Source organism: Pseudomonas tumuqii, from assembly GCF_013184545.1.
Taxonomy (GTDB): Bacteria; Pseudomonadota; Gammaproteobacteria; order Pseudomonadales; family Pseudomonadaceae; genus Aquipseudomonas; species Aquipseudomonas tumuqii.
Genome location: NZ_JAAOJA010000016.1, coordinates 1 through 57,671, shown reverse-complemented (window position 1 = coordinate 57,671; position 57,671 = coordinate 1). Strand labels below are relative to the sequence as shown.

46 protein-coding genes and 3 pseudogenes (1 of these 49 running past the window's edge) are annotated in these 57,671 nt (G+C 65.7%); 32 read left to right on the top strand and 17 right to left on the bottom strand.

The window, feature by feature from the left end; genetic code table 11:
* The 6 genes from G9C89_RS21970 to G9C89_RS21945 form a co-directional block, all read right to left on the bottom strand.
* Window positions 1–365, bottom strand: partial view of a sarcosine oxidase subunit gamma gene (locus G9C89_RS21970; RefSeq protein ID WP_172152233.1) — the 5' portion only. The gene continues 316 nt to the left of window position 1, outside the view; only the first 365 of its 681 coding nucleotides appear in the window; the start codon lies at window positions 363–365; the stop codon falls past the left edge of the window.
* A gap of 2 nt (window positions 366–367) precedes the next feature.
* Window positions 368–3,274, bottom strand: a complete 2,907-nt coding sequence (locus G9C89_RS21965) for a 2Fe-2S iron-sulfur cluster-binding protein (RefSeq protein WP_172152231.1) — start codon at window positions 3,272–3,274, stop codon at window positions 368–370.
* Window positions 3,271–3,579 (bottom strand): sarcosine oxidase subunit delta, encoded by a 309-nt coding sequence (locus G9C89_RS21960; protein ID WP_172152229.1) that lies wholly within the window; start codon window positions 3,577–3,579, stop codon window positions 3,271–3,273. The genes G9C89_RS21965 and G9C89_RS21960 overlap by 4 nt, the downstream gene beginning before the upstream one ends.
* Before the next feature lie 10 nt (window positions 3,580–3,589).
* A complete protein-coding gene (locus G9C89_RS21955; protein ID WP_172152227.1) occupies window positions 3,590–4,831 on the bottom strand; it encodes an FAD-dependent oxidoreductase in 1,242 nt (413 codons plus the stop codon).
* Window positions 4,832–4,907: 76 nt separating this feature from the next.
* A complete protein-coding gene (purU, locus tag G9C89_RS21950; RefSeq protein WP_172152225.1) occupies window positions 4,908–5,774 on the bottom strand; it encodes a formyltetrahydrofolate deformylase in 867 nt (288 codons plus the stop codon).
* 182 nt (window positions 5,775–5,956) lie between these two features.
* Complete coding sequence (locus G9C89_RS21945; RefSeq protein WP_172152223.1) at window positions 5,957–7,252, bottom strand: NAD(P)/FAD-dependent oxidoreductase; 1,296 nt, start codon at window positions 7,250–7,252, stop codon at window positions 5,957–5,959.
* A 108-nt stretch (window positions 7,253–7,360) separates the two neighbouring features.
* Here G9C89_RS21945 and G9C89_RS21940 point away from each other — a divergent pair, with 108 nt between their 5' ends.
* Window positions 7,361–8,140, top strand: coding sequence for an IclR family transcriptional regulator (locus G9C89_RS21940; protein WP_172152221.1), 780 nt, complete (start codon window positions 7,361–7,363; stop codon window positions 8,138–8,140).
* Window positions 8,141–8,154: 14 nt separating this feature from the next.
* Here the strand turns inward: G9C89_RS21940 and G9C89_RS21935 are convergent, their stop codons facing one another.
* Complete coding sequence (locus G9C89_RS21935; protein WP_172152219.1) at window positions 8,155–8,754, bottom strand: helix-turn-helix domain-containing protein; 600 nt, start codon at window positions 8,752–8,754, stop codon at window positions 8,155–8,157.
* 239 nt (window positions 8,755–8,993) lie between these two features.
* Between G9C89_RS21935 and glnT the strand changes: the two genes are divergently transcribed.
* The 10 genes from glnT to G9C89_RS21885 all read left to right on the top strand — a co-directional run bounded on the left by glnT (window position 8,994) and on the right by G9C89_RS21885 (window position 18,967).
* Window positions 8,994–10,328, top strand: a complete 1,335-nt coding sequence (glnT, locus tag G9C89_RS21930; RefSeq protein WP_172152217.1) for a type III glutamate--ammonia ligase — start codon at window positions 8,994–8,996, stop codon at window positions 10,326–10,328.
* 63 nt (window positions 10,329–10,391) lie between these two features.
* Window positions 10,392–11,297: a class II glutamine amidotransferase gene (locus tag G9C89_RS21925; RefSeq protein WP_172152215.1), complete on the top strand. Its 906-nt coding sequence runs from the start codon at window positions 10,392–10,394 to the stop codon at window positions 11,295–11,297.
* A 12-nt stretch (window positions 11,298–11,309) separates the two neighbouring features.
* Window positions 11,310–11,993, top strand: a complete 684-nt coding sequence (locus tag G9C89_RS21920; RefSeq protein ID WP_172152213.1) for a GltB/FmdC/FwdC-like GXGXG domain-containing protein — start codon at window positions 11,310–11,312, stop codon at window positions 11,991–11,993.
* Window positions 11,994–12,003: 10 nt separating this feature from the next.
* The gene (locus G9C89_RS21915; RefSeq protein ID WP_172152211.1) at window positions 12,004–13,326 is read left to right on the top strand and encodes an FMN-binding glutamate synthase family protein; all 1,323 of its coding nucleotides are present in this window, start codon (window positions 12,004–12,006) and stop codon (window positions 13,324–13,326) included.
* A gap of 1 nt (window position 13,327) precedes the next feature.
* A complete protein-coding gene (gene folD, locus G9C89_RS21910; protein WP_172152209.1) occupies window positions 13,328–14,227 on the top strand; it encodes a bifunctional methylenetetrahydrofolate dehydrogenase/methenyltetrahydrofolate cyclohydrolase FolD in 900 nt (299 codons plus the stop codon).
* 418 nt (window positions 14,228–14,645) lie between these two features.
* Window positions 14,646–15,206, top strand: coding sequence for a dimethylamine monooxygenase subunit DmmA family protein (locus tag G9C89_RS21905; RefSeq protein ID WP_172152207.1), 561 nt, complete (start codon window positions 14,646–14,648; stop codon window positions 15,204–15,206).
* On the top strand, window positions 15,203–16,147 hold the full coding sequence (locus G9C89_RS21900; protein ID WP_172152205.1) for a PDR/VanB family oxidoreductase: 945 nt from the start codon (window positions 15,203–15,205) through the stop codon (window positions 16,145–16,147). The genes G9C89_RS21905 and G9C89_RS21900 overlap by 4 nt, the downstream gene beginning before the upstream one ends.
* A 9-nt stretch (window positions 16,148–16,156) precedes the next feature.
* The gene (locus G9C89_RS21895) at window positions 16,157–17,182 is read left to right on the top strand and encodes a heme-dependent oxidative N-demethylase family protein (RefSeq protein ID WP_172152203.1); all 1,026 of its coding nucleotides are present in this window, start codon (window positions 16,157–16,159) and stop codon (window positions 17,180–17,182) included.
* Between the two features lie 57 nt (window positions 17,183–17,239).
* Window positions 17,240–18,373 (top strand): aminomethyltransferase family protein, encoded by a 1,134-nt coding sequence (locus G9C89_RS21890; protein ID WP_172152201.1) that lies wholly within the window; start codon window positions 17,240–17,242, stop codon window positions 18,371–18,373.
* Between the two features lie 246 nt (window positions 18,374–18,619).
* Window positions 18,620–18,967: a DMT family transporter gene (locus tag G9C89_RS21885; protein ID WP_172152199.1), complete on the top strand. Its 348-nt coding sequence runs from the start codon at window positions 18,620–18,622 to the stop codon at window positions 18,965–18,967.
* A gap of 79 nt (window positions 18,968–19,046) precedes the next feature.
* Here G9C89_RS21885 and G9C89_RS21880 read toward each other — a convergent pair whose 3' ends face one another.
* From G9C89_RS21880 to G9C89_RS21855, 7 genes and pseudogenes are all read right to left on the bottom strand, one after another.
* A complete protein-coding gene (locus G9C89_RS21880) occupies window positions 19,047–19,700 on the bottom strand; it encodes a B3/B4 domain-containing protein (protein WP_172152197.1) in 654 nt (217 codons plus the stop codon).
* Between the two features lie 47 nt (window positions 19,701–19,747).
* The gene (locus tag G9C89_RS21875) at window positions 19,748–19,921 is read right to left on the bottom strand and encodes a hypothetical protein (protein WP_172152195.1); all 174 of its coding nucleotides are present in this window, start codon (window positions 19,919–19,921) and stop codon (window positions 19,748–19,750) included.
* Window positions 19,922–19,975: 54 nt separating this feature from the next.
* On the bottom strand, window positions 19,976–21,352 hold the full coding sequence (locus tag G9C89_RS21870; protein ID WP_172152193.1) for an ammonium transporter: 1,377 nt from the start codon (window positions 21,350–21,352) through the stop codon (window positions 19,976–19,978).
* Between the two features lie 264 nt (window positions 21,353–21,616).
* A pseudogene (locus G9C89_RS25420) lies at window positions 21,617–21,886 on the bottom strand (methyl-accepting chemotaxis protein); the annotation flags it as partial.
* Window positions 21,869–22,534: pseudogene (locus tag G9C89_RS21865) on the bottom strand (PAS domain-containing protein); the annotation flags it as partial. The pseudogenes G9C89_RS21865 and G9C89_RS25420, both read right to left, overlap by 18 nt.
* 135 nt (window positions 22,535–22,669) lie before the next feature.
* Window positions 22,670–25,015, bottom strand: a complete 2,346-nt coding sequence (locus G9C89_RS21860) for a DUF1989 domain-containing protein (protein ID WP_172152180.1) — start codon at window positions 25,013–25,015, stop codon at window positions 22,670–22,672.
* A 54-nt stretch (window positions 25,016–25,069) separates the two neighbouring features.
* Window positions 25,070–26,440, bottom strand: a complete 1,371-nt coding sequence (locus G9C89_RS21855; protein WP_172152178.1) for an NAD(P)-binding domain-containing protein — start codon at window positions 26,438–26,440, stop codon at window positions 25,070–25,072.
* Between the two features lie 345 nt (window positions 26,441–26,785).
* Between G9C89_RS21855 and G9C89_RS21850 the strand changes: the two genes are divergently transcribed.
* Genes G9C89_RS21850 through G9C89_RS21840 form a run of 3 tightly spaced genes read left to right on the top strand, consistent with a single transcriptional unit; the run spans window position 26,786 to window position 29,348 of the window.
* The gene (locus G9C89_RS21850; protein WP_172152176.1) at window positions 26,786–27,904 is read left to right on the top strand and encodes an ATP-binding protein; all 1,119 of its coding nucleotides are present in this window, start codon (window positions 26,786–26,788) and stop codon (window positions 27,902–27,904) included.
* Window positions 27,901–28,569 carry a response regulator gene (locus G9C89_RS21845; protein ID WP_172152174.1) on the top strand — a complete coding sequence of 223 codons (669 nt, stop codon included), beginning with the start codon at window positions 27,901–27,903 and terminating at the stop codon, window positions 28,567–28,569. The genes G9C89_RS21850 and G9C89_RS21845 overlap by 4 nt, the downstream gene beginning before the upstream one ends.
* Window positions 28,566–29,348 carry a PAS domain-containing protein gene (locus G9C89_RS21840; RefSeq protein WP_172152172.1) on the top strand — a complete coding sequence of 261 codons (783 nt, stop codon included), beginning with the start codon at window positions 28,566–28,568 and terminating at the stop codon, window positions 29,346–29,348. Before G9C89_RS21845 ends, G9C89_RS21840 begins: the two co-directional genes overlap by 4 nt.
* A gap of 87 nt (window positions 29,349–29,435) precedes the next feature.
* Here the strand turns inward: G9C89_RS21840 and adeC are convergent, their stop codons facing one another.
* From adeC to G9C89_RS21825, 3 genes are read right to left on the bottom strand one after another with little or no spacing between them, the layout of a single operon-like run.
* Window positions 29,436–30,884, bottom strand: a complete 1,449-nt coding sequence (gene adeC / locus G9C89_RS21835) for an AdeC/AdeK/OprM family multidrug efflux complex outer membrane factor (RefSeq protein WP_172152170.1) — start codon at window positions 30,882–30,884, stop codon at window positions 29,436–29,438.
* Entirely contained in the window at window positions 30,881–34,021 is a 3,141-nt protein-coding gene (locus G9C89_RS21830; RefSeq protein ID WP_172152168.1) for an efflux RND transporter permease subunit, read from the bottom strand. The genes adeC and G9C89_RS21830 overlap by 4 nt, the downstream gene beginning before the upstream one ends.
* 3 nt (window positions 34,022–34,024) lie before the next feature.
* Window positions 34,025–35,179 carry an efflux RND transporter periplasmic adaptor subunit gene (locus G9C89_RS21825; protein ID WP_172152166.1) on the bottom strand — a complete coding sequence of 385 codons (1,155 nt, stop codon included), beginning with the start codon at window positions 35,177–35,179 and terminating at the stop codon, window positions 34,025–34,027.
* 232 nt (window positions 35,180–35,411) lie between these two features.
* Between G9C89_RS21825 and G9C89_RS21820 the strand changes: the two genes are divergently transcribed.
* The 18 genes and pseudogenes from G9C89_RS21820 to G9C89_RS21740 all read left to right on the top strand — a co-directional run bounded on the left by G9C89_RS21820 (window position 35,412) and on the right by G9C89_RS21740 (window position 57,450).
* Complete coding sequence (locus G9C89_RS21820; RefSeq protein ID WP_172152164.1) at window positions 35,412–36,044, top strand: TetR family transcriptional regulator; 633 nt, start codon at window positions 35,412–35,414, stop codon at window positions 36,042–36,044.
* Between the two features lie 800 nt (window positions 36,045–36,844).
* Complete coding sequence (gene mhpB / locus G9C89_RS21815; RefSeq protein ID WP_172152162.1) at window positions 36,845–37,804, top strand: 3-carboxyethylcatechol 2,3-dioxygenase; 960 nt, start codon at window positions 36,845–36,847, stop codon at window positions 37,802–37,804.
* A gap of 1 nt (window position 37,805) precedes the next feature.
* Window positions 37,806–38,663, top strand: a complete 858-nt coding sequence (locus G9C89_RS21810; RefSeq protein WP_172152160.1) for an alpha/beta fold hydrolase — start codon at window positions 37,806–37,808, stop codon at window positions 38,661–38,663.
* A gap of 15 nt (window positions 38,664–38,678) precedes the next feature.
* A complete protein-coding gene (mhpD, locus tag G9C89_RS21805; protein WP_172152158.1) occupies window positions 38,679–39,485 on the top strand; it encodes a 2-keto-4-pentenoate hydratase in 807 nt (268 codons plus the stop codon).
* A 20-nt stretch (window positions 39,486–39,505) separates the two neighbouring features.
* Window positions 39,506–40,444 carry an acetaldehyde dehydrogenase (acetylating) gene (locus tag G9C89_RS21800; RefSeq protein WP_172152156.1) on the top strand — a complete coding sequence of 313 codons (939 nt, stop codon included), beginning with the start codon at window positions 39,506–39,508 and terminating at the stop codon, window positions 40,442–40,444.
* 11 nt (window positions 40,445–40,455) lie between these two features.
* A complete protein-coding gene (gene dmpG, locus G9C89_RS21795; protein WP_172152154.1) occupies window positions 40,456–41,475 on the top strand; it encodes a 4-hydroxy-2-oxovalerate aldolase in 1,020 nt (339 codons plus the stop codon).
* Window positions 41,476–41,665: 190 nt separating this feature from the next.
* Window positions 41,666–42,781: pseudogene (locus tag G9C89_RS25640) on the top strand (HAMP domain-containing protein); the annotation flags it as partial.
* 12 nt (window positions 42,782–42,793) lie between these two features.
* The gene (locus G9C89_RS25635) at window positions 42,794–43,645 is read left to right on the top strand and encodes a methyl-accepting chemotaxis protein (protein ID WP_390623857.1); all 852 of its coding nucleotides are present in this window, start codon (window positions 42,794–42,796) and stop codon (window positions 43,643–43,645) included.
* A 345-nt stretch (window positions 43,646–43,990) separates the two neighbouring features.
* Window positions 43,991–45,034, top strand: a complete 1,044-nt coding sequence (locus tag G9C89_RS21785) for a YCF48-related protein (protein WP_172152152.1) — start codon at window positions 43,991–43,993, stop codon at window positions 45,032–45,034.
* 35 nt (window positions 45,035–45,069) lie between these two features.
* Entirely contained in the window at window positions 45,070–47,445 is a 2,376-nt protein-coding gene (locus G9C89_RS21780; protein ID WP_172152260.1) for an efflux RND transporter permease subunit, read from the top strand.
* A gap of 57 nt (window positions 47,446–47,502) precedes the next feature.
* A complete protein-coding gene (locus G9C89_RS21775; protein ID WP_172152150.1) occupies window positions 47,503–49,110 on the top strand; it encodes a DUF1302 family protein in 1,608 nt (535 codons plus the stop codon).
* A 21-nt stretch (window positions 49,111–49,131) separates the two neighbouring features.
* Window positions 49,132–50,397: a DUF1329 domain-containing protein gene (locus tag G9C89_RS21770; protein WP_172152148.1), complete on the top strand. Its 1,266-nt coding sequence runs from the start codon at window positions 49,132–49,134 to the stop codon at window positions 50,395–50,397.
* Between the two features lie 143 nt (window positions 50,398–50,540).
* Complete coding sequence (locus G9C89_RS21765; protein ID WP_172152146.1) at window positions 50,541–51,647, top strand: alcohol dehydrogenase catalytic domain-containing protein; 1,107 nt, start codon at window positions 50,541–50,543, stop codon at window positions 51,645–51,647.
* Window positions 51,648–51,707: 60 nt separating this feature from the next.
* Window positions 51,708–52,259, top strand: a complete 552-nt coding sequence (locus G9C89_RS21760; RefSeq protein WP_172152144.1) for a cupin domain-containing protein — start codon at window positions 51,708–51,710, stop codon at window positions 52,257–52,259.
* A 372-nt stretch (window positions 52,260–52,631) separates the two neighbouring features.
* Window positions 52,632–53,642: an AraC family transcriptional regulator gene (locus tag G9C89_RS21755; protein WP_256674360.1), complete on the top strand. Its 1,011-nt coding sequence runs from the start codon at window positions 52,632–52,634 to the stop codon at window positions 53,640–53,642.
* A gap of 152 nt (window positions 53,643–53,794) precedes the next feature.
* Window positions 53,795–55,132: a Rieske 2Fe-2S domain-containing protein gene (locus G9C89_RS21750; RefSeq protein ID WP_172152142.1), complete on the top strand. Its 1,338-nt coding sequence runs from the start codon at window positions 53,795–53,797 to the stop codon at window positions 55,130–55,132.
* Window positions 55,133–55,186: 54 nt separating this feature from the next.
* The gene (locus G9C89_RS21745; protein WP_172152133.1) at window positions 55,187–56,050 is read left to right on the top strand and encodes an alpha/beta fold hydrolase; all 864 of its coding nucleotides are present in this window, start codon (window positions 55,187–55,189) and stop codon (window positions 56,048–56,050) included.
* The gene (locus G9C89_RS21740) at window positions 56,047–57,450 is read left to right on the top strand and encodes an amidase (protein WP_172152131.1); all 1,404 of its coding nucleotides are present in this window, start codon (window positions 56,047–56,049) and stop codon (window positions 57,448–57,450) included. The genes G9C89_RS21745 and G9C89_RS21740 overlap by 4 nt, the downstream gene beginning before the upstream one ends.
* Window positions 57,451–57,671: the final 221 nt, after the last annotated feature.

Sequence of the window (57,671 nt, the reverse complement as noted above, 5' to 3'; positions counted from 1 at the left end):
TGCCAGGCACGCTCTTCCTCGGCGATGCGCCCGCCAGCGTCGTGCAGGCTGCCGAGCAGCAGGTACTCGTTCTGCGACAGCCGTGCGACCCGGCTGCCATCGGTCTGGGTCAGCGCCTGGTTGGGCGCCTGCGGCAACTGGTAGCCGCGCTGGCGCAGGTAGTCGGCGCTGTGGGCGCCGCGAAAGCCGACGCGCGCCAGGTTGCTCAGGTCGAGCAGGGCGCAGCGCTGCAGTTGCGCGCGCTGGTCATCCGCGCCGTAGCGGGCGACGATCACAGCGTTACCCAGCCCGCCGAGGGTTGCCCCCGCGTGGCGGTGGGATAGCGGGCTGCGTTCGCGAAAATCCCGGGCTTGCAGAGTGGCCATGATCAAAGCTCCTGACGTTTGGTTGCGGGGTCGTAGAACGGCAGCCTGACCACCGTGGCGTGGACCATCTCGCCGCCTTCGACGCGGATCGGGATCTGCCCGCCCGGCGTGGCCTGGTCGGCGGCGCAGTAGGCCAGGCCGATGATCTGGTCGACGGTCTGCGAGTATTCGCAGGAGGTCACGTTGCCGCTGATGTCGCCGCCCTTGAGTACCAGATGGCCTTCCAGCGGTTTGCTGGAGCCGGCCGGCAGGCTGAAACCGACCAGCTTGCGCTTGAGCGGCTGGGCCTCGAGGATGGCCATCGAGCGTTTACCGACGAAGAACGGCTTGTTGCGCGCGATCGCCCAGCCCATGTCGATCTCGGCCGGGTGGGTCATGCCGTCGGTGTCCTGGCTGATGATCACGTGGCCTTTTTCCAGGCGTAGCAGGCGCTGGGTTTCCACGCCGAACGGGCGGATGTCGAAGTCCTTGCCGGCGTCCATCAGCGCATCCCAGAGTGCTTCGCCGTAGCGTGCCGGGACGTGGATCTCGTAGCCCAGTTCGCCGACGAAGCCGACCCGCAGCAGGCGCGCTTGAATCCCGGCCACCGTACCCAGGCGCACGCCGAGGTAGGGGAAGCCCGCGGCCGACAGGTCGACATCGCTGCACAGCTTGGCCAGCACCTGGCGCGAGTCCGGCCCGGCCAGATTGACCGCGGCCAGGGCCGCGGTGACGTTGGTGATGTCGACGTCGAGGCGCCACTGCGCGTTCCACTTGAGCATCTGCTGGTAGATGCGGTCGACGCCGCTGGTGGTGGCCGAGACGTAGAAATGCTGGTCGGCGAAGCGGGCGCAGACGCCGTCGTCGATCACCACGCCGTCTTCTGCGGTCATCAGCGCGTAGCGCGAGCGACCCACGGGTTGCTTGAGGAAGGCGAAGGTGTAGAGGCGATTGAGCAGTTCCGCCGCATCCGGGCCGCGCACGTCGAGACCGCCGAGGGTGGAGACGTCGATCAGGCCGACCTTTTCGCGCACATGGCGCGCCTCGGCCTGCATGCAGGCGTCACGCTCTGCGGCCTTGCCATAGAACGCCGGGCGCTGCCAGATGCCCGCGGGCATCATCTTGGCCCCGGCTTCGAGGTGGCGCTGGTGCATGGGCGTCTGCCGCGCCGGGTCGAAGCCGCGACCGGCTACGTGGGCGAGTTTTTCCGCGACGAAGGGCGGGCGGGAGGTGGTCACCCCGGTTTCGCTGACACTGCGGCCGGTGGCCTGGGCCACCAGGCGCGCGGTCGACAGGGCCGAATGGCGGCCTTGGGACGGGCCCATGCCGACCGTGGAAAAGCGCTTGACCAGTTGCACGTCACGGTAGCCGTGGCGGGTCGCGTTGATGATGTCGCGCACCTGCAGGTCTTCGTCGAAGTCGACGAACTCCTTGCCTTTGGGGTGCGGGAAGATCGGCCAGTCGAAATTGACCCTGGGCTCGGCGAGCCGCTCGCTGCTGCCTTCAGCCGCCGCCAGGCCCAGGCGGCTGACGGCGTTGGCCGCCGCCTGACGCGCGTCGCTGAGTACGTTGGCGAGCAGATGCTGGCCATTCACCGAACCGGCCACGCCGAGGTTGTCCGGCAGGCCGGTGAGGGCGAAGGCGGCCTCGCGGTCGTCGTAGCTGAGCTTGCCACCGGCCTGGCATAGCAACTGGTAGACCGGCATGTAGCCGGCGGACATGCACAGCAGGTCGCAGTCGATCCGCTGGCTGGTGGCGTCCACCTGGCCCTGGCCGACGATCCGGCGCACCTCCACGCCGCTGATGTGGCGCATGCCTTTGCCGTGCAACGCTTCATACACGGTGCTGCCGCTGTGGCAGGCAATGCCGCGGCTCTGCAGGGCGGTGATCAGTGCGCCATTGCCCGGTTGCGCGCGCATGTCGAGCAGCGCGGCGACAGTCACGCCCTGCTCATGCAGGTCGAGGGCGGCCAGGTAGCCGTCGTCGTTGCCGGTCAGCACCACCGCGCGCTGGCCGGGTTTGACCGCGTAGAGTTTCATCAGGCGCTGGGCGGCGCTGGTCAGCATGATCCCGGGCAGGTCGTTGTTGCGAAACACCACCGGCTGGTCGAAGGCGCCAGCGGCGACGATGCACTGCCTGGCGCGCACCTTGTACAGGCGATTGCCCTGAATCACCGGCAGGAAGTTGTCGGTGAACCAGGCGTTGCAGGTGGCCTCGCTGAGGACACGGATGTTGGCGTGGCTCGCGACGGCCTCGAGCAGCTCGCGGCCCAGCCGTTGCGCCTGGTCGCCGTCGATGTCGAAGCGCGCCCAGTTCAGTGCGCCGCCGAGCAGCGCCTGTTGCTCGATCAGCAGCACCTTGGCCCCGGCATTGGCGGCGCTCAGTGCGGCTTGCAGGCCGGCCGGGCCGGCGCCGATGACGGCAACGTCGGTGAACAGAAACGCCTTGTCGTGGTACTGCGGCTGGAAGTGCAGATCGAGCACGCCGAGGCCGGCTTTCTTGCGAATCAGCGGCTCCCAGACTTTCCACATGCCCTTGGGCTTGTAGAACGAGCGGTAATAGAAGCCGACCGGCATGAACTTGGCGAAGTGGCCGAGCAGCGCATCGCGGTCCTTGTCCAGCGAGCCGGAAAAATTCTGCCCGCTGACGCTGAGGCCGTGGCTGAGCGGGTGCATGTCGGCCAGCACATTGGGTTCGCTGGGCAACTGCACCAGGGTGTTGGCGTCCTGTCCGGCCATGCTCAACGGGCCGCGCGGACGGTGGTACTTGAACGAGCGCGAAAGCAACCAGCGGCCGTTGGCAAGCAGGGCGCTGGCGATGCTGTCGCCCTGGAAACCCTGGTAGGGCTGACCATCGAATTCGAAGGTGAGCGGCTGATCGCGCTCGATCAGCAAGCCCATGGGCGCGGGCAGACGGCTGAGCGAAGTCATACGCTGGCCTCCTCAAGTGTGGCCGGCGCGGCGAAGTCGACGCGCTGGTTGAAGAGTTCTTTGGGGTCGAAGGTGCGGATGATCTCGTCGGTGACCGTGTGGCGTTCGGCGAGGAACCAGTAGCTGGAGGCGTTGTGCAGCCACCACTCGGTGACCACGCCGGCACGGTTGTCGCTGTTGAATACGTAGGCGGCCCATTCGGCATCGCTGCACAGGGTCGGGGCGGGCATCTGCTTGAGTTCGCCGCCGTAGCTGAACTCGCTGATGTTGCGGGGGCCGTTCAGGGGGCAGGGCATGATCTTCATTGCGCGTTCCTCAGTGACTGGCCGCCGTGGCGCCCATCTCGTTGACCTGCTGGAAGGTCGAGAAGCGTTCCAGGGCGAACGGCTTGATCAGGTCGGGGGTCTTGCCGCCGCTGGCGACCAGCTCGGCCATGGTCTTGCCGCAGATCGGCGTGGCCTTGAAGCCCCAGGTGCCCCAGCCGGCGTCGAGGTAATAGTTGTCCACCGGCGACAGGCCCATGATCGGGCTGTAGTCCGGGGTCATGTCGGTGATCCCGGCCCATTGGCGCATCAGCCGCGCGTTGGCCAGGAAGGGGAACATCTCGATGGCGTGGGCCAGCAGGCTTTCCTTGAGTTCCAGGGTCGAGCGGGTGTTGTACAGCGGGTAGGGGTCGGAGCCGCCGCCGAAGACCATTTCGCCACGGCTGGTCTGTTGCACGTAGCAATGCAGCGCGCTGGAACTCACCAGCGGGTCGAGGAACGGCTTGAATGGCTGGGTGACCATGGCCTGCAGCGGGTAGCTGTGGATCGGCGCACGAATCCCGGCCTTGGCCATCAGCAGCGAGCTGTGACCGGCGATGGCCTGCACCGCGCAGGCGCATTTCAGCGTGCCGCGGTTGGTCTTCACCGCGGCGATCTTGCCGTGCTCGACCACCAGGTCCTGCACCTCGGTGAGCTGGTGGATCTCCACGCCGAGCTTGGCGGCCTGCTTGGCGTAGCCCCAGGCCACGGCGTCATGCCGCGCGGTGGCGCCGTCGATGTGCCAGAGGCCGGCGATTACCGGCAGGTGGCCGGGGTCGAGATTGAGGCTCGGCACCAGTTCGCGGATCTGCTGGCGGTCGAGCATCTCGGTACGCCCGCCGAAGTGCTTGTTCACCTCGGCGCGCTGGCGGAAGGCGCGCACCGTGGCATCCGTGTGGGCCAGGGTCAGCTGGCCGCGCTCGGAGTACATAATGTTGAAATCGAATTCGTTGGAGAGGTTCTGGAACAGCTTCACCGACTCGCTGTAGAAGCGCACCCCTTCGCTGGTCAGGTAGTTGGAGCGGATCACCGCGGTGTTGCGCGCGGTGTTGCCGCTGCCCAGGTAGGACTTCTCCAGCACCGCGACGTTGGTGATGCCGTGGTACTTGGCCAGGTAATAGGCGGTGGCCAGGCCATGGCCGCCACCGCCGATGATGACCACGTCATAGCTCGACTTGAGTTCGCGCGGCGGCGGCAGATCGACCTCCACCGGGTAGTCGGACGACAGGCCGTATTTCAGCAGGTTGTAAGGCATGCGGCCTCCTGGTGGGCGTGGGACGCGAGAGGTTGACGGGGGCCGCCTGGCCCCGGCTGCAGCGCACAGGCGGTGTTCACCGGAAGATCACCGTCTTGTCGTGGTTGAGGAACACCCGGTGCTCGGTGTGGTACTTGACTGCCTTGGACAGCGCGACGGTTTCGGTATCGCGGCCGATGGCGACCAGGTCATCCGGCAGGTAGCTGTGATCCACGCGCTGGATTTCCTGCTCGATGATCGGGCCTTCGTCGAGGTCGCCGGTGACATAGTGGGCCGTCGCGCCGATCAGCTTGACGCCGCGCTCGTAGGCCTGGTGATAGGGCTTGGCACCCTTGAAGCCGGGCAGGAAGGAATGGTGGATGTTGATGGCGCGCCCCGAGAGTTTCTTGCACAGGTCATCGGAGAGGATCTGCATGTAGCGCGCCAACACCACCAGTTCGGTGCCGGTCTCCTCGACGATGCGCAACAGCTCGGCTTCCTGCTGCGCCTTGCTGTCCTTGGTCACCGGCAGGTAGATGAAGCGAATGCCCATGCGCTCGGCCATCGGGCGCAGGTCCAGGTGGTTGGACACCACGGCGGTGATCTGCATGTGCATCTCGCCTTTCTGGAAGCGGTAGAGCAGGTCGGACAGGCAGTGATCGTATTTGCTCACCATCAGCAGCACGCGCATCGGCGTGACCGTGCTGTGCAGCTCCCAGTCCATGTCGAAGCCTTCGGCGACCGGCATGAAGCCCTGTTCGACTTCGGCGATGTCACCATGCACGCCGGAGTTGAAGCGAAACACCGCGCGCATGAAGAAGCGCCCGCTGAACTCGTCGTCGAATTGCGCCATCTCGCTGATGTAGCACTTCTGTTCGGCCAGGAAGGTACTGACCGCGGCAACGATGCCCGAGGTCGCCGGGCAACTGATCTTGATGATGTATTGGTTCGGGGCGTGGTGCATGGCGTCCTCGTCGGGAATCGGGGGCGGTTTTTCTCGCTGGCAAAAGAGAAATTCATCCGCGAATAAAATTAACCAAAAGGAATATATATTTCTTGTGGGGATTTTTATAAGCGAATGAAAGTCGCGCGTCTATACCTGTGGGGAATTATTTTGTCCTGCTGGGAATGTTTTTCAACGGCCTGCTACAGGCGGCTGAACCGAAAAGGAGTGGGGTCGACCAGCGGCGTATCGCCGAGCAGCAGGTCGGCGGCCAGGCGCCCGGCACCCGGCGCGATGCCGAAGCCGTGGCCGGAATAACCGGTGGAGAGGAACAGGCCGGGCAGTTGCTCGACCGGGCCGATCACCGGGATGGCGTCCGGGGTGACGTCCATGACCCCGGCCCAGCTCTGCGCCACGCGCAGCGTGCGGAAGAAGGGCAAGACCCGGCCCAGCTCCTCGCGCGCCTCGGCGAGAATCGCCAGGCTCGGTTGCGGGTCGAGCACCCGGCACTGTTCGAAGGGGCTGGGTCGATCCAGCGCCCAGCGGCTGGGTTGGCGCAGTTCATCGATAAAGGAGCGGTCCAGGCGCAGGCGCAGCTCGCGGTACTGTTTGCCCAGGGCCGGCAGGAAGTCGGCGAAGTAGCGCAGGCTGTCCGGGGTGATCGGCGCCAGGTTGCCATTGCGCTGGGCGATGGTGTAGCCGCCGTCCTGGCGCTTGCGCACGGCGAAGCGGCTGGCGCCCACGGCAAGCTCGGGGCCGCCGGGCATCGGCTCGCTGCGCAGCACCGAGGCCACGACCTTCAGTTGCGGCAGGCGAATGCCCAAGTTGCGGCAGAACAGCGAGGACCAGGCGCCGCCGGCCAGTACCACCTGGCTGCAGCGCAGCCGGCCGTGCTCGGTGATAACCCCGCTCACCCGGCCGGCCTCGATGTCCAGGCCCCGTACCGCGCAGCGGGTGATCAGCTTGGCGCCCAGGCGCTGGGCGGCGCGGGCAATCACGACGCTGGCGCGCTGCGGCTCGGCGCGGCCATCCAGCGCGGCGTGCAGGGCGCCCGCCCAGCCGGCGCGGGCCGCGTCTGGCAGCACGCCGGCCAGCTCGCGCCGTTCCAGCAAGCGGGCTTGGGCGCCATAGTGGCGCGCGCCCTCCAGCCAGTCGGCTTGCTGCTGCAGCTGGCGCGGGTTTTCACAGGCGTAGAGGATGCCGCTGCGCTGAAAACCCAGGCCTTCGCCCATTTCCTCCTGCCAGCGTTGCCAGATCTGCAGGCTGGCCAGTGCCAGGGGGATTTCCGCCAGGTCACGGCCCATGCTGCGGCACCAGCCCCAGTTGCGCGAGGACTGCTCGGCGGCGATCTCGCCCTTTTCCAGCAGGGTGACCGGGATGCCGCGGGTGGCCAGCCAGTAGGCGGTCGCCACGCCGATGATGCCGCCGCCGATGATGGCGACTTCGCTCTGCGCGGGCAGCGTTGATGAAGGGTCCAGGCGTTCGATCTGCGGGTACATGGTGCGGCTCTCCGGGCGATTGGTTCAGGCGCAAGCCTGGCGCCGGCGATGGGGCGCGCAACTTGCATCGGCGCCGCTCATGGATGTTTATCAACAGGTGAGAAAAACATGACGAGCCGTATCGGCATCGGTGGCACCCAGAGCCTGGAACGCGCCTTTCAGTTGCTGCGCGTGCTGGCCGCGGCTGGCGCGCAGGGCGCCGATCCGGGCGAGCTGGCCGTCGCCTGTGGCTGTTCGCGGCCCACCCTCTACCGCCTGTTGCAGGCGTTGCGCCGCCAGGGCTTTGTCCGCCCTGGCCAGCGGCGCGGGCGTTATGAACTGGGTTACGAGTTGTTTGCCCTGGGGGCTCAGGCGGCTAATGCCGGCGGGCTGCGCGAGCTGGCGCGGCCGGCGTTGCTGCGCCTGGCACAGCGCTTTGGCGACAGTTTCTTCCTGCTGGTGCCGGACGGTTACCACGTCCTGTGCCTGGACTTGCTCGCCGGCAACCAGCCGGTGCAGAGCTACAGCGCGGCGGTAGGCGGGCGCATTCCCATGGGTGTGGGGCAGGCCTCGCAGGTGCTGCTGGCACACCTGCCGCGCGCCGCGCGCAACGAAATTCTGCAGCACAACCAGGCGGTGTTGCGCCTGGATTACGGGCTGGATGCCGAGCTGATTGCGGCGAGCCTGGACAGCGTGCGCCGGTTGGGCTTTGCCAGCGGTCTGGCCGACCGCCGCCTGCCGGGTTACACCGGCCTGGCGGTGGCGATTGTCGATGCCGGCGGGCAGGTGCTCGGCGCATTCAGTTGCGCCCTGGCGCGACCGCGCATGACCGAGGCGCGGCGCCAGGCACTGGCCGTCGCCATGCAGGACGAAGTGCGCAGCCTGCTGACGCGCTGCGCGGCTGGCTAAAGCGCTGTGCGCGCCTATTCCTTGCCGTAGTTCATGATCGACAGCAGGCGGATCGGCACCTGCACCAGTTTTTCCGGGCCATGCGGTACTTCGCCGTCGAAGGTCAGGCTGTCGCCAGGGGTCATGCTGTAGAGCTGATCGCCATGGCGGTAGACCAGTTCGCCTTCGAGCAGGTGGAGGAACTCGGTGCCGGGGTGCGAGAAGGTGGGGAATTCCTCGCTGGCGTCATCCATGGTCACCATATAGGCCTCGAAGGTCTTCTTCGGGCCACGGGTGTGGTTGAGCAGGTGATAGGTGTGGCCCTTGTCGGTGCCGCGGCGCACCACCTCCAAGCCTTCATCGGCCTTGACCAGCAGGGCGCCGCTGCCTTGTTGATCGTACTGGCTGAACAGCTTGGACATCGGCATGCCGAGCACGTCGCACAGGCGGCTCAGGGTATCCAGGCTGGTCGACACCTGGGCATTTTCGATCTTGCTGAGCATGCCCTGGCTGATGTTGGCGATGCGGGCCACATCGGCAATCTTCAGTTCCTGGGCCTGCCGCTGGCGACGGATCTGCATGCCCAGATACTGCTCGAGTTTGAGGCGTGGATGCACTTCGTCAGTCTTGCGCATGTTGCGTTGCACCTTATAGGTTCAGGAATAAAAATTTCGCACCAGTAATGTGCGAGAGTTTTCCCCGGAATACTCAGATATTCCGCGCATGAAACCATTTTTCTCCTGTGAATAGAAGCAACCCGCGTTTTTGCTGGCGTGGCGCTCTGTCAGGGGCAGGTTGGCAAGTTGTTTGCATTTCTTTTGGGGAAAGTAAAATTCCCACGCGGAATATAAAGCGACCCACCAGGAGGCAGGCCATGTTGCCTAGCGAGACTCAGCGAATCATCGATCAGCACGCTATCAAATATGTGCTGGCCCAGTTTGTCGACATTCATGGCGCCGCCAAAACCAAGTCGGTGCCGGTCAGCGGTCTGCAAGCCGTGGCCGAGGCGGGCGCCGGCTTTGCCGGTTTCGCCATCTGGGGCATGGGCATGCAGCCCCACGGCCCGGACTTCATGGCGCGCGGCGATCTCTCGACGCTGATCCCGGTGCCCTGGCAGCCGGGCTACGGGCGGGTGGTGTGTGTGGGTCATGTGAATGGCCAGCCGCATCCGTATGACAGCCGTTACGTGCTGCAGCAGCAGGTGCAGCGCCTGAGCGATCGCGGCTGGACCCTGAATACCGGCCTGGAGCCGGAATTCAGCCTGTTTCGCCGCGATGCCGACGGCAAGCTCAAGCCGGTGGATGCCAGCGACAAGCTGGAGAAGCCTTGCTACGACTACAAGGGCCTGTCGCGTTCGCGCGAGTTTCTCGAGCGCCTGACCGAGTCCCTGCAGCCGGTGGGGTTCGACATCTACCAGATCGACCACGAAGACGCCTGCGGCCAGTTCGAGATCAACTACACCTACAGCGACGCGCTGGAATCGGCCGACCGCTTCACCTTCTTCCGCATGGCCGCCGGCGAGATCGCCAACGACCTGGGCATGATCTGCTCGTTCATGCCCAAGCCGGACCCCAAACGGGCCGGCAACGGCATGCATTTCCATCTGTCGATCGCCAGCGCCAGCAGCAACAACCTGTTCTTTGATGCCAGCGACCCGAGCGGCATGGGCTTGTCGAAACTGGCCTATCACTTCCTCGCCGGCCTGCTGGCGCACGGTCCGGCGCTGTGCGCCTTCGCCGCGCCGACGGTGAATTCCTACAAGCGTCTGGTGGTGGGCCGCTCGCTATCCGGCGCGACCTGGGCACCTGCCTTCATTGCCTATGGCGACAACAATCGCTCGGCGATGCTGCGCATCCCCTACGGGCGTATCGAGTTCCGCCTGCCGGATGCCGGCTGCAATCCCTACCTGGTCAGCGCCGCGATCATCGCCGCCGGCCTCGATGGCATCGACCGTCAGCTCGATCCGGGCCAGGCCTGCAACGAAAACCTCTACAGCCTGAGCCTGGAAGAGATCGCCGCGCGCGGCATCCAGACCCTGCCACAGAGCCTCAAGGAAGCCTGCGATGCGCTGGAGGCCGACCCGCTGTTTGGCGAGGTGCTCGGCCCGCAGATCGTCGACGAGTTCATCAAGCTCAAGCGCATGGAGTGGGTCGAGTACAGCCGCCACGTCAGCGACTGGGAAATCGAGCGTTACACCGAATTTTTCTGATTTTGCGCTGCCCGCCAGGCCGCGGGCAATCGCCAACACCCTTAGGTTTCAGGAGTTACCAACATGTGTGGAATCGTAGGTCTGTACCTGAAGAACCCGGCGCTGGAATCCCAGCTCGGCAAGCTCTTCGAACCCATGCTGCTGGCCATGACCGATCGCGGTCCGGACAGCGCCGGCTTCGCCATCTACGGCGACGAAGTGCGCGCCGGCTGGATCAAGCTGACCCTGCAGAGCGCCAGCAGCGACTATGACTGGAAAGCCCTGATGGGCGAGCTGGAAGGCTGCCTCGGCTGCTCGCTGGACTGGTTGCAGAACGCCAGCGCCGCGGTGCTGAAGACCAATGCCGGCGAAGCCGCGGTGCGCGCCGCGCTGCTCGAACTGGCCCCCGGCGTGCGGGTCATGAGCGTCGGCCAGAGCATCGAGATTCTCAAGGGCATGGGCCTGCCGCAGGACATTGCGCAGCGCTTCTCCCTGGCCAAGATGCAGGGCAGCCACATCATCGGCCACACCCGCATGGCCACCGAAAGCGCGGTGACCATGGAAGGCAGCCACCCGTTCTCCACCGGCATGGACCTGTGCCTGGTGCACAACGGCTCGCTGTCCAACCACTTCCGCCTGCGCCAGGAACTGCGCCGCCACGGCATCGAGTTCGAGACCGACAACGACACCGAAGTGGCCGCCGGCTACCTGACCTGGCGCCTGCGCCAAGGCGACAGCCTCAAGGCGGCGCTGGATCACGCCCTGGAAGACCTCGATGGCTTCTTCACCTTCGCCATCGGCACCCGTGACGGCTTCGCGGTGATCCGCGATCCGATCGCCTGCAAGCCGGCAATTCTGGCCGAAACCGACGACTACGTGGCCATGGCGTCCGAGTACCAGGCGCTGGCCAGTCTGCCGGGTATCGACAACGCCAGGGTCTGGGAGCCGGAGCCGGCCACCATGTACATCTGGGAACGCCAGTCCGCCTGAGGAGCGCACACCATGAAAACCATCGACCTTTCCAGCGCCAGCGTGCGCGATTTCAATCAGGCGCTGCACGACCAGGCCAGGCAGCTCGACGAGCGCGAGTGGCTGGTCAGCAACAGCGGCGGCAAGCACAACCTGGCCGTGGGCGTGAACCAGGCCCTCGACATCGTCATCCAGGGCCACGCCGGCTACTACTGCGCCGGGATGAACCAGCAGGCCAACATCACCGTGCACGGCAACGTCGGCGTCGGCGTGGCGGAAAACATGATGTCCGGCAGCGTGCGGATCAAGGGCAGCGCCTCCCAGGCCGCCGGTGCCACCGCCCATGGCGGCCTGCTGGTGATCGAGGGCGATGCCGGCGCGCGCTGCGGCATCTCCATGAAGGGCGTCGACATCGTGGTCGGCGGCAGCATCGGCCACATGAGCTGCTTCATGGGCCAGGCCGGCCGCCTGGTGGTCTGCGGCGATGCCGGCGACGCGCTGGGCGATTCGCTCTACGAGACGCGCATCTACGTCAAGGGCACGGTCAAGTCGCTGGGTTCGGATTGCATCGAGAAGGAGATGCGTGCCGAGCACCTCGAGGAACTCGCCGAGTTGCTCGATCAGGCCGGCTTCGCCGCCGACCCGGCGAGCTTCAAGCGCTACGGCTCGGCCCGCCAGTTGTACAACTTCAAAGTCGATAACGCGTCCGCGTACTGAGGATCACACCATGAGCGAGAAACAACCCCCGGTCCTGCGCGAGTCCGCGACCTTCGACCGCCTGACCATCCAGGAAATCCAGCGCGCCGCGGAAACCGGCATCTACGACATCCGCGGTGGCGGCACCAAGCGCAAGGTGCCGCATTTCGACGACCTGCTGCTGCTCGGCGCGTCCATGTCGCGCTACCCGCTGGAAGGCTACCGCGAGAAGTGCGGCACCGACGTGATCCTCGGCAACCGCTTCGCCAAGAAGCCAATCCACCTGAAGATCCCGGTGACCATCGCCGGCATGAGTTTCGGTGCGCTCTCGGCCAACGCCAAGGAAGCCCTCGGCCGCGGCGCGACCATCGCCGGCACCAGCACCACCACCGGCGATGGCGGCATGACCCCGGAGGAGCGCGGCCAGTCGCAGCACCTGGTCTACCAATACCTGCCGTCGCGCTACGGCATGAACCCGGACGACCTGCGCAAGGCCGACGCCATCGAGATCGTCCTCGGCCAGGGCGCCAAGCCGGGCGGCGGCGGCATGCTGCTGGGCATGAAGGTCACCGAGCGGGTGGCGGGCATGCGCACCCTGCCGATCGGCGTCGACCAGCGCAGTGCCTGCCGTCACCCGGACTGGACCGGCCCGGACGACCTGGCGATCAAGATCGCCGAGATCCGCGAGATCACCGACTGGGAAAAACCGATCTACGTGAAGATCGGCGCCAGCCGTCCGTATTACGACGTCAAGCTGGCGGTCAAGGCCGGCGCCGACGTGATCGTGCTCGACGGCATGCAGGGCGGCACCGCGGCGACCCAGGAAGTGTTCATCGAGCACGTCGGCATCCCGATTCTCTGCGCCATTCCGCAGGCCGTGCAGGCGCTGCAGGAGATGGACATGCACCGCAAGGTGCAACTGATCGTCTCCGGCGGCATCCGCACCGGCGCCGACGTGGCCAAGGCCATGGCCATGGGCGCCGACGCGGTGGCGATCGGCACCGCCGCGCTGATCGCCCTCGGCGACAACCACCCGCGCCTCGACGACGAGTTGAAGAAGCTCGGCTCCGCCGCCGGCTTCTACGACGACTGGCAGAACGGCAGGGACCCGGCCGGCATCACCACCCAGGACCCGGAACTGGCCAAGCGCCTGGATCCGATCGAGGGCGGTCGGCGGTTGGCCAACTACCTGCGCGTGCTGGTGCTGGAGGCACAGACCATGGCCCGCGCCTGCGGCAAGTCGCACCTGCTCAATCTCGATCCCGAGGATCTGGTGGCGTTGACCGTCGAATCCGCTGCCATGGCCCGCGTGCCATTGGCCGGTACCCGCTGGGTGCCGGGGCAGGGCTACTAGCATGGCGGCGACCAGTGTTGAGTGTCCGCTTGAACACGCCAGTGCGCGCCTGCTCGATGGCCGCGGCCTGGCGCTGCAGGTGCGCGCCCGGGTGGCCGCCGAGGTAGCCGAGCATATTGCCCATGGTGGCCTGGTGCCCGGCCTGGCCGTGGTGCTGGTCGGCGAGGATCCGGCTTCGCAGGTTTACGTGCGGCACAAGATCACGGCCTGTGAGGAGGCGGGCATTCGCTCCTTCAGCAATCGTCTGTCCGCGCAGACCTCGGAAGCCGAGCTGTTGGCGCTGATCGACCGGCTCAATCAGGATCCGCTGGTGCACGGGATTCTCGTGCAGCTGCCGCTGCCCGCGCAGATCAATGTGCAGCGCGTGCTGGCGCGGATTCAGCCGGGCAAGGACGTCGACGGTTTCCACCCGGAGAACCTCGGTCGCCTGGCGGCCGGTTTTCCGGCGTTGCGCCCGTGCACGCCGAAAGGCTGCATGCGTCTGCTCGGCAGTGCGCAGATCGACTGCCGCGGCAAGCTGGCGGTGGTGATCGGTGCCTCGACCATCGTCGGTCGGCCGATGGCGCTCGAGCTGTTGCGCGCCGAGGCGACCGTGGTGGTGGCGCACAAGAAGACCCGGGATCTGCCGAGCCTGGTGCGTCAGGCCGACATCCTGGTGGTCGCCACCGGGGTGCCGGGGCTGGTCAAGGGCGAGTGGATCAAGCCCGGCGCGGTGGTGCTGGATGTCGGCATCAACCGCCTGGCCGACGGCACGCTGACCGGCGACGTGTGCTTTGCCGAGGCACGCACCCGCGCCAGCTGGATTACCCCGGTGCCCGGTGGCGTCGGCCCAATGACCATCGCCTGCCTGCTGGAGAACACCCTGGAGGCGGCGCAAAACGGCTGCTTCGCTGCTGTCTAGGGCCGTGGTCCGGGGGCACTGATCAAGGCGCTTGGCGATTTCAGCGGCGCATAGCCGAGCGCCGTAGTTTTTCAGCGGCCTGCTCGCAAACAGTGGGGGCAATCGACGCCGGGCTCTTGCCCGGCGTTTTGCCTTGTCTGCGGCGGTTGGCGGCACCTGGCCGGTTCATCCGGCTGCGCCGTTACGGCGCGGCACCCGGTGGCGTGAGCGGCTTTTGTGCAGGGTTTTGCCGCGGTGGTGCGCGCTACAACGCGCTACGCAGTAGTCTTTAAAAAGAACCCTTGTAAATCAGCCAGTTAAAAATTTATGGCACATTCCATGCTTTCTTTTAAGGAACAAATTGTTCCTGTTGGGAATTAATCGACAGGAAAATTGCTTCTCCATCGATGAATTGGCGCGTTGCACAGGAGGCTTTTTCATGAGTACGCAAGCGGTGCATCCGCTGTTCAGTACACCGGTCTACCAACGCCTGCCGCATGAGCTGCCGGCGACTCGGCGGCTGCTGGTCAGCCAATCCCTCGAACAGGCGGCGGTCGATGCACTGCTCGCTGCCTTGCAGGCCCACGCCGAACCCTTGCAGGTGCTGGCGCTGGGCGACAGTTGCGGGGCAGGCGAGGGACGTGAGCTGTTCGCCGCGCAGGCGCCACTCGAGCAGCGCCTGCGCGCGCTGCTGCGCGCCGCGCCAGTCGGCACCCGCCTGTACCTGTGCGGCGATGAGTCGTTCATCTGGCAGTGCTGCGAGGTCGCACGCCAGGCCGGGCTGCAGGGCGAGGAGGTCGAGCTGTTCCGCCTCGGCGCGCGGCGCCGGCTGTACTGCGTGCACTGTTTCAGCCTGCAGGACATCGCCGCTGACGCCGAGGTGGCCTGCGCGTGCTGCGGCGTGCGCTTGCTGGTGCGTGCGCATTTTTCCCAGCGACTCGGCGCCTACATGGGCGTTTGCGTCGATCCAAACAACCTGCGTGGGGAGGCTCGGCCATGAGCGCAGCGATTGAAGTGCGGGTTGCCGCCGTGCGCCAGCTGACGCCGGTGGTGCGCGAGTTCACCTTCGAGGCGGTGCAGGGGCAGTTGCCCGGTTTCTCCTCCGGCAGCCATGTGGTGGTGCATATGCCGCTCGGCGAGCGCAGCCTGCGCAACGCCTATTCGTTGCTCGGCGACCCGGCCGACCGCCAGCGCTACCGCATCGCCGTGCGCCTGCAGGACGAGTCGCGCGGCGGCTCGCGTTTCATGCACGAGCAGGTCAAGGTGGGCGATCGCCTGCAGCTGTCGCCGCCGGCCAACCTGTTCGCGCCCAGTTCGCAGGCGCGTCACCACCTGTTGTTTGCCGGCGGTATCGGCATCACCCCGTTCCTTTCCTATTTGCCGGAACTGCAGGGGCGCGCCGCCAGCTTCAGCCTGCACTACGCGTTCCGCGGCGGTCTCACCGATGCTTACCTGGACAACCTGCAAGCCAGCCTGGGGGCGCGACTGCACAGCTATGACGCCGAGGCCGGCAGCTTTCTCGACCTCGCTGCGCTGCTCGGCGACCAGCCACTGGGCACCCACGTTTATGTCTGCGGCCCGCAGAGCCTGATTGCCGCGGTGCGCGAGCAGGCGGCGCAACTCGGCTGGCCGGCCAGCCGGGTGCACTGGGAGGTGTTCGCCGCGCCCGAGCCTGGCCAGCCATTCGTCGTGCAGCTGGCGCGCAGTGGCCGGGCGATTGAGGTGGGCGGCGATTTCAGCCTGCTCGAAGCCCTCGAACAGGCCGGCGTCGAAGTGCCCAGCCTGTGTCGCGGCGGCGTCTGCGGCCAATGCGCCACCGCGTACCTGGACGGCGCGGTGGAGCACCGTGACGCCTTCCTGTCCGCTGCCGAGCGCAGCACCACCCTCATGCCCTGTGTCTCGCGTGGCCGTTGCGGCAGCGCGCTGTTGCTCGACCTCTAGGAGTTCGCCATGCCTGTCACCTTCAAGCCGCTGGAAAGCTACCGCGACGATTTCAGCTACCGCAACAGTGCGCAGGCGATTCGCCGCTTTCCCTTTCCGTTCCCCGAAGACAGCTACATGTACTCGGTGAATATCGAGCCGGCCACGCCGCGTGAACCGGGCTCGATCTTCGCCCACTGGTTCGACATCGACGAGCACTACCTGTCCGAGATGGCCGAGCGCGGCATCGTGCTGGAGAAGGACCCCGAGCGTTGCCTGGTGATGCCGCACATGGCGCCGGCCGCCTGGGACACCCTGGAAATGCTGATGGAGCACCTGGCCGCCGACTACCCCGAGCACTTCGAATTGCAGCGCGATGGCGACCAGTGGCGGTGGGTCAACCGCCCGCTGGGTATCGAGCAGCGCTTCACCTTCGGCGATCCGGCGAGCCTGCCGTGCGAGCCGCTGGAGTACATCACCCGCCAGGCGCAGGGCGATTTCGCCCTGCTCGATCAGCGCGACGGCAACCTGTTCATGGACGCCGGCATGGTCACCTGCCCGGCCGACTGGTCGATCAAGTTCGACGCCGGCATGAGCTTCACCCAGTGGCATGCGCCGGTGCCCATGGCCCATCAGCTGGGGGTGTTCGAACGGGCGCTGAAGTACCTGCTGAACATTCAGGTCGATCACCCGGTACGCCGCCTGAACTGGACCATGACCGTCAATCCGCGCATGGACACCTCATCGGAAACCTTCCACGAGTGGGGTCACGAGCGCAGCCAGGTCACCGCGGCAAATGTCGCGCGCATGGTCCATCTGCGTGTCGAGCTGCAGTTCATGCCGCGCCTGCCGCGCAGCAACGCGCTGCTGTTTGGCATCCGCACCTACCTGATCAGCCTCGAGGAACTGGCCAGCAATCCGGCCTGGGCCTGCCGCCTGCATCGCGTGCTGCGCGACCTGCCCGATGCCATCACCGACTACAAGGGCCTGACCCTCTACCGGCAGACCGTGGTCGACTGGCTCAGCCAGTACGACCCCGAAGTCGTCGCCGCCTGATTCGTCTGGCGCGCGGCCAGCGGGCGGCGCGCCTCCACACTGTCAAAGGAGAACTACATGGCCAATTCCTGGCGCATTTCCGCCCTTGCCGAACGGCATCGGGCACTGGGTTCCAAGCTCGAAGACTGGAACGGCATGGGCACCGCCTGGACCTACACCGCGGTCGACCTGGCCGACGCCCATGAGGCGATCCGCACCCGCGCCGGCCTGATGGACGTGTCCGGTCTGCGCAAGGTGCACTATGTCGGCCCGCATGCCGAGTCCCTGCTGGAGTACGCCACCAGCCGCGATATCTCCAAGGTCTATCCGGGCAAGTCGGTGTACGCCACCCTGCTCAACGAGGCCGGCAAGTTCGTCGACGACTGCGTGATCTACCGCACCGGGCCGAACGCCTTCATGGTGGTGCACGGTGCCGGCAATGGCTACGAGCTGCTGGTGCGCTGGGCCCAGGGCCGGCAGGTGGCGGTGCTGTTCGACGACGACCTGCACGACCTGTCGCTGCAAGGCCCGCTGGCGGTGGATTTCCTCGCCGAGCATGTGCCGGGGATTCGCGACCTGGCTTATTTCCATCATGTGCAGACCAGGCTGTTCGGCTGCCCGGTGATGATTTCGCGCACCGGCTATACCGGCGAGCGCGGCTATGAAATCTTCTGCAAGGCCGCCGATGCGCCGCTGATCTGGGACCGCATTCTCGACCAGGGCAAGGCGCTGGGCATCATCCCCTGCGCGTTCACCGCGCTGGACTGGCTGCGGGTGGAAAGCTCGCTGCTGTTCTTCCCCTACGACAACTCGGAGAAGTACCCCTTCGCCGATCAGCCGGCCGGCGACACCCTGTGGGAGCTGGGCCTGGACTTCACCGTGTCGCCGACCAAGAGCGAGTTCCGCGGCGGCCTGGAGCATGCACGGCTGAAGGGCAAGGAGCGCTTGAGGATTTTCGGCGTCCTGCTCGACGGCGATCAGGCCGCCGCCGAGGGCGATAGCCTGTGGGCCGACGGCAAGCAGGTGGGAGTGATCACCTGCGCCATGTACTCGCGCCTGACCGGCAAATCCATGGCCATTGCGCGCCTGGATGTGCCCTACGCCGAGCAGGGTTGCGCGCTACAGGTGCAAGGCAGCCTGCAGGTCGGCGCGATCGCCCACACGCTGCCGTTCGATGATCCAGAGAAAACCAAGCGCACCGCCAAGGGTTGATGGCTTGGGAAAAACGCTCGCCTATGGCGGCCGCCTCCTGGTGCTCGCATTTGGCAGACGGTTTTTTCTAGCCTGGATGCAATCCGGGGGAAGTCTGCAGGCTGAAAAACCGCTCCCGGATTGCATCCGGGCTACGCGCGGGGCACCTGGCTTACGACAAGCACCCAGAGATGGCCATTCAATTGATGGGTGCGCTGCCGTCATGGCCGGCGCATTGCTGTGCACAGGTATTACTCGGGAGTCGTCATGTTCAGTGGATTCAGCAGCGGTTGGGGATTTCTGCTTTGCGCCGGCATCAGCGAGATTTGCTATGCCGCGATCATTCCGCGCACGCAAGGCTTCACCCGGCTGTGGCCGAGCCTGTACTGCGCGGTGTTCATCATCATCAGCCTGTATCTGCTGTCGCTGGCCATGCGCACGCTGCCGGTGGGCACCGCCTATGCGGTGTGGGTGGGGATAGGCGCGCTGGGTACGGCGATCTATGGCATCGCCGTGCTCAACGAGCCGGCGCATCTGGCACGGCTGGGCTGCCTGGCTCTGATCGTCGGCGGGGTCATCGGTCTCAAGCTGGTGAGTGTCAGCACGCCGGTCTAGGCGCACCAGTCTTTAGCTAGCACACAGGCGCCCCACGCGGGCGCTTTCGGCGTGGCTGAGCATGCCGGCGGGCCTGGGTTCAGGCCACGCGGCTGAGGTTGCTGGCGCAGCAGTGCAGCAAGTCGGCCTTGAGTTCATCGGCCACCTGGCGCAGGTACTCAGGCGCGGTGCCCGGGTGGCCCTGGACGATGAACAGCGCGGTGGTGCTGTCCGGGGTCAGGGCGGTGGCGGCGCACTGGCGGTATTCCATGCGGCAGAGCACCTGGCCGCGGGCATCGATGTAGGCGTATTCGCCGTCGGGCAGTGCCTGGCTGGTGGCGCTGCCGAGGGCCTGGAATGGCTCGCTGGTCTGGCTCAGGGTCAGGCTGACCGGCAGTTGCAGGCGTTGCAGGTCATGGGCACCGATCGACAGGCCGGTGTTCAGCGACCATTGGTTGTAGAGGTCGACAATAGGCGCAATCGAGCGCAATGCACCCTTGCGCAGGTAATGGTCGAGCAGGGCCTGGGGCGACGCGGGAAAGCGCTTGGGCGAGCGGCCCATGCGCACGCGCAGGGCGTTGAAGCCCTCCATCTGGCGCAGGCTGTGCTGGATGTCGAAGAGGCCGCGCAGGCGCTTGAGGCTGTCCTTCAGGGCGCCGCTGTAGTGCCGGTTGCCGAGTGCGTGCAGGCTGAAGGCGATCGCCTGCAAGCCCAGGTCCGGCGGGGTGGCGAGACGAAATACGGGATTGAACATGGCGGTTTCCGGACGGGCCGGCACACGCGGGTGCCGGCCGGCTGAGGTCACTTCTTGGTCATGGGACTGTTGTAGCTGTGCTTCTCGTGGCGGATGGTGGCCCAGATGGCGACTACCGTCACGGCGACTGCTACCAGCAGGATCACGGCGAGTACGGCGGGTTTGTCGGCGTAGGTGTAGACGCTGCTGGCACCTTCCCAGCTGCTGATCGGACTGCTCATGGCATTTCTCCTAAGTAGCGCGCGCGGTGGCTTGAGCACCGCGCGCAAGGGGCATCAGATGGCTTTGACTTCGGCGACCACCACGGTCGCGCTGCTGCCCGAGTCGGTGCTGATGTAGGTGGTGCTGGCGCCGGTGAGCGCCCACTCCGGGTAGGCTTCGGCCGGTACTTCGGTCAGGTCCAGGCCGCGCTCTTCCGCGTGGGCCGGGACGCGCAGGAAGCCCGCTTGCTTCATCGCCAGGGAGATCAGGTAGCCGGGAATGAAGCCCAGCAGGGCCAGCACGACGGCGCCGCCCGCCTGGCCGAGGAAGTTCACCGGCGGCACGCCTTCAGCCATGTTCGGGTAGCCGGCCAGGAAGATCCCGCTGATCACGATGCCGGCGAAACCACCGAAGCCGTGCACGGCAAAGGCACCGACGGCATCGTCGATCTGCCGCTTGACCAGGAACTTGTGCACCAGCGGTGCGGCCGCGGCCACGCCCATGCCGATCACGTAGGCCAGCGGCGGGTAGTAGACGTCGAGGCCCGGGGCCACCGAGATGATGCCGATCAGGCCGCCGGACATCATCCAGAAGGGTTCGCGGGTGGTCAGGTAGGCACCGATCAAGCCACCGGCGAAGCCCATCAGGGTGTTGAAGGCGAAGGCCGAGAGGTTGGTCGGCTGGCCGTAGATGTTGGTCCACTGACCGCCGACGTTGTAGATGATGCAGCCGCCGAGGAAGCCGAAGAAGCCGACGATCACCAGCATCAGGCCGATCACGCTCATCGGCATGCTGTGGCCGACGATGGGGTTGGCGCTGCCGTCCGCGTTGAAGCGGCCGATGCGGGCACCGACGTTCATGACCACGCCGAGGGTGAAGAAACCGGCGATGGTGTGTACGCAACCGGCGGCGCCGACGTCATGGAAGCCCCACTCGGTGGTCAGCCAGCCGCTCGGGTGCCAGCTCCAGGCCGCGCCGAGGATCCACACGGCCGAGCCGAGGATGATTGCCAGGATAATGAATGCGCTCATGCGGGTCCGCTCGATCAGCGCACCGGACATGATCGAGGCCGTGGTGGCGGCGAACAGCGCGAACGCACCCCAGAAGATCCCGGTGGCGTTGTCTTCGACGTTCGGCCCCATGGCCCCGCTCCACGGCAGGCTTGCCGCGGCGGCGTCCATGTCGAGGGTGAAACCGGCGGCAAAGCCGTTGTAAATGAACCAGCCGAAAAAGAAGAAGGTGGGCACGATAAAGGCGAACGCGAGGATGTTCTTCACCCCGGCGGTCAGTACGTTTTTCAGGCGCGAGGCGCCGATCTCGTAAGAGAGGAAGCCGGCGTGGATGATCACCATCAGCGCGATACACCACCAATAGAAGATTTCCATATTGATGGTGCCGGACATCTGCACGAGCTTGTGCAGCTCTTCCAGCGTGGGAGTTGCCTGTTCCATTGCTAAGTCCTCGATGCAATTTTAGGAGTACGTTTTGTTCGGCAGATCGAGAGGTGAAGGCATGCCCTAAGGGCTTTTTTATTTACCGTGAGTTATAAAAAGTTCTCACTGGGAATTAGCAAGGCTTGTGCCATCTACAACTTTTCCAGCTGCAGCAACGGCTTGTCGCGCGCTTGGGGCAGATGTTCCCGGCAACGTTGCCCCGTTTTTGTTCGCTGCCGGCCGCGCGCGCCTGATCTTGGGTCGCGGGATTGCTCAATCGCGCTGCTGCAGCATGTTCTGGATCTGCTGCACCGATTCCTGGGTGCGCCGCGCCAGGTTGCGCACCTCATCGGCGACCACGGCGAAGCCACGGCCCTGCTCGCCGGCGCGGGCCGCCTCGATCGCCGCATTCAGCGCCAGCAGGTTGGTCTGCTCGGCGACGCCCTTGATCGCTCCGGCCACCTTGGCGATCTGCCCGTAGGTGTTCTGGATGCTGTGCTGCTCGCGTTCGCGCAGGGCGTCGGCAGCCTTCTCGTCGCTGATGTCGCGCACCGCACCGATCACCCTGACCAGCACGCCATTGGCATCGCGCAGGCAGCGGCCGCGCTCGCGGTACCAGGTTTCGCCGCGGGTCTTGTGGCGCATGCGGTACTCGACGACATAGGCCGGTTCGCCTTTGGCATCGGCGATGTAGTCGCCGAACACCTGCATGACGGTCTTCAGGTCGGTGGGGTTGACCACGGCGAAGAAGCTGTCCCAGCCATCGGCGAACTCCGCCTGGCTGTAGCCGATCAGGTGGCGGAACTGCTCGGACCAGCGGATCAGGTTGTTCGGGTGGTCGGCATCGCCATTGACCACGGTAAGATCCCAGCAGCCTTCGGTGAGGGTCTGCTTGGTCAGCTCCCAGGCCTGCTCGTCCTGCCGCCAGCTCAGCTGGCGGGCGACGTTGCTGGCCAGTTCGGCGTGGCACTGCTGCAGCTGCTCGTCCAGTTGCCGGGTTTGCCGCTCGGCCGTGGCCAGTCGCTGGAGCAGTTGCTGATAGTCCGCGGCGCTGCAGGGCGGCGGTGGCGTGGCCTGAACCTTGCGCTGCACATGCAGCTGTTCCTGCCAGCGCTGCGCCAACTGCTCGAAGCAGCCGAGCAGCTCGGGGTGGCGTTGCAGGTTGGGATGACTGCGGACTTGCGCCGGCTGTTCGGCCATCAGTTGGCGCAACAGCGTGCTGAGGTCGCTGGCCAGCTCCTTGGACTTGTCTCTGAACCACATTGGCCACTTCTCCTCGCTGCGGTGAGTACTGCGACAGATCGTTAGCAATTCTCCGGCCAAGCAGCCTTTCGATTAGCTGCGTACCCGGGTTTTCTCCGGGTCGTAGGCGACCGTGCTGCTGCCCACGGTCGCGCCGAGGCGTTTCTGCTGGCCGTCCAGCTTGCCGATTTCCACCCGGGTGCCGGGTTCGCAGTAGCCAATATCCAGCCGGCACAGGGCGATGTTCTGGCCCAGCAGGGGTGAGCGGGTGGCGCTGGTGATCACCCCGACCTGGGCGCGGCCGACGTGCACGCAATCGCCGTGGTGCGCCTGCTCGTTGCCATCCAGGCGCAGGCCGACCAGCTTGCGCTGCGGGTTGGCGCTGCGGCGCAGCAGGGCCTCGCGGCCGATGAAGTCATCCTGCTTGGATTTCAGCGGTACGCAGAAGCCGATGCCGGCCTCGAAGGGATCGGTCTGGTCGCAGAACTCATAGCCGGCGAAGACCAGTCCGGCCTCGATACGCAGGCTGTCCAGCGCCTCCAGCCCCAGTGGCACCAGGCCGAGCGGTTCGCCCAGTTGCCAGAGGCGGCTCCAGACCTGCGGCGCATCGTCCGGGTGGCACCAGATCTCGTAGCCCAGCTCGCCGGTGTAGCCGGTGCGCGAAACCATCAGCGGACAGCCGTTGTAGTCGTCGAGGCGACCGTTGAGGAAGCGGAACCAGCCCAGCTCGGTCAGCGCCGGCTGGGTGGCCGGGGTCCAGATCATCTGGCTCAGCAGTTCGCGGCTTTTCGGCCCCTGCACGGCGATGTTGTGGATCTGCTCGGAGGCCGACTTGATCCACACCTTCATGCCGAGTTTTGCCGCCTGCTCGCGCAGCCAGACGCCGGCGTAGTCCTCGCCGCAGATCCAGCGGAAGGCGTCCGCGCCGAGGCGCAGCAGGGTGCCGTCGTCGAGCATGCCGCCGTGCTCGTAGCACATCGCCGAGTAGACCACCTGGCCGACCGCCAGCTTGCGCACATCGCGGGTCAGGCAGTAGTTGAGCAGCGCCTCGGCGTCCGGGCCGAGCACCTCGAATTTGCGCAGGGCGGAGAGGTCCATCACCGCCACGCGCTCGCGGCAGCCGTGGTATTCCTCGATGGCGCCGAAGCCGTTGAAGTGGGTCGGCGTCCACCAGCCGCGGTAGTCGATGAAGTTGCCGGTAAGGGCCGAGGTGCCGGGATGAAAGGCGCTTTCGCGGGTCAAAACCGGGTCGGCATCGGGCGTTTTTCGGGTGGCCATGGCGATACTGAAACGCTCCTTTGCGCTGTACACACGGATGTGAATGTCGGTGGGTTGCCAGCCGTTGGCCGGGTCGATGTCGTCCGGGCACGAGCTGCTGGCGCAGACCAAATCGGTCATGGCGCGCATCAGCACGTAGTCGCCGGGGAGCGACCAGGGCTCGTCGAAGGTCAGCTGCTGCTGGGCATCGACGGCGGTATTGAAGAAGAAGTTGATCGCCGCCCAGCCGGGCCGTGGGGCGACGCCATGGCTGGCGAGGGCGCGGCTGAGGTTGTCGCTGCAGTTGGCGTGGCCGAAGTAGCCCTGGCTCTCGTAGTAGCGGGCGGCGCAGGCCAGGCCGAAGGTGTCGTGGCGGCCGACGGTGTCGCGCACCACCTCCAGCATCGGCTGCATGTGCCGGTCGAAGAACTTGCTGAACAGCCCCGGGCCCGGATAGGCGTTGCCATTCAGGGTGCGGGTGACGGTCGGATCGAGCTCGATCTCGCGCCCGTCATCCAGGCCACGCTGGTCCAGGGCGACGAAGTCCGAACACTGGCGGCCGGCGACGTCGAGAACCTGGATGTACTGGCCGGCGCTGACCCGGTAATCACGGGCCGTGCCGGGCTGCAGGGTGAATTCGTCGACCACCTCGCCGAGCGGCGCGGGCAGCGCTGGCGCCAGTACGCTGCGCGGGTTGGCGCGCTTGATCAGCAGTTGCAGTTCGCTGGCACGGGCCTGGCTGTCCACCGGGCTAGCGCCGCCGGGCGCGGCGACCAGCACCACCAGCGCGGCACTGGCGTCGAGTCTGCGGCTGTGCCCCGCGGGCGACTGCGCGGTCCAGAGGGTGGCGGCATCCGGCAGGTGACGGCAGTCGATGGCGTGGCGGCTCAGACCCAGGCGCATGTGCGCCGATTCGCTGCTGCCGTTGGCCAGCAGCGCGGCAATGAAGCGCGCGGCCGGATTGCCTCTCAGGCCGAGGGCACCCAGGGCGCTGCGGCCCTGGCTGTCGAAGGCCAGCAGCTCGGCATGTTGGTCGCCCTCTACGTCGATCACGTCCAGGTAATCGCCTGGCTCCAGGGCGATCACCGTTAGCCCGCCGGGGGCCACGCGGTGGCGTTCGAGTGCTGGCGCGCGGGCGAACAGCGCCGGCTCGCGCGGGCGGGAGGTCACGGGCAGGTTCATAGGCTCATCCTGTGCAGGGAGGTGCGCCGCGGCGCATGGGTCCGGGGCATCCGCTCAGCCCACGCTTTTCAGGACGGGTGCGGGTTGCGCTGCCAGGTAGGCCGCCAGCGAGTCGTCCAGCGCGTCCAGCCAGGGCGTGTGATGGGGCGCCGCCTGGGTGCCGGTCATCAGCGAGCGGTAGCACTTGTTGCGGTAGCCCATGATGTCTTCGTACTTGTCGTGCTTCCATTCGAGGAAGGTCTGGTTCACCGCGCCGATATCGAAGCTCGGGTAGTCGGTGGCGTCGATCAGTTGCTGGATGTAGGCGCCCTGGAACTCGAACATTTCCTGCGCGTTCTGCAGCTGGTCCTCGCGGGCGCGCCAGGCCTGGTCATCGGCCAGGCGCGCGGCTTGTTCCGGCAGGGCGATGCGGCCGAGGATCACGTCGCGGGCGAACCAGGCCTGGGCATCGAACATGTTGAAGCTGTACCACTGGTCCTGCATGCCGAGGTACAGCAGCTTGGGGTTGTTCTCCCAGAAAATGCCCTGGTACAGGTTGAGCGGCCACAGGCGGTTGTCGGTCTTCAGCCGCAGCGACTCGGGCAGGAAGGAGAAATGATGCTGGTAGCCGGTGCACAGAATGATCGCGTCGACGTGCTTGTGGCTGCCGTCGGCGAAGTAGGCGGTGTCGCCTTCGACCCGTTGCAGCAGCGGTTTCTCTTCCCAGTTGGCCGGCCATTTGTAGCCCATGGGCGCACTGCGGTAGCAGCTGGTGATCGAGCGCGCCCCGTACTTGTAGCACTGCGAACCGATGTCTTCGGCGGAGTAGCTGCTGCCGACCACCAGGACATCCTTGCCCTTGAATTCCAGCGCATCGCGAAAGTCATGGGCATGCAGCACGCGCCCGCCGAAGCTCTCGAAACCCTTGAAGTAGGGCACGTTCGGCGTGGAGAAATGGCCGCTGGCGCAGATCACGTAGTCGAAGTTTTCGCTATAGGTCAGGTCGCTGGCGTGGTCATGCACGGTGACGCTGAACAGGCCGCTGGCCTCGTCGAACTCGACCATCCGCACGGCGCTGTTGAAGCGGATGTACGGGCGTACGCCGGCCTTTTCCACCCGACCCTGGATGTAGTCCCAGAGCACTTCGCGCGGCGGGTAGGAGCCGATGGGGCGGCCGAAATGCTCGTCAAAGGTGTAGTCGGCGAATTCCAGGCACTCCTTCGGTCCGTTGGACCACAGGTAACGGTACATGCTGCCGTGTACCGGCTCGCCGTGCTCGTCCAGGCCGGTACGCCAGGTGTAGTTCCACATGCCGCCCCAGTCCGCCTGTTTCTCGAAGCACACCAGCTCGGGAATCTCCGCGCCTTTGGCGGCGGCGGACTGGAAGGCACGCAGTTGGGCCAGGCCGCAGGGGCCGGCGCCGATGATGGCAACGCGAGTGGACATGCTGGTTCTCCTCGAAGCTCTTGAAGGGGTTATGAGAAACAATCTTTCTCTGTGGGAAATAAGCTAGTGGAGTCAGCCTGCAAGGAAACTCTCCTGTTGGGGATACCCTGTTGTGGGTAGTTGCCGGCGAATCCGCACCCGCCAAGGGGCGAGCCAGCCTAGGCGCACTGCGCCATGAGCAGGCATGGCTGCCTGTTGTTGGTGCGTTAATGCGCGGCTGCAATGTCTGAAAAATAGTTCCTGTAGGGAAATTTAGTTTCTTTTAGGTGGGTTGGGCGGTCTGCCGCGCACGGGGCATGGAACTTGCTCAGAGACCAGGCAGTGGCTGTGCGCGGAGGAGGGCGGATGCTGATAACACTGAGTCGTAGCCGCGCCTCGCTGTGGAGCGGTTGGCGCGGTCAGAGCGAGGCGCGCCGGCAAGACTGGCAGGGCGCCTTGCACCATCTGCCGCTGCGCCTGTTGCAGCAGCCGGGCAGCGATGCGCCGCTGCAACAGCTGCTGGCGCTGTTGCCGGCCGCGTTGGGCGCCCGCCATGCCGCGCTGCTCTTGCCCCAGGCCGGCGGCTGGCGCCAGCTGGGGGCAACCGGCGAGCTGGCCGACTGCCCACTGCATGGCGCGGCCCTGAACCCGGCCGCCCTGGCGGGCGTGCAGCCGTGTTCGGTCTGCCAGGCGAACGGGCGCTACCACCTGTTGTCCGGCCTGGAGTTGGCCGAGGAGCGTCAGGCCCTGTTGCTGCTGGCTTACCCGCGCTCGCCGGGTCGCGCGGCGCGCGCCGAACTGGCGGCCGTCGCGGTGCAACTGGCCGAGGTGCTGCGGGCCTTTAGCCAGGATCGCCAGTTACGCCGCCGCGAGCTGGCGGCCGAGCGCGGCGTGCTGGCCCGCGAGCTGCACGACAGTGTGGCGCAGCAGCTGGCTTATCTGCAGATTCGCGCCTGCCGTCTGCAGGCGGTATTGGCGCAGCCGGCGGCGCGTGAGCAGGCCGACGCCATGCTGGTCGATCTGCGCCAGACCCTGCAGCTCATGCACCGTCAGGTGCGCGAGCTGATCAGTACCGCGCGCCTGACCATGGACGGCTGCACCCTGCGCCAGGCGCTGGAGGCCACGGTGGAGGAATTCGCCCGGCGCAGCAGTTGCGTGTTTACCCTGGACAACCGCCTGGCCGCCGATGCGCTGGGCAGCGAAGCCGAACTGCAGATCCTGCAGATCATCCGCGAAGCCCTGGCCAATGTGGTGCGCCACTCCCATGCGCGGCGGGTGCTGGTCAGCCTGCGCCTGCAGGCGCCTGGCGGGATCGAGGTGCAGGTGCGGGACGATGGCGTCGGCATGCCTGGCGATCTGCCCAGCGATGGTCATTTCGGCCTGCGCATCATGCGCGAGCGCGCCGCCGCCATCGGTGCGCAGTTGCAGATACTGGCGCAACAGCCGCACGGCACTTGCATCCAGCTGTGCTGGAGGCGCGCATGAGCGAGCCCTGGCGGTTGTTGCTGGTCGATGATCACCCGTTGCTGCGCCGTGGGCTGGCCGAACTGTTGAGCGCCAGTGGCGATTTTCTCGTGGTCGGCATGGCCAGCGAGGGCCAGGCGGGGTTGCAACTGGCCCGCGAGCTGCAGCCGGATATGGTCCTGCTCGACTGGCACATGCCCGGCCTCGGTGGCCTGGCCACCCTCGGCGCGCTCAAGCGCGAGCTGCCGGAGTGTCCGGTGCTGGTGTTGACCGCCTCGGCCGCCCGCGCTGACCTGTTGGCCGCGCTGCATGCCGGAGCCGATGGCTACCTGCTCAAGGACGGCGAGCCGGAAGCGCTGCTGGCCACCCTGCAAGCCTGCCGCAGTGGCCGCGCGCCGCTGGACCAGGCGCTACTGGTGCTGCTGGCCAACGGCCTGCGCGATACCGCAGCGCTGACGGCGGCACCGGCGGTGGAGCTGACCGAGCGCGAGCAGCAGACCCTGGCGCTGATTGCCGAGGGCATGAACAACAAGCTGATCGCCCGGCAACTGGGGATCAGCGACGGCACGGTGAAAATCCATGTCAAGCACCTGCTGGGCAAACTCGACCTGCACTCGCGCCTGGAACTGGCGGCCTGGGTGCATCGCCACGGCTTGCCCGGCCCCGCCAGCGGAGAGCGGCCATGAAACTGACGCACGCCTGGCAGCAGGGTTGGGCCTGGCTGACCGCCCGCGAACCGGCGCAGTCGCCCGGCGCCAGCTGGGATGACTGCATCGATGCACTGCCGCTGGCGCTGGTGCGCCTGGATCGACACGGGCGCATGCTCCGGCTCAATCGCAGCTGGGAAGAGTTGAGCGGCTATGCCGCGGCGGAGTGCCTGCAGCGCAGCCATGCGCAGTTCCTGCATATCGAGGATCAGCCGCGGTGGCAGCAGGCGCTGCAAGACGCCGGCAGTGGTGTCCAGCTGCTGTTGCTGCGCTATCTGCGCCGCTCGGGGGAGCTGTGCTGGGCCGAGGTGCGCTTGCGCCGCCAGGGCGCGGGCTTTGTCGCCAGCCTGGGCGACATCAGCGAGCAGATGCCGCAGCGACAGGCGCTGCAGGCCCGTCACCGCAGCCTGAGCAACCTGCTCGATGGCTTGCCGCTGATGATCTACCGCTGTCGCAACAACCGCCACTGGAGCATGGAGTACGTCAGCGCCGGCTGCCTGCAACTGACCGGCTATGCCCCGCAGCAACTGATCGACAGCAACAGCCTGACCTTCAATAGCCTGATCCATCCGGCGGATCGCGAACGGGTCTGGCATGAGGTGCAGCAAGGCCTCGGCGACCGTCGCGCCTTTGTCATGCGCTACCGCCTGGTGTGTGCCGATGGCAGCGAGCGCCCGGTACTCGAGCGCGGCTGCGGCATCTACTCGGATGCCGGCGAAGTGCTGGGCCTGGAAGGGGTGGTGCTGGAAGCCAACTAGTGCGGCTGTTGCATAAGCGCGGCCGGCCTGGACGGGCGGCGGCCAACCGCCCCGGTCATTCACTGCGGAGCGATCAGCCGCTGTCTATCAACCCTCCGCGGGTACGGGTACCCGCGCGGCCTGGTCGCTGCGTTCGCGCCAGCCACCGCCGAGCGCCTTGTACAGGTTCACTTCGCTGGTCAGCTGCGCCAGCCGATCGGTGATCAGCGCCTGTTGCGCGCTGAACAACGAGCGCTGGGCATCGAGGAAGGTCAGGTTGCTGTCGATGCCGATGCGGTAGCGGCGCTCGGCCAGGCGGTAATAGTCCTGGTTGGCTTCGACCAGATCACGCTGGGCCTGGAGTTGCTGCTGGTAGGTCTGGCGGGCCGCCAAGCCGTCGGCAACTTCCTGAAAGGCGGTCTGGATGCTCTTCTCGTAGCGGGCGACGCTGATGTCCTTCTGGATCTTCGCGTAATCCAGGCTGGCCCGCAGGCTGCCGGCATTGAAGATCGGCAGGCTGATCTGCGGCTGGAACAGCCAGGTGCCGGAGCCGCCGCCGAATAGCCCGGAGAGATCCGGGCTGAGGCTGCCGGCATTGGCAGTCAGGCTGATGCTCGGGAAGAACGCCGCCCGCGCCGCACCGATGTTGGCGTTGGCCGCCTTGAGCAGGTGCTCGGCTTCGAGAATGTCCGGGCGCCGTTGCAGCAGGTCCGACGGCAGCCCGGCCGGCACTTGGCTGAGCAGCTCGGCATCGAGTGGCTGACTGGCTGGCAGATCCGCCGGCAGGCCGCTGCCCAGAAGCAGGGTAAGGCCGTTGCGATCCTGCGCGACCAGGCGCTGATATTGCGCCAGTTTGACCCGGGCCGCTTCCACCGAGGTGCGCGACTGGCTCAGGTCGAGCGCCGACGCCACGCCGATCTCGCTGCTGCGCAGGGTCAGCTGGTAGCTTTCCTCGTAGGTGCTGAGGGTGTCTTCGGTCAGCTGCAGCAGGGCTTGATCGGCCTGCCAGGTCAGGTAGGCATTGGCGACACTGGCGACCAGGCTGATTTGCGTGGAGCGCCGCGCCTCTTCGCTGGACAGGTAGGTTTCCAGTGCCTGCTGGCTGAGGCTGCGCACGCGACCGAACAGATCCAGTTCATAGGCACTGACGCCGAGGGTCGCCGAATACTGGCTGCTGATCCCGGCGCTACCGCTTGGCGCAACGTTCGCGGGCAGGCGTTGCCGGCTGCCGCTGCCATCCGCACTGACCGCCGGCAGCAAGTCGGCGCGCTGGATGCGGTACTGCGCGCGGTAGGCCTCGATATTCAAGGCGGCGACGCGCAGGTCGCGGTTATTCAGCAACGCGCGCTCGATCAACTGCTGCAAGGCCGGATCACGGAAGTAGTCGCGCCAGCCTTGCTCGGCGGCGGCGATCTCGGCCGCCTCGCTTGGCGCGTAGGCCTGGCCCTGCGGCCATTGGCTGGCGATCGGCGCAGGCGGTTGCTGGTAATCGGGGATCAGCGAGCAGCCACTGAGAATCAGGCTGGCGACTGCGATGGACACGAGGGTCTTGTTCATTGGGCCGGCTCCTCGACGAGTGTTTCGCTCTTCTTGCTCTTCTTGCTGTGGAACAGTGAAGAGACCGTGACGAAGAACAGGGGAACCCAGAAAATCGCCAGAATGGTGGCGCTGGTCATGCCGCCGAGTACTCCGGTACCAATGGCGTGCTGGCTGCCCGAGCCGGCGCCGCTGGAGATGGCCAGTGGCACCACGCCGAGGCCGAAGGCCAGCGAGGTCATGATGATGGGGCGCAAGCGCATGCGACAGGCTTCGATCGCCGCGTCGCTCAGGCTGCGGCCTTGTTCGTGCAGCTCCTTGGCGAACTCGACGATCAGGATGGCGTTTTTCGATGCCAGGCCGATGGTCGTCAGCAAGCCAACCTGGAAGTACACGTCGTTGGACAGCCCGCGCATGCTGGTGGCCGCGAGGGCACCGAGGATGCCCAGCGGCACCACCAGCATCACCGCAATCGGGATCGACCAGCTCTCATACAGCGCCGCCAGGCAGAGGAACACCATCAGCAGCGAGAGCGCGTACAGGGCCGGTGCCTGCGAGCCGGACAGGCGCTCCTCGTAGGACAGCCCGGTCCAGGAATAGCCGATACCCGCCGGCAGTTTCCGCGCCAGCGCCTCGACTTCCGCCATGGCCTCGCCGGAGCTGTAACCGGGTGCGGGGGTACCGAGGATTTCCATGGCCGCGACGCCGTTGTAGCGGGTCAGTTTGGGCGCGCCGTAGATCCACTCGCCACTGGCGAAGGCCGAGAAGGGCACCATCTCGCCGCTGTCGTTGCGCACGTACCACTTGTTCAGGTCTTCCGGGCTCATCCGCGAGCTGGACTGGCCCTGGATGTAGACCTTCTTCACCCGCCCGTGGTCGATGAAGTCGTTGACGTAGCTGCCACCCAGGGCAATCGACAGGGTCTGGTTGATGTTCGCCAGGGTCACCCCGAGGGCGCTGGCGCGTTCGTCGTCGATGCTCAGTTGGTACTGGGGCTCATCGTTCAGCCCGTTCGGTCGCACGCCCGCCAGCACCTTGCTTTGCGCGGCCATGCCGAGGAACTGGTTGCGCGCCTCCATCAGCTTGTCGTGGCCGACCCCGGCGCGATCCTGGAGGAACACGTCGAAGCCGCTGGCGTTGCCCAATTCCATGACCGCCGGTGGCACGAAGGCGAACACCATGGCGTCGCGCAAACTGAAGAAGTGCCGCTGCGCGCGCTGCGCCAGGTTGAACACGCTGTTCTCCGCCGAACGCTGGTCCCAGGGCTTGAGCATGATGAAGGCCATGCCCGAACTCTGCCCGCGACCGGCGAAGTTGAAGCCGGTGACGGTGAATACCGAGCTGACCGTATCCGCCTCCTCGCTGAGCAGGTGGCTACGCATCTCGTCGACCACCACCTGGGTACGTTCCGCGGTGGATCCGGCCGGCGTTTGCACCTGGGCGAACAGCACGCCCTGATCCTCTTCCGGGAGGAAGGCGGTGGGGATGCGGGTGAACAGCACGATCATGCCGACGATGATCAGCAGATAGGCCAGCAGGTACGGCAGCTTGTGCCGCAGCATGCTCGCGACACCCCGCTCGTAGCGTTGTACGCCGCGGTCGAAGCTGCGGTTGAACCAGCCGAAGAAGCCGCGCTTGGGCGCATGCTCGCCTTTGCCAAGCGGCTTGAGCAGGGTCGCGCAGAGTGCCGGGGTGAAAATCAGCGCGACCAGCACCGACAGCACCATGGCCGAGACGATGGTGATCGAGAACTGCTGGTAGATCACTCCGGTCGAGCCGCTGAAAAACGCCATCGGCAGCAGCACGGCGGTCAAGACCAGGCCGATGCCGACCAGCGCACCCTGGATCTGGCCCATGGACTTACGCGTGGCTTCTTTCGGCGACAGGCCTTCTTCGGCCATGACCCGTTCGACGTTTTCCACCACGACGATGGCATCGTCCACCAGCAGGCCGATGGCCAGCACCATGCCGAACATGGTCAGGGTGTTGATGCTGAAGCCGAAGGCGGCGAGCACGCCGAAGGTGCCGAGCAGCACCACCGGTACCGTCATGGTGGTAATCAGGGTGGCGCGGAAGTTCTGCAGGAACAGGTACATCACCAGAAACACCAGGGCAATGGCTTCGAGCAGGGTGTACACCACGCCGGAAATCGACTCGCTCACCACCGGTGTGGTGTCGTACGGGAACACCACCTCCATGCCTGGCGGGAAGAACGGCTCCAGCTCGGCAATAGTCGCGCGCAGTGCCTTGGCGGTTTCCAGGGCGTTGGCACCGGTCGCCAGCTTGACGGCCAGGCCAGAGGCCGGCTTGCCGTTGAACTGGGCGCTGATGCCGTAGTTTTCGCCGCCCAGGGAAACCTCGGCCACATCGCCGAGGCGTACCTGCGAGCCGTCCGGGTTGACCTTGAGCAGGATGGCGGAGAATTGCTCGGCGCTCTGCAGGCGGGTCTTGCCGATGATGGTGGCGTTCAACTGCTGGCCTTGCACGGCCGGCAAACCGCCGAGTTGGCCCGAAGAGACCTGGACGTTCTGCGCGGCGATGGCGGTTTTCACGTCCACCGGGGTCAGCTGGAAGTTGTTCAGCTTGGCCGGATCGAGCCAGATGCGCATGGCGTACTGGGCGCCGAACACCTGGAAGTCGCCGACGCCGGCGGTGCGCGAGATCGGATCCTGCATGTTGGAGACGATGTAGTTGGCCAGGTCGTCCTTGCTCATGCTGCCGTCCTGGGAGACCAGGCCGATCACCATCAGGAAGTTCTTCACCGCCTTGGTCACGCGGATGCCCTGCTGCTGTACTTCCTGCGGCAGCAGCGGGGTAGCCAGGTTGAGCTTGTTCTGCACCTGCACCTGGGCGGTGTCCGGGTTGGTGCCCTGGTTGAAGGTGGCGGTGATGGCCATGCTGCCGTCGGAATTACTTTCCGAGGTGACATAGCGCAAGTTGTCGATGCCGTTGAGCTGCTGCTCGATCACCTGCACCACCGTGTCCTGCACCGTCTGTGCGGACGCCCCCGGGTAGTTCACGGCGATGGCGATGGCCGGCGGCGCGATGCTCGGGTACTGGTTGATCGGCAACTTGAGCAGCGACAGCGCGCCGACCAGCATGATGACCAGGGCAATCACCCAGGCGAAGATTGGCCGATCGATAAAGAATTTCGACATGCGTTACTCCCCCTGGCCGCGAGCTTTGCCGCTGGTAGCTGCAAGGGTCGGTTTGGCCGCCTGGACATTGCGCGCTTCGCTGACGCTGACTTCGTCGCCTGGCTTGACGAACTGCAGGCCCTCGGTGATCAGGCGATCGCCGCTGTTCAGGCCTTCGTTGATCAGCCATTGATTGCCGATGGTGCGGTCGGCCTTGAGCTCACGCAGCTCGACCTTGTTGTCCTGATTGACCACCAGGGCCGTGGGTTGACCTTTCAGGTCGCGGGTCACGCCTTGTTGCGGGGCGAGGATGGCCTGGCTGTTGACCCCGGCCTGCAGCTGGGCGTGGACGAACATGCCCGGCAACAGGTCGTGGTTCGGATTGGGGAACACCGCGCGCAGGGTCACCGAACCGGTGCCTTCATCGACCGAGACCTCGGAGAATTCCAGTTGGCCAAGCTCGGCGTATTCGCTGCCGTCTTCCAGGATCAGCTTGACCCGGGCGGCGTTGTCGCTGGCTTTCTGCAACTGCCCGCTGGCCAGTTCGCGGCGCAGCTTGAGCATCGCCACCGAGGATTGGGTGACGTCGACATAGATCGGATCCAGCTGCTGGATCACCGCCATGGCGCTGCTCTGGCCATTGCTGACCAGTGCGCCCTCGGTTATCGCCGAACGGCCGATGCGCCCGGAGATCGGCGCCAGCACCTTGGTGTAACGCAGGTCGATCTGCGCGCTTTGCACAACGGCCTCGGCCTGCAGACGCTTGGCTTGCGCCTCGTCGAACTCTTGACGGCTGACGGCCTGCTCGTCGACCAGCAGCTTGTAGCGATCGGCCAGGGATTTGCTCGACTGCAGCGAGGCTTGCGCGCTTTTCAGGGTCGCCTCATAGGTCGAGGCGTCGATCTGATAGAGCTGCTGGCCGGCTTTGACTTCGCGGCCCTCGGTGAACAGGCGCTTGAGAATGATGCCGTTGACCTGTGGGCGCACTTCGGCAATGCGGTACGCGCTGGTGCGTCCCGGCAGCTCGGAGGTCAGGGTAAAGGCTTGTGGTTGCAGGGTGACCACGCCGACTTGCGGCAGTTGTGCGGCAGGTGGCGCTTCTTCCTGTTGGCAGCCGCTGAGCAGGGCGGTCAAAACGGCAGCGGTAACCAGCGCGGGAAAAACTGGATTGAGTCGCATGTGAGCCTCGGTCGGGAGCGTGGCAAGACGCTTGAGCAAAATGCCGGTGACAAATGTGGATGAGAAATTGGATAAGTAGTCTGCTAATCAATATACTTACGTTCACGAATGTTTGTAAGTGATTTTTTAATACGCAAAAGCAACAAGATGTGAAAATCAGCCAAAGGCTCAACGAAAGCCTTGCCTGCCAACAGCTTCCTGTGTGAAGCCATCCTGATCGAGGGTTACTGCCATGGTTCGTCGCACCAAAGAGGAGGCTCAGCAGACGCGCAGCCAGATACTCGAGGCGGCCGAAAAGGCTTTCTACGAGCGCGGCATCTCGCGCACCACGCTGGCAGAAATCGCCGGCATTGCCGGAGTGACTCGCGGGGCGATCTATTGGCATTTCAAGGACAAGGCCGACCTGATCCAGGCCATGCTGGACAGCTTGCACGAGCCGCTGGACGAACTGGCCAAGGCTAGCGAGAACCCGGATGAGGCCGACCCGCTCGGCTGCATGCGCCAGCTGCTGATCACCTTGTTTCAGCAGGTAGCGCTGGATCCGAAAACCCGCCGGATCACCGAAATCCTCTTTCACCGCAGCGAACTCACCGACGAGATGAGCGACCTGCGCCAACAGCGCCAAACCGACAGCGTGGAATGCAACGGCCGCATCGACCAGTCGCTGCGCAATGCGGTCCAGCGCCAGCAACTCCCCGCGACACTGGACACCGCCCGCGCGGCGATCTGCCTGCATGCCTACATCGATGGCCTGCTCAGCCAGTGGCTGCTGGTGCCGGAAAGTTTTTCGCTGCACCGCGATGCCGAACTGCTGGTCGATAGCGCCCTGGACATGTTGCGCGAAAGCCAGGCGCTGCGCCGGTAGCCGAACCAGTTCTGGATCAGGTGCACAGGCAAGATGGCCAGCAAGGGATACGTCGGACGACGGCCTTTAGCCTTTGGATGATGTGCCGATGGATGGTCATGGGCGCTGGTGGCGCTGAAAGCCCCGTATTTGCTGGGTTTCAGGCACAAAAAAAGACGTCCGTGGACGTCTTTAGATGTGTATTTGGTGGGCCGGGGGCTCTACAGCTGTTGTCCTATCATATTGATTTAAAAGAGTAACTATTTAGGTTTCTCGATAAGTGCCCCCTAATATGCCCCCTTTGACAAACTCCCGACGAATGGTTTTATGGGAAGTTGAACTGGCGTCCTTTTCTGACGGTTCTGCCCGCCGACCATAGGGCACCAGGTAGCAGCTCGCTCAGTTGCATCGGGTCCTGCTGCCCGAACGACCAGCCTACCCATGTGAAACGGGAACAGACCCTAGGACCTCGTCGTTACAGCCCATTCCATTGATGAGCACGAATTTCTGCGCTTCCGGGATAACGCGGTATCCCCTGGGAGCGCTCGCTTGGCATGTGCTCCCTACCATCGAGTCGTTTCAAGGCAACCCGTTGGGTCTGCCGCCTGGTACGACATGCCTCTGTGGACGGCGTGTCATTCCTGATGGGGCGCCCCGGGGCGAACCAGGGAGTATCGGGGGCGCCGATGACTACATAGGAGTCAGCCACGCATGAATGACGAAATGCCTCAGCCCATGAAGTTTATGGATGGTGCCGCGCGTCGATTGGAGGCGCAGGCGACTGTTTTTGCCTCCAGCCTGGTCGCAGCGGGTGCCCTGAAATGAGTGCCTACCTGCACTGCCAGTCGCACAGCCCGCTGGTTGGTCATGTCGACCCGGCGCCCGAGGTCCTGGGCGAGATCGACGAGGTGATTGCGGGGGCGCGTGCGCGCATCGCCCGCTTTGCCCCCGAGTTAGTGATCCTCTTCGCCCCGGATCACTACAACGGCTTTTTCTATGACCTGATGCCGTCCTTTTGCATCGGTACCGCGGCCCACGCCATCGGCGACTTCGGCACCCTGGCCGGCCCGCTGCCGGTGCCCAAGGCGCTGGCCGAGTCCTGCGCGGAAGCGGTGCTGGCGGCCGGCGTGGACACCGCCGTGTCCTACCGCATGCAGGTCGACCATGGTTTCGCCCAGCCGCTGGAACAGCTGCTGAGCGGTCTCGGTGAATGCCCGGTGATCCCGGTCTTCATCAACTCGGTGGCCACCCCGCTGCCGAGTTTCCAGCGTGCCCGCCTGCTCGGCGAGGCCATCGGACGCTTTGCCCGGACGCTGGACCAACGGGTCCTGTTCCTCGGCTCCGGCGGGCTGTCGCACCAGCCGCCGGTGCCGGAATTGGCCAAAGTCGATGCCCACATGGCCGACCGGCTGCTGGGTAGCGGCCGCAATCTGCCGGCCGATGAACGCCAGGCGCGGCAGCAGCGGGTGATCCTCGCGGCGCAACGTTTCATTGAAGACCAGAACTCGCTGCATCCGCTCAACCCGGAATGGGACCAGCACTTCCTCGACCTGCTCGCCAGTGGCCGCATGGCCGAACTGGACGGTCTCGGCAATGCCGAGCTGTCCGCTTTGGCCGGTAAGTCCACCCATGAGGTGAAGACCTGGGTGGCGGCCTTCGCCGCCCTGTCGGCCTTCGGTCCCTACCAGGCCAGTGACCGTTACTACCGCCCGATCCCCGAGTGGATCGCCGGCTTCGGCTCGCTCAGCGCCCAGCCCCGATCCGCCGCCAAGGAGTCCTGAGATGACTGCATTTACCGAAGCCTCCAGCAGCCGTTTCGCCCGCATACGCGAAGGCGAGCGGGAACTGAATATTCACTACAACGACTGTGGCCAGGGTGCCGAGACTGTGGTCATGCTGCACGGCTCAGGCCCCGGCGCCAGTGGCTGGGCCAACTTCAACCGCAATATCGAGCCGCTGGTGGACGCCGGTTACCGGGTGATCCTCTTGGACTGCCCGGGCTGGAGCAAAAGCGATTCCATCGTCTGCGACGGCTCGCGCTCCGACCTCAATGCCCGCGTGCTCAAGGACCTGGTGGACCAGCTCGATCTCGATCGCGTGCATCTCCTCGGCAACTCCATGGGCGGGCACAGCGCGGTGGCCTTCGCCCTGAGCTGGCCGGAGCGGGTCGGCAAGCTGGTGCTGATGGGCGGCGGCACCGGGGGCGCCAGTCCCTTCGTACCGATGCCGACCGAGGGCATCAAGCTGCTGCAGGGGCTGTACCGCGAGCCGACCCTCGACAACCTGAAGCAGATGATGGACGTCTTCGTCTACGACACCCGAGACCTGACCGAGGGGCTGTTCCAAGCGCGCCTGGACAACATGCTGAGCCGGCCTGAGCACCTGGAAAACTTCGTCAAGAGCCTGTCCGCCAACCCCAGGCAGTTCCCTGACTTCAGCGCCCGTCTCGGTGAAATCCAGGCCGAGACTCTGGTGATCTGGGGCCGCAACGACCGCTTCGTGCCGATGGACACCGGCCTGCGCCTGATCGCCGGCATCCCCCGATCCGAACTCCATGTGTTCAACGGCTGCGGCCACTGGGCGCAGTGGGAGCACGCCGACAAGTTCAACCGCCTGGTGCTGGATTTCCTCAACCACTGACCCGCGAGGTGAGCGATGACCCTTTCCCAAGATTTCCTGGAACAGATGGCCGCTGCCTTGCGCGGCGCCGAAGCGAGCGGCGAGGCCATCAGCCCGCTGCGCGAGCGCATCGGCGAAGATAACGGCGAAGCCGCCTACGCCATCCAGCGCCTGAACGTCGCCCATGGCGTGGCCAGCGGCCGCCGCGTGGTGGGCCGCAAGATCGGCCTGACCAATCCCAAGGTGCAAGCGCAGCTGGGTGTTGGCCAGCCGGACTTCGGCACCCTGTTCGCCGACATGGCTTATGGCGACAACGAGGTGGTGCCGGTCGACCGCGTGCTGCAACCGAAGATCGAGGCGGAGATCGCTCTGATCCTTGAGCGCGATCTGCCGCGGGCCGACACCGGGCTTGCCGATGTGCTGGCCGCCACCGGCTGGGTACTGCCGGCCCTGGAGATCGTTGGCAGCCGCGTGCAGGGCTGGAACATCCGCTTCGTTGACACCGTAGCCGACAACGCCTCCAGCGGTTGCTTCGTCCTCGGTGGTCCGGCCCGCCGGCTGGACGGTCTGGACCTGCGCCAGGCCGCCATGCGCATGACTCGCAACGGCGAGGAAGTGTCCAGCGGCAGTGGTGCCGAATGCCTTGGCCACCCGCTGAATGCGGCGGTCTGGCTGGCGCGCACCATGGCGCGCCTGGGCGAGCCGTTGAAGGCTGGCGACCTGATCCTCACCGGCGCCCTCGGGCCGATGGCGCCGGTGGCCGCCGGCGATCGCTTCGAGGCGGTGATCGAAGGGATCGGCCAGGTGGCCGTCGATTTCAAGGCTGAAAGCAGCGCCGACTGATTACAGAGAGAACCTGTCCCATGAGCAAGAAATGCAAAGTCGCCATCGTCGGCTCCGGCAATATCGGCACCGACCTGATGATCAAGGTGCTGCGCAACGCACAGCATCTGGAAATGGCCGCCATGGTCGGTATCGACCCGGCCTCCGACGGTCTGGCCCGCGCCGCGCGCCTGGGCGTGGCCACTACCCATGAAGGCGTCGAGGGTCTGACTCGCCTGCCCATCTTCCAGGAGATCGACTTCGTCTTCGACGCCACCTCGGCCTCCGCCCACGTGAAGAACGACGCCTTCCTGCGCAGGGTAAAGCCTGGCATCCGCCTGATCGACCTGACCCCGGCGGCCATCGGCCCCTACTGCGTGCCGGTGGTCAACCTGGAGCAGAACCTGGCCCAGCTCAACGTCAACATGGTCACCTGCGGCGGCCAGGCCACCATCCCCATGGTCGCCGCGGTGTCGCGCGTGGCCAAGGTGCACTACGCCGAGATCATCGCCTCCATCGCCAGCAAGTCCGCCGGCCCCGGCACCCGCGCCAATATCGACGAGTTCACCGAAACCACCAGCAAGGCCATCGAGGTGATCGGCGGGGCGGCCAAGGGCAAGGCGATCATCATCATGAACCCTGCCGAGCCACCGCTGATCATGCGCGACACCGTGTTCGTGCTCAGCGAGGCCGCCGACCAGGCGCAGGTGGAAGCCTCCATTGAAGAGATGGCCGCCGCGGTGCAGGCCTACGTGCCGGGCTATCGCCTCAAGCAGCGGGTGCAGTTCGACGTGATCCCCGAGGGCGCGCCGCTGCACATCCCCGGCCATGGCCGCTTCGCTGGGCTGAAGACCTCGATATTCCTCGAAGTCGAAGGCGCCGCCCATTACCTGCCGGCCTATGCCGGCAACCTCGACATCATGACCTCCGCCGCGCTGGCTACCGCCGAGCGCATGGCGCAATCGATGCTCAAGGCCTGAGGAGACGCAAAATGAACGGCAAGAAGCTCTATATCTCCGACGTGACCCTGCGCGACGGCAGCCACGCGATCCGTCATCAGTACTCGCTGGACAACGTGCAGGCCATTGCCCGTGCCCTCGACCAGGCGCGGGTGGATTCCATCGAGGTCACCCACGGTGACGGTCTGCAAGGTTCCAGCTTCAACTACGGCTTCGGCGCCCACACTGACCTGGAGTGGATCGAGGCGGCCGCCGACGTAATGGAGCACGCCACCCTGACCGTGCTACTGCTGCCCGGCATCGGCACCGTGCATGACCTCAAGGCCGCCTATGACGCCGGCGCCCGCTCGGTGCGGGTGGCCACCCACTGCACCGAAGCCGATGTGTCCCGGCAGCACATCGAGTACGCCCGCAGCCTCGGCATGGACACCGTGGGTTTCTTGATGATGAGCCACATGATCCCGGCCGAAGCACTGGCCCAGCAGGGCAAGCTGATGGAGAGCTACGGCGCCCAGTGCATCTACATGGCCGACTCCGGCGGGGCGATGAACATGCAGGATATCCGCGAGCGCATGCGCGCCTTCAAGGCGGTGCTGAAACCGGATACCCAGACCGGCATGCACGCCCACCACAATCTCAGCCTCGGCGTGGCCAACTCCATCACCGCGGTGGAGGAAGGCTGCGACCGCATCGACGCCAGCCTCGCCGGCATGGGCGCCGGCGCCGGCAACGCGCCGCTGGAGGTGTTCATCGCCGCCGCCGAGCGCCTGGGCTGGAACCATGGCACCGACCTCTACCGGCTGATGGACGCCGCCGATGACCTGGTACGGCCGCTGCAGGACCGTCCTGTGCGCGTCGACCGCGAAACCCTTGGCTTGGGCTACGCCGGCGTCTATTCCAGCTTCCTGCGCCACGCCGAGGTGGCGGCGCAGAAGTACGGGCTGAAGACCCTAGACATTCTCGTGGAGCTGGGCAAGCGGCGCATGGTCGGCGGCCAGGAAGACATGATCGTCGACGTCGCCCTCGACCTGCTGACCGCGCGCCGGGTCTGATCATTCGCGGTTGGTGCGCACAGCGCACCCTACGGTTGAGCGCTATCGCAGGCATTCGCTCGTAGGGTGCGCCGCGCGCACCAGTGTCCTCTGCGGAGTTTTCGGGGTGCGCCTCGGGGCCGCAGACATAGCCATCGAATCCGCGGAGGCCAAGGATGTGCCGCCGGCCACCCGCGACCAGGAGTTCGCCATGCTGGCCAATTATTCCCTGAAGAACAAACTGCTGTTGACCATCCTGCCGCTGACCATGCTGGTCTACCTGACCACCGTGCTGCTGGTCTATCAAACGAGCAAGTCATCGACCGAGGCGCTCGCTGAAGTAGCGGTGGGGGCCATTGTCCGTCAGCAGGCTGCCGAGATCGGCGGCTATTTCGATGGTGCCCTCTACCCAGCGCGGACGACCGCGGAACTCCTCGCTCGAGAGCTGGCCGATGGCGAGCTGGCGGACCGACGGATCGCCGAGCAGATGCTCGAAACCCTGTTGCACACCAGTCCACAGGCAACCGCCGCCTGGTGGCTGCCGCTGCAGGGTGGCGAACGCACTCCGGTGTATTGGCTGCGTGACCAGGCCGGTGTGCAGATGGCGTCGCCCGAACAACGCGCCGCCTTGCCCGACGTCGTCGGCCGCGACGCGGTCGAGCGCGAGCGGGTCGTTCCACCCCGGCTATTGCCAGGCCTTGGCGCCGCGCGACCTGCCATCCTCATACTGATTCCGGTGCGCCAGCAGGGAAGGGTGGTCGGCAGTCTGGGCATCGGCCTGGACGCGAAACAGCTGCAGGCCAAGGTGGGCCTGTTGCGTCCGCTGGGTGTCGGCCTGGCGGCATTGACCGCCCACGACTCCACGCTGGTGGCACATCCCGACCCGGCGCGGGTGGGACGCAAGAACGCGGAGACCGAGGGGGATTTCCTCGGCGACCATCTGCAATCGATGATCGACGCGGTGAGCCAGGGCAAGCCCCTGACGCTGCGTTTCGAATCACCGGCCATGCAGGAGGAGATCTTTATGCTCGCGGTGCCGGTGGCGATAGGTGATACCGCGACGCCCTGGTCCTTTGGCGTCGCCCTGCCCAGTTCGGCAGTCCTGGGCGGGGTCAAGGCCCTGGCACTCAAGCTGCTGCTGCTCGGTGCTGTCGCGCTGCTGCTGGCCGCAGGATTGATCCTGCTGCTTGGCCAGGCCCTGGCGCGGCCGTTGACTAGCGTGGTCCAGGCGGTCAGGCAGCTGGCTGCCGGCGAGGCCGATTTGTGCGCGCGGCTGCCCGTCCAGGGGCGTGACGAGCTGGCGACGCTGGCCCAGGAATTCAATCGATTCATCGGCTCGATGGCCGACCTGGTGGGCGAAATCAAAAGGACTGGCCAGACCCTGCACACGACGTCCGAGTCGCTCCAGCAGGACAGCGATGCCGCGGGAACCGGCGTCGACGCCCAGCGCGACGAGATCGGCCAGCTGGCTGCCGCCATGCAGCAGATGGCCGCTACGGTCGAGGAGGTGGCGAGCAATGCCGGACGTGCCGCGCATGCCACCAGTGAAGGTGACCAGGCGGTGGCCCGGGGGCAGGGCACGGTGGCGGCGCTGGCCGCAGCGATCAGCCACAACGCTGCCCTGCTGGAGGATATATCCGCCCTTACCGAGCAGCTCGACGATGCCAGCCAGACCATCGGCAGTGTGGTGGCGGTGATACGGGAGATTGCCGATCAGACCAACCTGCTGGCCCTCAACGCGGCGATCGAATCGGCGCGCGCTGGCGAGCAGGGACGGGGCTTCGCGGTGGTGGCCGATGAGGTGCGGGCCCTGGCGCGGCGCACGCACAGCTCCACCGAAGAGGTGCGCCTCAGCATCGCGACCATCCAGGAGCGTACGCAGACGGTGGTGGGCATGGTCGAGCGAGGCCGGCACAGCTCGCAGGCCAGCGTCTCCAGCGCCGAGGAGGCCAGTGAGGCGCTGCAGCGGATCACCCTGATGATCAGCCAGGTACGCGACATGAGCCAGCAGATCGCCGCCGCCACCGGCCAGCAGGCTGCCACCAGCGAGCAGTTGTCGCGCAGCCTGGTGACCATCGCCGGCTCGGCGGAAAGCGCCTCGACCAGTGCCGGCCAGGTACGCCAGCGCGGCCACGAGCTGCAGGCCCTGGCGGGGCGGCTGAATACCCTGGTGGGCCGCTTCAAGCTATAGGGGGTGTTGTTGCGTAACGGTCTTCATCGCCGGCCATTGGGACGGCGATAAGCGTACTGGCTTTCGGATAGTGCATGGCTGGCCGTTGGCCCCGCGGCCCTCGCCATCGCTCCTCCAGTACTGGTCAGTGATCGTCGTTTCCGTAAAGGGCACGCATACCGCGCGCTGAACTAGCGCCGGAAGGTCCGCCCAAACCATGACCTGGATCAAGAATGTGCGCCCAGGGGACAAGCCGTGCAGTGTCGGGATAGTTCCCCTCCCGGTGCATACCTAGAGTGGAGTTGCCTGCGTTGTCGGCCAAACCACTACCACAACAAGACGACGTCAACCGTGCGGACTCGAGCCATGTCAAAACTCATCAACATCGATCACCCCTCATCCCTGCGGATACCACGTCAAAGCGCCGGGCAGCGCGCCCTCAAGACGTTGATGGCAGTGCTGCCCTGGTCGATCATCGCCGGCCTACTGTGGGCCGGGCTGTTCATCAAGCCGCAGCCGGTCGGGGGCACCGTAACCCCGCCGGCACTGGAGCGCCGCGACCATTTCTATGGCCTGGCGCTTTCGCCTGGCGGCGAAGTGTGGGCCAGCGGCTCCAACGGCAAGCTCCTGGCGATCGCCGAAAACGGCCAGATCCGCCGTTTGCCCACGCCCACCGAGCGAACGCTGCAGGACGTCGCCATCTGGGATGCCAGCCATGCTGTGGCGGTGGGCAACGACGGGGTGATCCTGCATAGCCAGGATGCCGGCCAGCACTGGCAGGCTGCGTCTGGCGTGCCGCGCTCGGAGGTGGCCAACAAGCTGAACCGGGTCCGGGTAGCTGCCGGCGGCCTGGCCATTGCCGCGGGTGAAATGGGCGCGCTGCTGGTCAGTCACGACTATGGCCAGAGCTGGCAGCGCCTGCGCGAAGAGGAGGACGTGGCCTGGAACGACGTGGCCATCCTCGACGGCGGTCGCCTGGTGGTGGTCGGCGAGTTCGGCCGCATCCTGCTCAGCGATGACCTGGGTCAGCATTGGGAGGAGCCCGCAACACCGGTTCCCGGCTCGCTGATGTCGGTGCAGTTCCGCGATGCGCAGAACGGCATGGCGGTTGGTCTGGAAGGAACCTTGCTGGCTACCAGCGATGGCGGTCGGACCTGGGAGGGTGTCGAGCTGGGCGTAACCGACCACCTGTTCGACATTCTCTGGATCGCGCAGCAGCAACGCTGGTTCGCCACCGGCGCACTGGGTCGCTGGGTCGCCGGCGACGACCAAGGCTGGACGACCGGCGCCCTGGATGAGCGCAACCGTGCCTGGCATACCCGCGCCCTGGCGGTTGGCTCGCAGGTTTGGCTGGCTGGCGCCGATATCGGTCGCTGGGACGGCCGCCAGTGGTCGGAGCTGCAGCCATGAAATCTCCCCTGGCCTTATTCAGTCGAGAACAAACCATGATCGAACGCATTGCCGAGTTCTGTATCCGTCGGCGCGCCTGGGTGGCCGGCGGACTCCTGTGCCTCACCCTGGTGTTGGGCTGGTTCGCCCTGCACATCGAGGTACGCACCGTCTTCGAGGACATGTTGCCGTCGCGTCACGAGTACGTGCAGACCCACGAGAAATTCAAGGACACCTTCGGTGGCTCGAACATGGTCACCATCATGTTCGAGGTGGAGCAGGGCGAGATCTTCCAGACCGCCGTGCTGGACAAGGTGCGCAGCGTCACCCTGGGCCTGCGCGAGGTGTCGGCGGTCAACCAGTACCAGATCACCTCGCTGGCCTCGAAGAAGCTCAAGGAGGTGCGTGCCTCCACGGCCGGCATCGAAAGCCGTCCGCTGATGTGGCCGGACCTGCCGGCCGACGCCGAGGCAATGGCCGAGCTCCGGCAGGCGGTGCTGCGCAACCCGCTGGTCTATGGGCCCTTTGTGTCCAAGGACCTGCAGGCGACCCTGATCACCGTGGACTTCATCGACCAGCAGGTCGACTACACCAAGGTGTTCCACGAAATCCGCGCCCTGATCGATAGCGTCGACGACGGTAGCGTGAAGATCCGCGTGGTCGGCGATCCGATCCTCTACGGCTGGGTGGGCCACTACCTGCCGGAGACCACCCAGTTGGTGTTCGCTGCGTTGCTGGTCACCCTGGTCATGTTGTTCGTCCTGCTGCGCACCTGGCGGGGCTTGATCCTGCCGCTGCTGGCGGGCCTGGTCAGCGCCCTCTGGGCGCTGGGCATCTGCCGGTTGCTGGAGATCAATTTCGAACCGCTGGTCATCGTGGTGGCGATGTTGATCACTTCGCGGGCAGTGTCGCATTCGGTGCAGATCGTCAATCGCTTCGATGACGAACTGGAGTTGCTGCCGCCCGGCGCCGATACCTCGAGGATCGCCGCGCGGATCGCCCTGGCCGACCTGTTCCGCCCCGGTATGCTGGGGGTGATCGCCGATGCCGCATGCATGGCGGTGGTGGCCCTGAGCCCGATCCCGATGCTGCAGAAGCTCACCGTACTGGCGGTGGTCTGGGTGTCGACCCTGACGGTCAGCGCCGTGATCCTCACTCCGGTGATGCTGTCGTTCATCCGCAAACCCCACGGTACGGCCCATCCCATCGACTGCCTGCCGCTGTTGCGCAAGGTGCTCGACCTGGCCGTCCGGGTCAGCCTGTCGCGGGCCCGTTATGTGGTACTGGGCACCAGCCTGCTGGTGGTGGTCGCTGCCGGCCTCTACTCGCTGAACCTGAAGATCGGCGATGCCAATCCGGGCTCGCCGATTCTCTGGCCGGAGTCGCCCTACAACCGCGACTCCGCGGCTATCAACGCCCGCTTCGAAGGGGTCGACCGGATGTTCGTGGTGCTCGGCGACGACAGCCAACCCGGCCTGATCAAGGGCAACGAGGCGTTGCACGCGATGAACAGCTTCCAGCGTTTCATCGAGGCGCAGCCGGAAGTGGGCGGTTCGCTGTCCATCGCCGATGTACTGCCCCATGTGAACAGCAGCCTGCGCGAAGGCAATCCGCGTTACCTGGAACTGGGCGACAGCGGGGCGATCAACGGCAGCCTGATGGCCATGCTCGATTCGGTGTCCGAGCCGGGCGACATCTCGCGCTTCGCCGACGACCAGTACGCCAACGGCTCGGTGACCCTGATGTTCCGTGATCGCCAGGGCGAGACGATCCGCACCGCGGTGGCGCGGGTCAAGCAGTTCATCGCCGAGCACCCCTTGGCTGATGGTCAGTGGCACTTGGCCGGCGGGTTGATCGGTGTGATGGCGGCGGTCAACGAGATCATCCTGTCCAGCCAGATCGAGGCGATCGCCCTGGCCCTGCTGGTGCTCGCGGTGCTCTGCACCCTGGTCTATCGCTCGAGCATGGCCGGCATGCTGTTCATGGTGCCGGTGATCATTTCCAACATGCTGACCTTCGCCTTCATGACCTGGATGGGCATCGGCATGAATATCAACACCGTGCCGGTGGCGGCTCTGGGCATCGGCCTGGGCGTCGACTACGCCTTCTACATCGCCGACCGCGTGAAGGAAGAGATAGCCGCCGGCCGCAGCGCCGAGGAGGCGATCCGCATCGCGCTGCACTCCGCCGGCATGGGCGTGATCGTCACCGCCAGCGTACTGATCCTCAGCACCCTGCTCTGGTGGCTGTCGTCACTGCGCTTCCAGGCCGAGATGGGCCTGCTGATGGCCATCTGGCTCAGCGTATCGGCGTTCTCCGCCCTGTTCATCATGCCGGCGCTGCTCTACGTGTTCCGCCCCCGCTTCATCTTCGGCGAGCGGGGCGCGGCAACCCTCGTCAGTACGGCTCCTCCGTCGTTTCAGGCGACTTGAGACGAAACAACAACAAGAACCCTAGCTTCCTCGCTGCCATAACCCTCGGGAGACAACATGAATAACAAGCGCATCCCGGCCGCGCGTGCGCGCGTGCCGCTCGACAAACTCGCCCTGGCGATTGCCCTGGGCACCCTCGCCATGCCCTTGCTGGCTGACGACAGTTTCAAGTTCGACGGCTACCTGCGCGAGGAGCTGTCCTTGAACACCAAGAACTGGGAAGACACCCCCGGCTATGACGACCAGGGCAAGTTGTCAATGGCGCGCAGCACCGCGCGGCTCAACCTGGACTGGCAGGCCACCGACAGCGTTTCGGTGGTGGCCAAGCTGCGCGCCGTGCGCGAGATCGAGACCGACTTCCTCGAGCACCTGGAGGAGATGGGCGCCAACAACCACCGCGAGGCCGATGGCCGCGGCGACATCATGGAGCTGTACAACAAGGCGGAGATCCGCGAGCTGTACGTCGACTTCCCGGTGGGCGAGCGTCTGTCCTTCCGCATCGGCAAGCAACAACTGGCCTGGGGCGAGACCGACTTCTTCGCCGCCAACGACCTGGTGCACGGCTTCGACTACACCTGGCGCAACTTCCTCGAGCCGGCCAACGAAGAGCTGCGCAAGACCAACAACATCATCAAGATGAACATCGACGTGCCGGAGCTGGCCGGCGGCCTCGAGGCCTTCATCCGGCCGGGGCTTGATCGCAAGCAGGACATCGGCACCGAGCTCGATATCTATGGCGGGCGCTGGTCGGGCAATCCCTATGCCGGGGTCGATTTCCGCAATATCGACCCCTACAACTTCGAGAACGACGAGGGCGACTACCGCGATGTCACCGGCGGCCTGCGCTGGAGCGGGCTGTACGGCGACATCAACTACTCGCTGTCGTACCTGAAGACCTTCTACAACTCGCCGATTCTCAACGCCTCGGACAACCTCGCGCTGTTCGGTCTGCCGGATGTGCCGTCCGGCGCTGAAACCCAGGGTACCGACCAGACCCGCGGTGCGGCCGGCGAAGTCATCTACCCGATCGTCGATATCTTCGGCCTGACCGCCAGCGGCTACTCCGAAGCGGCCGACGCAGTGTTCAGTACCGAGGTCGCCTACATCAAGGACGCCCCCTACCAGATCGAGCTGGCGAGCCCGACCCTGCTCAGTCAGTTCATCGCCCCCGGCTTCGACGGCTACACCACCAAGGACGTGGTGGCGCTGATGCTGCGCATGGACAAGACCATCGCCGCCACCCAGACCTGGCTGGGCACCGAGAAGCCGATGTTCTTCTCCGTGCAGCTGTTCGACAAATGGGTGCAGAACTTCGATGACGACGACAACCTGCTCTACAGCGTTGGCTGGGGCGGCAAGGTCAAGGAGCACTCGGTGCTGGCGACCACCATCTTCGACCTCAGCTACGACAGCGGGCGCATTCGCCCGAACCTGGTGCTGGGGGCCGACCTGAGCAATGGCGGCGGCTTCGCCGTGCCATCGGTGACCTTCGAGCTGTCCAGCAAATGGCGCTGGAAGGTCGAATACGACGCCTTCTGGGATGACGGCCATCGCGATAGCTCGAAGTGCAGTCCAGGGCAGATGAACGACTGCGATAGCACCACGCTGTTCGGCTATTTCCACAACCGCGATCAGCTCTACACGAGCCTGACCTACCTGTTCTGATCCGTACCTGGAGAATCCACCATGAGCGTATCCCGCCCCATCCTGTACAAAACCCTGGCCTTGGGCCTCATCGCGGCCGCCGGCAGCCTGTCGTCCCTGGTGCTGGCCGCCGAACTGCCCGCCGGCACGGTGATTTCCGCTGCCAATATCGACCAGATCAAGAACGACACCTTCGAAGGCCACAGCATCGCCAACCTGCTGACCGAGAAGATGGAATGGCGCATCCGCCACAGCGGCTGGAAGCTGCCGCTGGCCCAGTCCAAGGAGGTACCGCTGGACCCGCGCTGGGTCGAGGCGTCCCAGGCAAACGCCGGCAAGGCCAGCATCAACAAGGACGCCTGCCAGGTGGACAACTGGGGCGCCGGAGCGCCCTTCCCGAGCATCGACATGCAGGACCCGCAGGCCGCGGAAAAGCTGATATGGAACTGGCACCTCGGCCAACTGGTCGGCGACGTCTCCCAGGTGCCGCAGTACACTCAGTTGCTGATCGACGGCAAAAAGGGCGTACACGCCGAACCGGTGGCGGAGTTCAGCCGCTATACCATGAAGGGCCGCCTGAGCGGCCCGGCGGTTGAGGGCGACGGCAGCGAGCGCGGCCGCCAGTTGCTTTACTTCAAGTCACCCTCCGACATGAAGGGCCTCGGCACCTACACCCAGATGTACGACTCGGACAAGGTTAACGACGTCTGGGCCTACATTCCGGCCGTGCGCCGCGTGCGTCGGCTGTCCGGCGGCGCCTGGATGGACCCGGTCGGCTCTTCGGACCAGTTGCAGGACGACCTGGAGATCTTCAACGCCCGGCCCTGCTGGTACTCCGAGTACAAGCTGCTCGGCAAGCGCTGGGTGCTCGCCGTGGCCAACAGCAAGACCGGCCTGTGGAATCCGGACGGCAAGAGCTTCGCCGAGAAGTACCCGGTGGTGGAGGACGCCGCGCCCTACTGGAACATGAACAACAACGACTTCGAGCCGCGCGAGGTGTACGTCATCGAGGCGATCACCCCGTCTGTCCACCCCTACAGCAAGAAGGTGCTGTACATGGACGTGAAGTACCCGCGCTTCTACTACGCCGAGGCCTACGACCGCAAAGGCGAGTTCTGGAAGTTCATGGAGTTCCACTCCTACGCCAACACCGCAGCCGGCGACATCCGCACAACCGCCGGTGCGGTCATCGACTTCCAGCGCAACCACGCCACCCTGTCGATGATCGACACCAAGTCCTGGAAAACCAACTTCGACGCCAAGGCCAGCGACTTCTCCCTGCAGACCCTGCAGAAGGCTGGTCGCTAGGTCCGCCGTGTTGGCTGGTCGGGGTGCCGCGTGGCGCCCCGGTCAGCGCTTTCGCTCCCGCGGCGAGCCGCCGTGGGCATAACAACAATCGCGACGGTCGGCGCCACGCCCTGTGGCTAGCCGAACCGGAGGAGAGCCTTGCCATGTCGACGATGAAAGCTGCGCGCCTGCACCAGATCGGCGGTCGCTTCACCCTTGATGAAGTCCCCCTGCCCAGCCCCGGCGAGCACGACGTGCTGGTCAAGGTCGAGGCCAGCGGGATCATCCCCAACCTGAAGAACGTCACCACCCACTTCCCCGAGTGGTATCCCTTCCTGCCGCTGCCGGCGCTGCCGGCGATCTTCGGCCTGGACAGTGCCGGCACCGTCACGGCGGTGGGCGCCAAGGTGCGCGCATTCCAGCCAGGCGACCGGGTCTACGTCAATCCCGGCGTCGGCTGCGGTGAGTGCCGCTACTGCCGCCAGGGCGAAGCGCCGCGTTGTGATGCCTATACCTTTCTCGGCTATTTCGGTTTCGGCCCGGGCTCGCAACAGGTATTCCAGCAGTACCCCTACGCCGGCTACGGCCAGTACATGACCGCGCCCTCGACCAACCTGGTGCGTCTGCCGCAACGCCTGAGCTTCGCCCAGGCGACCCGCTTCGGCTACCTTGGCACCGCCTATTCGGCGATCCGCAAGTCGGCACTGCGCCCTGGACAGAGCATCCTGATCCTCGGTGCGTCCGGCACCCTCGGTGTCGGTGCGACCTTGCTGGCACTGGCCTTCGGTGCGGCACGCATTGTGGTTGCCGCCCGCGACGAGGGCGCTCTGGCCAGGCTCAAGCAGTTGGCGCCGGAGCGCATCGACACGCTGCGCATCGGCTGTGGCGAACTCCGCCAGCAGGTGCTCGAGCGGGTACCCGGCGGCGTCGACGTGATGCTCGACACCCTCGGCGCCAAGGCCCCGGCGGCGCTTTCGGTGGACGCCATGCAGGCGGTCACCCGCGGCGGGCGGATCATTCAGATCGGCGGCGTGGCCGGGCCGATCCCGATCGACCCGCATCCGTTCATGTGCGCGCAGCTGCAGTACATCGGCTCGCTGTGGTTCACCACCGCCGAAGGCGACGAGATGGCCAGCATGATCGAGGCCGGTACCCTCGACCTGTCGCTGCTGGAAGAGCGCCGCTATGCACTTGAGCAGCTCAACGAGGCGCTCGACGACATCCAGACCCAGGCTAACGGCTTCACCAACTTCCATATCGTCCACGGCTGAGGGTCACGCCTGGTCGCGCGCCGCGGCCGGGCCAACCAGCCCTTCGGGAGCGTTACGACAATGACAACAACACGCACCGTGACCGGCCACGACAGCGCCGGCGCCTCGATCATCGTCAGCCAGGGTCCGCTGCCCGGCTGCGAGGAATACCGCCACTCGCCCGGTTTCTCCGCCGCATTGGTGTGGCAAACCGCGCCGCAGGCGCAGATCGCCGACCAGCCGAGCGACCCGACGTGCACGGCGACCTCGGTACTGCCCGCCCCGGGCGGCACCAGCGCGCTGCTGGTAAGTTTCCCGCCGGACAGCCTGGCCGGCGGCAGCGACTTCGACCCGATCGCCGCCGGCGCGGAGCTCTGCCAACGCCTGCCCGGCCTGGCCGAGCGCTTCGAGGCCGAGGCGCCGGGCTTCCATCGCACCGACAGCATCGACTACGGCGTGGTACTCGAAGGCGAGATCACCCTGGAACTGGATGGCGGGCGCACCAGCCTGCTGCGTCAGGGCGACATCGTGGTACAGATGGGAACACGGCACGCCTGGCGCAACCGCGGTAACACTCCCGCGCGCCTGCTGTTCGTGCTGGTCGGGGCTCATCGAGTGCCGCTACCGACCTGAATTCGCCGCAAAAAGCGCTAAATCGCCGGCCATCTGGCGTCATTCTCGGGAATTCTCGGGGATGCGCCGTGGTACGTCCGGAATATGGCTTGGTTCGGCTTCGTCGGTCGGCGAAGCTCGCCAGGAGGCACGCTTCTTGCCTTTATCCAAGGGCAGGTATTTGACAGCCCCGAGCGTTACTCGCCGGGCTGGCCACGACCCTGCACCCGGCGATTCGTTTGCTGGTCACGCCCGAGCGGCGTGCCTCGCCAACCCTGGCGCTACGACTAGCCACTCATGCGCGAAGACCATGATTAGCCACCATAACCATAACTGGGCTCGCGCGCCTTGCATCGATACAAGCTGTCTGTCCTGCAGCATTCAGGACAGAGGATGAGCGCAATGGAACACCTGGCTTTTTCGGCGGCAACGCCACCCGAGTCCGTCCTGTCCCGCTTCGAGGTCTGTCACACGCAGGATCTCGACGAAGCGCGCCAATGGGGCGAGCGCATCTTCTGCGAGAACCGCCTGCGCAGCCTGGACACCAAGGGCACGGTGGACACGCGTATCTATTACCGGCGCATCGGCGGGGTCGGCATAGGGCGGATGAGCTATGGCGGCGATGTCAGCATCGAGCCCGGCGTACTTGGCTCCTTCGCCCTGATCCAGATGCCGATCCGCGGCCAGGAGCTGATCAGGTGCGGTACCCAGCAGGTGCGTTCCACGCCCAGCCTGGGCTCGGTCCTCAGCCCGCAGACACCGATCACCATCCACCACTGCGACAGCACGGAAAAGCTGATCATCCGCGTCGATCGCAACCTGATCGAACGCCATTGTCAGCAGCACCTCGGGCGCACCCTGCGCAAGGACATCGAGTTCCAGGCGGCGATGCCCCTGGAGACTCCGCAAGGACGGCGCTGGATGCGCATGGTCGGTTGGCTCTATGACAGCCTGTCGGTCGACGATGAGCTGCCGCCGCTGCTCGCCGCCCAGCTCGAAAGCACCCTGGTCAACATGCTGCTGACCTGCCAGCCGCACACCTACAGCGAGGAGCTGTGCAGCGATCAGCACTCGTCCATTGCGCCAGCGTTCGTCAAACGGGTGGAGCGCTTCATCGAAGAGCATGCCCACGAACCGATCTCTATCGTCGAGATGGCCGAGCACGCCGGGGTCAGCAGTCGCTCGCTGTTCACCGGCTTCCGGCGTTTCCGCAACACCTCGCCGATGCTCTACCTCAAGGAGGTTCGCCTGCGCCACGTGCAGGAAGAACTACAGCGGCAAAGTCTCGGCAGCACCACGGTGACCACCGTGGCCTTCCGCTGGGGTTTCAGCCACCTCGGTCATTTCACCACCGACTACAAGCGCCGCTTCGGCGAGAGCCCGTCGGAAACCCTGGCGCGCTGAGCTGCCCGGACAGGGATGTCCTGCTCCGCACACTTTCTGCGCTGCCGGGATAAGGCGCTCAGTCAAGGGAGCGTCAGCCCCGCGCCAGCTTCCTAGGATGACCATCAAGCGCACCGCACCGCGGTGTCCTGTCAGCCTACCGGGAGCCTTCCATGTCCGAGCAACCCATTATCCGCCGTCGTGTGGTGAAAACCGGCATCAGCGATGCCCGCGCCAACAACGCCAAGACCCAGAGCCAATACCAGCCATACAAGGATGCGGCCTGGGGTTTCATCAACCACTGGTATCCGGGCCTGTTCAGCCACGAACTCGAAGAGGATCAGGTGCAGGGCATCCAGATCTGCGGCGTACCCATTGTCCTGCGCCGGGTCAACGGCCAGGTCTATGCGCTCAAGGACCAGTGCCTGCACCGTGGCGTGCGGCTTTCCGAGAAGCCGATGTGCTTCAACAAGAGCACCATCTCCTGCTGGTACCACGGTTTCACCTTCGACCTGGAGAGCGGCAAGCTGGTGACCATAGTCGCCAACCCGGACGATAAGCTGATCGGCACCACCGGCATCACCACCTACCCGGTGTATGAGGTCAACGGCATGATCTTCGTCTTCGTCCGTGAGGACGACTTCCCCGACGAAGACGTGCCGCCGCTGGCCCACGACCTGCCGTTCCGCTTCCCCGAGCGCAGCGAGGAGTTCCCGCATCCGCTGTGGCCGGCCTCGCCGGGCGTGCTCGACGACAACGCGGTGGTGCTCGGCATGCACCGCACCGGCTACGGCAACTGGCGGATCGCCTGCGAGAACGGTTTCGACAACGCGCACATCCTGGTGCACAAGGACAACACCATCGTCCACGCCATGGACTGGGTGCTGCCGCTCGGCCTGCTGCCGACCAGCGACGACTGCATCGCCGTGGTCGAGGACGAGAATGGCCCGAAAGGTCTGATGCAGTGGCTGTTCACCGACAAGTGGGCGCCGATCCTGGAGAACCGGGAACTGGGCCTCAAGGTGGAAGGCCTCAACGGCCGCCATTACCGTACCTCAGTGGTCCTGCCGGGGGTGCTGATGGTGGAGAACTGGCCGGGCGAGCACATGACCCAATACGAGTGGTACGTGCCGATCACCGACGACACCCACGAGTACTGGGAAATTATCGTGCGCGTCTGCGACACCCCGGAAGAGCGGCAGAAGCACCAGTACCGCTACGACCACGTCTATAAGCCGCTGTGCCTGCACGGTTTCAACGACTGCGACATCTATGCCCGCGAAGCCATGCAGAATTTCTATGTCGACGGTACCGGCTGGGACGACGAACAACTGGTGGCCACCGATATCTCGCCGATCAGCTGGCGCAAGCTGGCCTCGCGCTGGAACCGCGGCATCGCCAAGCCCGGCCGTGGGGTGAAGGGCGCGGTGAAGGACACCAGCCTGATCTTCAAGGAAACCGCCGATGGTCATCGCCCGGGCTACAAGGTCCGCCAGATCGAAGACCATTGATTCCGGCAGGGTCCGGTGCCTGGCGCCGGACCCTGCTCGGCAAGGATATTTCCGATGAGCAATCCACTGATTTCGCACAGCCGCTTCGTCACGGTCGACGGGGTGCGCCTGCACTACCACGAGGTCGACGGAGCGGACGATCGCCCACCGGTGATCTTCACCCACGGCGGCGGTCCCGGCAGCAGCGCCTGGAGTAACTTCCACCGCAGCGCCGCCGCCTTCGCCGGGCGGCAGCGCTGCTATTTCCTCGACTTCCCGCAGTTCGGCGGCTCCGACATGGTCGCCGTCGAGGGCCCGGTCTTCAGCTGGCATGCGCGCAAGCTGCTGGGTTTTCTCGATGCGCTGGGCATCCCCCGCGCGCACCTAGTCAACCAGTCGTTCGGCGGCTGCGTGGCGATCCGCTTCGCCGCCGAGCATCCCGAGCGGGTCGCCCGCCTAGTGCTAATTGGCTCGCAACCGGTGGCGCGTGGTGTGCTGCAGCCGCTGCCGCTGTTCAGCAAGCATGCCGCCACGCTGCTGAGCGATTACTTCCTCGCCGATGGCGGGCCGAGCCTGGACAAGATGCGCGTGCTGATCTGCCGCTACGAGCTGCACGACGACGGCAAGATCGACGAGGAAACCCTGCGCCTGCGCTACGAGGCGAGCTGCAATCCCGCGTTTATCGACCTTCTCAATACTCCCGGCGCGTTCGGCGAATGGGAAGACCTGACGGCGGTGTTCGCCCGGGTGCAGGCGCCGAGCCTGATCTTCTGGGGGCTGCACGACTGGTTCGGCGGCATCGACGTGCCGATGCTGATGCTCAACCAGTTCGCCGACGCGCGCCTGCACATGATCGGCAATGCCGCCCACCATGTGCAGAGCGAATGTCCAGAGGAATTCAACACGCTCGCACTGAGCTTTATCGGGGGTTGTCCATGAGCAGCACATCCGAACTGCATTACCTGGAGCTGCACGAACTGTCGCTGCTGATCCGCAGCGGCAAGCTGTCGCCGGTGGAGGTCACCGAAGCGCAGCTGGTGCGCATCGAGCAACTCGACGGCGCTCTGCACAGCTACGCCCGGGTCACCCCCGAGCTGGCCCTGGAGCAGGCGCGCCAGGCCGAGCGCGAGCTGGCGCGCGGCGAGTGCCGCAGCCCGCTGCACGGCATCCCGCTGGCGGTGAAGGACCTGTTCCACACCGCAGGCGTGCCCACCGCGGCGGGCATGCCGCTGCACCGCACGTTCGTGCCGCAGGAGGACGCCACCGTGGTCGCCCGCCTGCGCGAAGCTGGCAGCGTGCTGCTCGGCAAGCTGCAGATGACCGAGGGTGCATTCGCCATCCATCACCCGGAGATAGTCGCACCGGTCAATCCCTGGGGCGCCGACCACTGGGCCGGCGCCTCGTCCAGCGGCAGCGGCGTGGCCACCGCCGCCGGCCTCTGCTATGCCGCGCTGGGCAGCGACAGCGGCGGCTCGATCCGCTTCCCCTGCGCGGCCAACGGCCTGACCGGCCTCAAGCCGACCTGGGGCCGGGTCAGCCGCCACGGCACATTCGAACTGGCCGCCAGCCTCGACCACGTCGGGCCGATCACCCGCAGCGCGCGCGATGCGCTGTTCCTGCTGTCGACCATCGCCGGTCACGATCCCGCCGATCCCACCTCGCTGCCCAGCGTGTGCCTGGAGATTCCGAGTGTCGAGGAGTCGTTCCGCGGCCTGCGCGTCGGCATCGACGAGGCCTGGCTGAGCGACGGCGTCGACCCAGTGATCGTCAAGGCGCTCGAACAGGTGCTGGCGATCGTCCGCGACGGCGGCGGCACCCTGCTGCGCGTGCGCGTGCCCGACACCCGCGCGGTGAGCGGCAACTGGGAGCGCCACTGCGGTGTACAGACCGCCGTGGCGCATGCCGCCACCTACCCGCAGCGCGCCGCCGAATACGGCCCCGCGCTGAGCCGCCTGATCGACGGCGGGCGGGCGCTGAGTGGCATGGACTACCAGCGCATCCTGCTTGACGCCCAGCGCTTTAGCGGCGAGTTGGACAGTCTGCTCGGCGAGGTCGACCTGCTACTCGCGCCGGTGCAGCCCTACGCCGCACCGACCCACGCGCAACTGGCCAGCCTGGCCGAGGATCCGGAAGCCAACCGCCGACTGATCCAGTTCACCGCGCCGTTCAATGTCAGCGGCCACCCCTGCCTGAGCCTGCCGATCGGCTTCAGCGAGAGTGGCCTGCCGATCGGCGGCCAGTTCATCGCCGGCAAGGGCAAGGAAGGCTTGCTGTGCCGGGCCGGCATGGCCCTGCAGAAGGTGACCGATTGGCACCGGCAGCGCCCCGCCGGGTTCTAACGACTCCTTGGTTGGCCCGTGCCGCGCTGGCACGGGCTTTTTTTTGGTGCGCCAGGCATGGCGCGTTGCGCGTAAGCGCAACCAGTTTGGCTGTGGTGGCCGCGCTGGTGACTTGGAGGTGAAAGTCCTCTACATACCCGGCAAGGGGAAGTGTTAGCCAGAGGCAAGGGTGTCGCGGGTGACTGCGAATCTGAAGGAATCCCGAGGCAAAATGCTGGCCT

Coding starts and splice junctions, on each gene's coding strand:
- G9C89_RS21965 (WP_172152231.1), bottom strand. CDS start 3,274: ATGACTTCGCTCAGCCGTCTGCCCGCGCCCATGGGCTTGCTGATCGAG.
- G9C89_RS21960 (WP_172152229.1), bottom strand. CDS start 3,579: ATGAAGATCATGCCCTGCCCCCTGAACGGCCCCCGCAACATCAGCGAG.
- G9C89_RS21955 (WP_172152227.1), bottom strand. CDS start 4,831: ATGCCTTACAACCTGCTGAAATACGGCCTGTCGTCCGACTACCCGGTG.
- purU (WP_172152225.1), bottom strand. CDS start 5,774: ATGCACCACGCCCCGAACCAATACATCATCAAGATCAGTTGCCCGGCG.
- G9C89_RS21945 (WP_172152223.1), bottom strand. CDS start 7,252: ATGTACCCGCAGATCGAACGCCTGGACCCTTCATCAACGCTGCCCGCG.
- G9C89_RS21940 (WP_172152221.1), top strand. CDS start 7,361: ATGACGAGCCGTATCGGCATCGGTGGCACCCAGAGCCTGGAACGCGCC.
- G9C89_RS21935 (WP_172152219.1), bottom strand. CDS start 8,754: ATGCGCAAGACTGACGAAGTGCATCCACGCCTCAAACTCGAGCAGTAT.
- glnT (WP_172152217.1), top strand. CDS start 8,994: ATGTTGCCTAGCGAGACTCAGCGAATCATCGATCAGCACGCTATCAAA.
- G9C89_RS21925 (WP_172152215.1), top strand. CDS start 10,392: ATGTGTGGAATCGTAGGTCTGTACCTGAAGAACCCGGCGCTGGAATCC.
- G9C89_RS21920 (WP_172152213.1), top strand. CDS start 11,310: ATGAAAACCATCGACCTTTCCAGCGCCAGCGTGCGCGATTTCAATCAG.
- G9C89_RS21915 (WP_172152211.1), top strand. CDS start 12,004: ATGAGCGAGAAACAACCCCCGGTCCTGCGCGAGTCCGCGACCTTCGAC.
- folD (WP_172152209.1), top strand. CDS start 13,328: ATGGCGGCGACCAGTGTTGAGTGTCCGCTTGAACACGCCAGTGCGCGC.
- G9C89_RS21905 (WP_172152207.1), top strand. CDS start 14,646: ATGAGTACGCAAGCGGTGCATCCGCTGTTCAGTACACCGGTCTACCAA.
- G9C89_RS21900 (WP_172152205.1), top strand. CDS start 15,203: ATGAGCGCAGCGATTGAAGTGCGGGTTGCCGCCGTGCGCCAGCTGACG.
- G9C89_RS21895 (WP_172152203.1), top strand. CDS start 16,157: ATGCCTGTCACCTTCAAGCCGCTGGAAAGCTACCGCGACGATTTCAGC.
- G9C89_RS21890 (WP_172152201.1), top strand. CDS start 17,240: ATGGCCAATTCCTGGCGCATTTCCGCCCTTGCCGAACGGCATCGGGCA.
- G9C89_RS21885 (WP_172152199.1), top strand. CDS start 18,620: ATGTTCAGTGGATTCAGCAGCGGTTGGGGATTTCTGCTTTGCGCCGGC.
- G9C89_RS21880 (WP_172152197.1), bottom strand. CDS start 19,700: ATGTTCAATCCCGTATTTCGTCTCGCCACCCCGCCGGACCTGGGCTTG.
- G9C89_RS21875 (WP_172152195.1), bottom strand. CDS start 19,921: ATGAGCAGTCCGATCAGCAGCTGGGAAGGTGCCAGCAGCGTCTACACC.
- G9C89_RS21870 (WP_172152193.1), bottom strand. CDS start 21,352: ATGGAACAGGCAACTCCCACGCTGGAAGAGCTGCACAAGCTCGTGCAG.
- G9C89_RS21860 (WP_172152180.1), bottom strand. CDS start 25,015: ATGAACCTGCCCGTGACCTCCCGCCCGCGCGAGCCGGCGCTGTTCGCC.
- G9C89_RS21855 (WP_172152178.1), bottom strand. CDS start 26,440: ATGTCCACTCGCGTTGCCATCATCGGCGCCGGCCCCTGCGGCCTGGCC.
- G9C89_RS21850 (WP_172152176.1), top strand. CDS start 26,786: ATGCTGATAACACTGAGTCGTAGCCGCGCCTCGCTGTGGAGCGGTTGG.
- G9C89_RS21845 (WP_172152174.1), top strand. CDS start 27,901: ATGAGCGAGCCCTGGCGGTTGTTGCTGGTCGATGATCACCCGTTGCTG.
- G9C89_RS21840 (WP_172152172.1), top strand. CDS start 28,566: ATGAAACTGACGCACGCCTGGCAGCAGGGTTGGGCCTGGCTGACCGCC.
- adeC (WP_172152170.1), bottom strand. CDS start 30,884: ATGAACAAGACCCTCGTGTCCATCGCAGTCGCCAGCCTGATTCTCAGT.
- G9C89_RS21830 (WP_172152168.1), bottom strand. CDS start 34,021: ATGTCGAAATTCTTTATCGATCGGCCAATCTTCGCCTGGGTGATTGCC.
- G9C89_RS21825 (WP_172152166.1), bottom strand. CDS start 35,179: ATGCGACTCAATCCAGTTTTTCCCGCGCTGGTTACCGCTGCCGTTTTG.
- G9C89_RS21820 (WP_172152164.1), top strand. CDS start 35,412: ATGGTTCGTCGCACCAAAGAGGAGGCTCAGCAGACGCGCAGCCAGATA.
- mhpB (WP_172152162.1), top strand. CDS start 36,845: ATGAGTGCCTACCTGCACTGCCAGTCGCACAGCCCGCTGGTTGGTCAT.
- G9C89_RS21810 (WP_172152160.1), top strand. CDS start 37,806: ATGACTGCATTTACCGAAGCCTCCAGCAGCCGTTTCGCCCGCATACGC.
- mhpD (WP_172152158.1), top strand. CDS start 38,679: ATGACCCTTTCCCAAGATTTCCTGGAACAGATGGCCGCTGCCTTGCGC.
- G9C89_RS21800 (WP_172152156.1), top strand. CDS start 39,506: ATGAGCAAGAAATGCAAAGTCGCCATCGTCGGCTCCGGCAATATCGGC.
- dmpG (WP_172152154.1), top strand. CDS start 40,456: ATGAACGGCAAGAAGCTCTATATCTCCGACGTGACCCTGCGCGACGGC.
- G9C89_RS25635 (WP_390623857.1), top strand. CDS start 42,794: ATGGCCGACCTGGTGGGCGAAATCAAAAGGACTGGCCAGACCCTGCAC.
- G9C89_RS21785 (WP_172152152.1), top strand. CDS start 43,991: ATGTCAAAACTCATCAACATCGATCACCCCTCATCCCTGCGGATACCA.
- G9C89_RS21780 (WP_172152260.1), top strand. CDS start 45,070: ATGATCGAACGCATTGCCGAGTTCTGTATCCGTCGGCGCGCCTGGGTG.
- G9C89_RS21775 (WP_172152150.1), top strand. CDS start 47,503: ATGAATAACAAGCGCATCCCGGCCGCGCGTGCGCGCGTGCCGCTCGAC.
- G9C89_RS21770 (WP_172152148.1), top strand. CDS start 49,132: ATGAGCGTATCCCGCCCCATCCTGTACAAAACCCTGGCCTTGGGCCTC.
- G9C89_RS21765 (WP_172152146.1), top strand. CDS start 50,541: ATGTCGACGATGAAAGCTGCGCGCCTGCACCAGATCGGCGGTCGCTTC.
- G9C89_RS21760 (WP_172152144.1), top strand. CDS start 51,708: ATGACAACAACACGCACCGTGACCGGCCACGACAGCGCCGGCGCCTCG.
- G9C89_RS21755 (WP_256674360.1), top strand. CDS start 52,632: ATGAGCGCAATGGAACACCTGGCTTTTTCGGCGGCAACGCCACCCGAG.
- G9C89_RS21750 (WP_172152142.1), top strand. CDS start 53,795: ATGTCCGAGCAACCCATTATCCGCCGTCGTGTGGTGAAAACCGGCATC.
- G9C89_RS21745 (WP_172152133.1), top strand. CDS start 55,187: ATGAGCAATCCACTGATTTCGCACAGCCGCTTCGTCACGGTCGACGGG.
- G9C89_RS21740 (WP_172152131.1), top strand. CDS start 56,047: ATGAGCAGCACATCCGAACTGCATTACCTGGAGCTGCACGAACTGTCG.